Below are 56540 nucleotides of genomic sequence, written 5' to 3' on the forward strand. Positions count from 1 at the left end.
GACCAGCAACGGAGCTCCGGTAGACATGAGTTGGTGTGAGAACCCTCGTCCTACCGGAGCTCTGTCCTGCTCAGCGCGCCGACACGCCGCGCGTCACCCACCCACCGTCGATCTTGAAACGGCCGTGCCCCTCGACTTGACAAAGTAAGCCGTCGAATTCGACACCCGCACACCCCACGACTTCGCCAACGCCGGAGACGGGCCGCTCCGCCAGTCAAACAAAATTGATGAATCTTTAACCAAAGATTACCTTTGCGTGAGCAGGCCATCGGTAGTGTCCCGTCGGGCCTGATGATCGTTCGGCCCCGTCGCGCCCGGATGATCGGGACGCGGCGCACTGTGCAACTTTTCAAAGGATCCGGATGCGTCCCCTGCCGCTCGCTGTCAAGGTGCTCGCCACCGCCGCAGCCCTCCCGCTGGCCCTGACGGCCTGTTCTTCCGGAACCTCCGGGTCACCTTCCGGATCCACCGCTCCCGCGCCCGCCACCACGGCCCCCCAGGACCCCAACGCCGGTCTGCGGACAGGGACGCAGCTGACGAAGGCACTGGCGCCGAAGTCGTTCTTCACCGCCGGATTCGCCGTCGATCCCAGTGGTGTCCGGGATTCCGGGGGCACCTACATCGCACCCGCTACCGCCGGCGCTGCGAAGCCGGACTGTTCCAAGCTCGGCGGCACCAGCTGGATCGCGGTCACCGGTGTCACCGGGGTGTCGTTCAGTCAGAACGACTACATGAGTAAGAACACCTCCGAGGACATCGCCCAGGAGATCGACGTCTACCAGGGGACGACAGCAGCTGACGTGGTCAAGAGCCTCAAGGCCATTGCCGCCGCGTGCCACACCTACACGGACTCGCAGACCCACAGCAAGGTGAAGGTCACGGGGAAGTCCACGACCGGGCTGGGCGACACCTCTTACACGATCACGTTGACCGACAGCGCCTGGCAGAACGGCAGCACGCTGGTCGCGGCACAGACCGGGACATCCGTCGTGAGCGTCCTGTCCACCGACGGCCACGACAACGGCGCCGCCACCGCCAAGAAGCTGCTCCGGCGCATCGTCGCGTCCCTCAAGAGCACAGCCTGACCTGACCATCCGTACGGGGCCCCCGGGCGAGATCCGGTGGCCCCGTATCGCTCTCCCCCGGTGGGGCGGGTTCCGGTCCCAGCGCCCCGCACTGCGGAGTCCCCGCAGGAACGGCCCGGACGAGCCGCACGGATCCGTGTCCATCACAGGAACCTCGGCCGGTGCCCCGGCCGGGGCGGCGCTCAGTGGGTGATCCGGCCGCCCGCGACGTCGATGGTGAGTCCGGTCAGCCAGGAGGCGGCGTTTCCCGTGCACGGCAGCTACCCGGACCTTGCCGGCAAGGTCGTGGTCGTCACCGGTGGCTCGCGCGGTATCGGCGCCCGGACCGCGCAGGCCTTCGCCGGCCAGGGCGCCGCCGTCTGTGTGGTCGGGCGCGACGAGGACGCCTTGGCCGGGGTCGTCGCCGGCATCACCGCCACGGGCGGCACCGCGATCGGAGCGGTCGCGGACGTCACGGACTCCGCCGCGCTGGACCCGGCGGCGGCGCCAAGCGAGAACACGGGCGCTCGGAACAGCGCACTCACGTCGTCGCGACAAGGACAGCCGCGCGCGGCGCGGCGACCGGTGGAACCCGCCCTGCGCCCTGGCGCCCGGCCTCCGCGTGCCGTGCCGTGCCGTGCCAGATGTGTACCGGGCGCCGTGACACGGGTGTCCTCGACGGGTTGGTCGGCGCGGCCCGTGTAGCGTCGGGGACAGCTGTCATGGTTCCGAAGCACCGGTCGCTCGCGAACGCGGGTTCACGGGCGTTTTTGCTGTTCGGAGTCTCTGAGAACCAGGGCGATCACCTCCGGTCCCGCATGGTGCGGGAACCGATTTCGAGTCCCCTTGGAGGACACATGACGCTGGGAACCGTGAAGTGGTTCAATGCCGAAAAGGGCTTCGGCTTCATCGAGCAGGACGGCGGTGGACCCGATGTCTTCGCCCACTACTCCAACATCGCCAGCGAGGGCTTCCGTGAGCTCCAGGAGGGCCAGCGGGTGAGCTTCGACGTCACCCAGGGGCAGAAGGGCCCCCAGGCGGAGAACATCATCCCCGCCTGAGCCGCCCGCGTGGATGTCCGCTCCCAGCCGGCTGGGAGCGGACATCCACGCACCCTGGCCGTGCGCCTGCCGCCACTGGGCACAGCTCAACGCCGAGCCGGAGCGTACACATCACAGCGTCCAGCCTCGTCACAACGCGCCCGGACCCCTCAGCGATCCCCGCCCGCCGGCGGTGGCAGCGCGCCGAGCCCGCCGGCTCGGGACGATGGCCCGCAAACGCGACCGCAGCCGGGGGCGTTGAGCACCTGAATCGCCGCTTCCGCCCCCTACCTACCCATAATTGAGCGCCGTTGTCAGTGCCTCCTGGCAGAATCAGTGTGCTCGGACCACGGGCGCTACGGGGGATGGGGAAGCATGACGGATTTTCTATGGCCACGGTTGGCGGAGGCGGACGACACGACCGCGCTCGAGGCATGGCTGGATGCACGGGGCTGGGAGATCGACCCGACCATATTCATGGCCGGCACGGCAGGACCGGCCGTCCAGGTACGGCGCATCGGTACGAACTGGCAGGACGGGGAGGACGGGTTGCTGATTCTGCCGGGTGAGTCCGTCACCTTCGACGCCTGGCGGATGTGCGTCGTGCCCAAGCCGGGCGCGGGGATCCTCTGCCGCAGTTTCTAGCCCGGACCAGCGCGTCCGGCTCATGGTCGTCGCACGGTCATCAGGAGGTCACACACTCCTTGATGATCGTGCGACGGCCGTTTCCGGCCCTTCCCCACCGCGAGGAAGCGGCCGCCCGGTCGTCGCACGCGGGAGATGGATACACTGGCCACGTATCCGGAGAGCGAGGGCAGAACGCGAGGTCGATACCTCAACCCGCCCTCTGCGCACGGTTGATGGCCCTGTGGTGGCACAGCCTTCGCGCACCTCTTGATCCCGACGGGAGACGATGTGCCGCCCCTTTCACCGAAGCAGTCCTCCGAGCGTCCCGACGCCTCGCAGGCCCGCTTCTCGGAGACCTTCGCGCGCCGCGCCACCGTGCCCCGGCGCGGGCTGCTGCCCGGGCCACGTGTCTGGGCCACGACCGGCGCCCTGGTGGCGCTGGCCGGAGTCGGCGCCCTGGTGATGCCGTTGCTCGGGCGGATCGACCTCAGCATGGAGACGGCGGCGTCCGACCGGCCGGTGGCCGCCGCAACGCCGACCGGAAGGGCGTCCACCCCCGCTCCCTCCCCCACGGGTGTGACACAGCCCCGGCCGCAGACGTCGGCCCCATCGGCCCGGCCGCCCGCCGGTTCCCTCCCCGGGCCGGACTACGGACCTGGCTCGCCCGCGGCCGCGCCCCCGGTGGGGCGGCCGCAGCAGGGCAGGCCGGCCGCGCCGCCGGCGCCCGCGCACACCACCAAGGCCCCCGCCGCTCCCGGCCCCACCGTGGTGGGGACGTCATCGGGTCGCTGTATCGACGTGACCGGCGGCAAGGGAGCGGACGGCGCCCCGCTGCAGATCCGGGACTGCTCCGGGGTCGACACCCAGCACTGGGATTTCAGGACCGACGGCTCCGTACGATCCATGGGTCTGTGCATGGACGTGGCCTGGGGCTCCCGCACGGACGGCGCCGTCATTCAGCTCGCCGTGTGCAGCGGCAACCCGGCCCAGCGGTTCTATCTGAGCAGCGCCGGCGACCTGGTCAACCCGCAGGCCGACAAGTGCGTGGACGTCGTGAACAACGGCACCGCGAGCGGCACCAAACTCCAGTTGTGGACCTGCGCGGGCACCGCGAACCAGAAGTGGCGGTTGCGCTGACCGCAGCGGCCCGGAGCAGTTCAGTGCGCTCCGGTCCCAACGGGTGCTACGGAACGTCGAGTTCGGGCAGGTCCAGTTCGGACAACGTCACCAGGTCGTCCTCTGTCGGATCGTCGATCTCCGCGACCCGGTAGGCCTGCCGTTCCGTCATGGCCTGGAACGCCTGGCGTGCGGAGCGGCCGTTGCCGAACCGGCCGTCCCTGGGCACGTGGTCGAAGTAGGTGTCGAGCATCGTCCGCGCGGCGTCGGTGAGGTCGTACTGGTGGGAGGCGGCGTGCTGTTCGACGATGCGCACCAGTTCGGCGGTGTCGTAGTCCTCGAACATCAGCGTCCGGTTGAACCGTGACGCCAGCCCGGGGTTGGAGTCGATGAAGTGCTCCATCTCCGCCGGGTAGCCCGCCACGATCACCACGACGGAGTCGCGGTGGTCCTCCATCAGCTTGACCAGGGTGGCGATGGCCTCCTGGGCGAAGTCGCTGCCCGCGCCGCCTCCGACGGGAGCCAGCGAGTATGCCTCGTCGATGAACAGCACACCGCCCATGGCCTCCTGGAAGACCCGCTGGGTCTTCGGCCCGGTGTGGCCGACGTACTCGCCGACCAGCGCCGAGCGGTCGGCCTCGACGAGGTGGCCGCGCTCCAGCAGCCCGACCGCGGCCAGAATCCGGCCGTACAGACGGGCCACCGTCGTCTTGCCGGTCCCCGGGTTCCCCGCGAAGACGAGGTGCCGGCTCAGCGGGGGTGCGGCCAGTCCGGCCGCGCCCCTGCGCTGGACCATCCGCATCAGCTTGACCAGCGAGGCCACGTCCTGTTTGACGCGTGCCAGGCCGATCAGCTCGTCGAGTTCGGCGAGCAGGCTGTCCAGACTCTCCTCAGCGGCCGGCTCGTCCGCGCCTTCCCCTGAGGGTTTCGCCTCAACTGCTCCCGCCGGGCCCGACGCCACCGTGACCGGGAGGGAACCGGCAGGCCAGATGGGGGATTTCACCCGGACCGAGACACACTCCTCCGCCACAGGAGCCGCGCCAGGGTCGGCGCTCACGTCTTCGGTGGCGTCGTGGACCCGGATCCGCCGCAGCACCGGCGTCGCCGCGGCGCCGAGGTGCACGGCGGGAAATCCGGGCCCGATGATGTCGCAGTCCTCGAACAGGCCCGCTCCCCCGGCGTCCACGATGAGGCCGTTCTTTCCGGGGCGGACGATCCGCACCCCGCGGAGCTGCGGCTCAGCGCCCCGGGCCACCACCACGCCGGAGCCGACAGCCTCCCGGATCTCCAGATCGGTCACGCGCGGCCGGGCTCCCTCCTCCACGACCAGCCCGGCGGTACCCGGCCGCAGCAGCCGGCCGCCGGTCACTTCCGTCTCCCCCGGCCCCAGGACGACAGCGGCCCGCTCGCTGTCGGCCACCTCGCAGTCCAGCAGCCGCACTTCGGCGCGCGAACCGGAAGTGATGCCATTGAGGCAGCGCAGAACGCTCAGTCCCCGTACCACCGCGCGCGCCGGGCCGGCGACGTCGAGTCCGGACATCCCGCAGTCGGCGATCCGCCCGTCGGTCATCTCGACCGTCGCGTCGGCGACCGCGTGCACCCCGTGCTCGGGCGATCCGGACGCCCGCACTCTGGTCAGTACCACCGTGGCCCGACCCCCGACATGTACGGGACTGAACAGGCAGTCCCCCACCTCGCAGTCCTCCAGCCGTACGGTCGCGCTGTCCGCGGCCAGCAGGCCGTTGGCCGCGGAGCCCCGTACGGTGGTCTGCTCGGCGGTCAGCAGGGCGGCGCCGTACACCCGCAGCGCGGCGGCCGTCGTCCGGACGATCCGCGATCCGGCGAGCCGGACGCGGGAGTCGTCCCCCGCGCTCACGCCCGAGCCGCCACTGTCGCGCAGCACGCATGCCGTGAGCAGCAACTGCCCCTGGCCGGTGGCGCTCACCGCGTCGGAGCCCGCACCCGACAGCTCGCAGCCGTCCAGGCGCACGCCACCGTCCGCGCGGGCTGACGGGCCGGTGTCCGCCTCCGCAGGAGACACGAGGGACGTGGGGGACGCGGGCGAGCTGCCCAGGACCCGGACCGCCTCCCCGCCGCAGTCCCGGATCCGGCAGTCCACCAGGAGCGCGGCGGCCTGGTCCTCGACGAGCAGGCCACTGCGCCCGGCGCGGTCGATCAGACTGTCGCGCACGGTGGCCCGGGCGCTCTCGCGGATCCGCAGAGCGGAGCCGGACGCCCCGCGCACGGTGGTCCGTTCCAGTTCCAGGTGGGTGGAGCCGCCGGCCACGAGTCCGGTGCCGTCGGCTTCCATGAGCAGGCAGTCGGCCAGCCGCACCGTACCGGTGGTGCGCAGCAGGGCGCCGGTGAGGGCCGCTCCGGCGAGTACCGCGTCGCGCAGGCTCAACGCAGCGTCACTCAGCACCTCCAGCCGGCCGCGGGTGATACCGCCGCCGGACCACTCGGTGCTGCCGCCGCTGAGCAGTACGGCGGGCCGGTTCGCCGCGCCGCCGCGTACCGTCAGGCCGCGCAGCACCAGCCGTGCTCCGGAGGCCACTTCGAGGGCGGGCCGGTCCGCGTCGGGGGCGGCGAGGGTCACCGTGCCGTAGTGGACGGAAGCGTCCTGCCCGTCGGACGTCTCGGCCAGCAGCGAGACGTTCCGTTCGATCCGCAACGCCTCGGTGTACACCCCGGGCGCGATCCGGATCTCGTCGCCGTCCACGGCTGTCTCAAGGGCGGAGGCGATCGTCGCGTGCGCACGCGCGTACCGGTCCCGGCCGGCGACGTGGTGGACTGCGGGCTCGGCGGGCGGCGGTGTCACGGGGTGTCTCCGGAGGGCGGGTGCGAGTGGTGGCGGCCGGGGTCGAGGGTGAGGCCCTCCATGGCGTTGCGCAGGTCGATACCGAGTCGCTCCAGTGCGAATTCCGCGCGGTTCAGGGCCGCGGCGGCCCGGCGCATACGGTCCTGCGCCTGACCATAGGCGTGTGCGGAGGCGGTCGACACACTGGAGCTGCCCGCTCCGCCGTACGCGGCCGGCCGCTGCACTCCGGTCAGAGCCCTTTGTGCCGCGCCGAGTTCGCCGGTGGCCTCGGCGTAGGCGTCCCAAGCGGCTTCCACGGCCGCGCGGGGCGGGGCCGGGGGCGCAGCGGGAACGGGCGCCGGCGCGGAGGAGGCCGTCGCCTTGTCCTTGCCCTTCCCACCGGTGACGGGGTCGACGGTACGGCGGCGCTTGGGGGGACCCGAACCGGGGCCGTCCGGTCCCCGGCCGGACGGGGGGCCGTCGCCGTGTGCGGGTGACGGACTGCCCGAGCGGTCCGACAGATGCACGGTCCATCCGCCGCCGCCGTCGGGTTCGCCGCGCCAGGTGATCTCCAGGGATCCACGCGCCCGCTTGCCGCCGGTCGGTCCGGCGATGAAGTGGGTGACGCCGTCACCGCCCGTCACCCGGATGTCCCGTCCCAGTGCCGTCGCGTAGTGCCCGAGTACATGCAGACTGCCGGCGTCCATGGCGAAGTGCGCCTCGTCGCCGGCCGCCCGCAGACCCTGCAGAGTGTCGGTCGGCGGGTGGATCCGTCCCGTGACGAGGCGCACGAAGAAGTCCTCGACGCCGAGCCCGGACGTGTTCAGGTTGTCGGTGAACGCCTTCAGTCGCTTCATCGCGGTCGCCGCCGAAACGCCGGCCCCGCTGTCGATGGTGTCGAAGGCGCGCTGCAGCATGGCGGCCGGGTCGAGACCACTGGTCGTGCCGGCTGCGTGGTCGAGCGCCGCGAAGAGGGAGCCGGGCGACAGGTCGATGGCCCGGGTGGGCAGATGTTCGTGGGCGAAGTACCGCAGGTGGCGCAGGAAGTGCGTGATGTCCGTGCTGAGCGCGAGGCTGTGCGACACCAGACGCAGCTCGTCGGGGTTGATCCCGGCCCACACCGCCGGGCCTGAGCCCTGCACCGGAGTGGAGACGGCCGTCCCTACCGGGTGCTCTCCCGGGGTGCCCAGCCGCGAGTCGAGATCGCGGGCCAGGTCTGCGGACGTGGTGGTGCGCGGCAGCTCACCGGGGTTGTGGCGGACCGGCCAGAGCGGGTCGAAGGGGCGGCCGTTGTTGGGGTTCGGGGGAAGCTTGGAGTAGTTCTTGGTGATCCAGTCGTCGCGGTGGGAGGACAGCTCGAGACCGCTGCGGCCGGCCTGGGCGTTGCCGCCGGACGCGTCGCTGTTGAACAGCCGGTCCAGCGGCTTCTTCATGTGTGCGTGGTCCTGCGGGAGGGTGCCGTCCTTCCACAGGTCCTTCAGCAGACGGGACACGTCCGTGGGGATCGCGCCGCCCTGGAAGTCGGTGAGGAACGCGGTGCCGCGCTCCGGCAGGACGTGGTTGGCCGCGTTGATCCCGCGCAGGGTCAGCCGCGTGTCGAGGGCCTCCCCGGTGCGCCACAGGATCTGCCGCGCCTCACGGCTCAGGGTCAGGGGCGCGGTGTGCAGCTCGAAACCGTTCCGCAGCGCCTCGCCGATCCGGTTCAGGACCAGCGGTACCCGGTTCACATCGAACATCCGCACCAGCGGATCCCCGTTCCGCACGGCGTTGGCGAGGTCGTGGAGCACCAGTTGGGCCTCAGCGGACTCGGGCCCGCTCAGCGGCGGGCGGTCCGCGTGGAAGGCGTCGTCGATCCTGCCCAGGATCTCCGGCAGCCGGGTGGGCCCGGCGCCTCCGAAGGCCGGCAGCGGAAGGTTCCGGTCCAGTTCCCAGGCGTTGAGCTGGTTGAGCCGTTCGCTGAGTGCCTGGAACTCGGCGCCCGCGTTGCCGAACCGGACCGGCGGCAGCCCCGGTTCGTGCAGCATGACCGCCGCGGCGTCGACGAAGAGGTTGGGCTCCGGCGAGTAGGGCAGCTGCGGATGCGTGCCGCCCAGCCGGTCGCGGACCCGCATGTCGAGCCTGATACGGGCGTCGAGCGTGGGCAGGAAGTCGGCGGTGACGTCGCCCTTGTCCTTGACCACCCTGGGCTTCCTCACCGCGCCGCCCGCGGCCGGCTTCGGCGGTTTCGGTGGCTTCTTCACCGCTCCCGCGAGCCGGTCGTTGGTGGCCTTCAGCAGGTCCTCGGTGGCGCCGGCCGCCGACAGGTCGGGCATCCGGTAGCCGCCCGACATCATCAGCGGGCGCAGCGGGGGGAATCCGGGTGATCCGTGGGCGCCGAGTGCCTCGTCGAAGTGACGGAAGACGTGCTCGCCGCCGGGGACCGTGTGGGGGTGGGCGTCGAAGTCCATGATCGAGAAGTAGGGGTGGGTGCCCCGGTCGATCATCGTCTGTGCCAGATGCGTACTGGCGGCGCTGGTCATGGTGGCGTTACGGGCCGTCCCGTAGGCGAATTTGGGGCCGCCCGGGACCGGGGTGGCGACCATGGCCAGGGGGTGGGGAAACGAGGCACCGCCGAGCGCGTTGTCGATGGCGGCACGGATCGCGGGGAGCTCACTGCGCGGGCCGTTGACGCCGATGACGACGGCTATCCGGCCGTCGAAGCCGGTCAGGTTGTGGGTGACGGAGTTCAGGAACGCCCCGAGGCCGCCGAGTTCCCGGTGGTTGACGATCGCGTTGACCACGTAGGCGATCGGGCGGGAGTCCTCGACGCTCGCGTGCACCAGGGCCGCGTAGCGGTCGGCGTTCATCGGCTGGGCACCGTGGCCGCCCAGGTGCAGGAAGGCGTCGTTGACCGCGGTGTGCGGATCGGCCGCGGCTCCCGCCTGCGGGGTCCAGGTGTGGGCGCCACCGGTGGGAGCGGGCGCCGGGTCGATCTGCATCGCGTCGTCGCCGCGGTGCGGCGGCGGGGACATGGTGACGTCCTGGCCGGCCGGGTGCGGTGCGGTGTGCGGTGCGGTGTGCGGTGCGGGAGCTCCGGCGGCATGGCCGGTGGCGGGCGGGTCGATCTGCATCGCGTCGTCGACGGTGGTGTGCGGGACGTGCGGCGCCGGTGCGGCGGCGTGACCGGCACCGGCCGGCGGGCGCGGCGGGCGGGGACGGGTCGCGGGAGCGCCGCCGAGCAGCCCGCCGCGGTCGGTGAAGATCCGGCCGGTGACGGAACGGATCTCCTGGCGGGTCGCGCGGGGGTCGATACCGAGCCCGTGCAGGGTGTCCTCCGCACGGTCGACGACCGCTCCGGCGCGGCTGACCCCGTCCAGCGCGGCCAGATGGGCGGCGGTGGGCCCGGTGGAGGCGCCCGTGCCGGGCGGCGGGGTGACGCGGTCGAGCTGCTGCTCCGCCTTGGCCAGCTTGGTCATCGATCGCTCGTACCTGGCCCAGGCGTTGAGCTTGCCGACGGCCTCGGAACCGGAGGACCCGCCGATGACGATCTGCCGGGCGGCGTGGATCCGCTGGTTCATCACGGCGGCCGCGGCATGGCCGCCGAACCGTCCGCCGGGCGCCACGGTGACGAGCGGTGGCAGCGCCGCCGGTGCCTTGCCCTTGCCCTTGCCCTTGGATACCGGCAGATGCGGGACCGGTGTTCCGGCCGCCGACGGCTGCGGCGTTCCGGCCGCCGGCACGTCGTCGGCCCGTGCGGGCCCGCCGGGGCGGGCGACCAGATCCAGCGCCCCGTTCGCGGATCCGGTGTGGCCCGCGCCGGCGGCGTCCAGCGCCGGGCGGGCGGAGACGCCGGCCGGTGCCCCGGCGTGGGCGCTCAGCCCGGCGGGTACGGGCAGGGCCGCATCGTCGCCGCGCAGCAGGTTCATCGCCAGATCGTGCGTGGACAGTACGGGTTCCGGGACCCGTACCGGCGCACTGAGCGGGCGGGGCACCGGCGTGGAGCCCGGCGCGGCCGCGGTCGAGCGGGGCGGGGTGACCGGGCGCTCCACCGCGCCGGCGGACACCGGATGCGCGCCGCCCTGCGGGGCGTTCACGGTGAGCGCATGCTCGCTCCCGCCGGTGCCGCCCAGATGCGGTATCGGCGTCGCGGCACCTGCTACGGCCGGCGCGTGCACGGGCTGCGGCGTGGCGGAGGGCACACCGGTCAGGTGGCCGACGGGAGCGGGGCCGATCGGCGCGGTGGCGGCCACCGCGTGCGCGTCCACCGTCCGCGGCGCCGCGTCCCCGAGCCGCAGGGTGATGCCGTCGGCCCGGATGCCGGTGACGGCGACGTCACCGGCGGCCATGGCCCGCAGTTCGGGGAAGATCAGATCGTTCAGCGCCTCGGCGTGGCCGACGGCGCCGCGGGCCAGGGTGACACCCTCCCCCATGCCGACGGTGTGCGGCACGTTGGTCGTCGTTCCCGCGTGCAGACCGGCGATCGGCTGGCCGGTATGCAGCACGGGGGACGAACCGTGCGCGTCGCGGAGCAGATCGATGGCGGTGTGGCCGGGCAGCAGCAGGTTGCTGTCCATCCGTACCTGGCCCGCCGCGTGGTCAGCCTGGTGGACGAGCTGCGCCCCGGCCGAGATACCGGAGCCGTGGGTGAGCGGCACGCTCAGACCGCCGGGCAGGGTCGTCATGCCGTGCGGCACCGCCGGGGTGAGCAGCGAGGGCGCACCGACGCTCAGGCCTCTTGGAAGCGCCGTCCCGGTGCCCGTCACGTGCAGACCGGGAGCCCCGCCCGCGTGGCCCACGACCGAGGGCGTACCGAAGCCGTGCAGAGCGCCGAGGCCGAGCGCGCCCGATCCGGGCGACACCGATACCGACGCGGGCACGCTGAGCCCGCCCCCAGTGGCGTGGATGCCGTCGGGCAGAGCACCGCGGGCGATGCCGAGCGACCCGGGTCCCAGGCTGCCGAGGTTGATGGTGGGCAGCGATCCCAGCGAGAGATGGACGAGGTTGGCCGTGCCCGCCGAGCCGAAGCCCCCGCCCGGCCGGAAGACGGCGCCAAGCGAGGACCCGGGGCTGAACGTCCCCGCGGAGAAGTGCACCCCGCCCGGCGTCACGAGCGAGGAGGGCACCAGGGCGCCGTGGCCGCCGTTGGCCAGAGGCGAGCCGAAATGCAGCGCGGCGTCGGTGCGGCCCGCGTTGACCAGCAGTTCGTGCAGCTCGGGATGGGGAATGCCGAGGACGCGTTCGCCGAACGCGAGCCGGGCCGCGCCGCCGAAGCCGAGGACGCCCAACTCGGTAGCGTTCAGCGGCAGGAAGGCGGCCACGCCCAGCCGGCCGAGCCGTTGGATGTTGACGGCCGCGTATGTACCGGCCTTGGCCCATTCCCCGGTGACGTTGCCGGTGAACCGGACCCAGTCGTGCCCGATCGCGGTGACGGCCTGATTCCAGCCGCCCCGCGCCCCGTTGCCGATGCCGCGCAGCAGGCCGGCCACATCGATCGTGAGGGCCGGGCCGAGGTGGGAGACGATCACCATGGGCGCGACGACGAACTTCGGCAGGCCGGTCATCGACGAGAAGTGGCCGATCTGCGACCAGATGTTGCGGCCCGCGCCCACGAGTCCGCTGACGCCGCCCTTGAGGCTGTTGCCCAGGCCCTTGATGAGGGCGCCGACATTGATGCCCTTGGTCGTCGGGAAGAGCACGCCCAGGAAGGCGAGGCCCAGTTCCAGGCCGCTGGCCTTGCCCTGGCTGAAGGCGACGATGGTCTTGATCAGCAGTACGGCGTTCATACCCCAGGCGAGAACGGCGAGGATGCCACCGGTGAAGACCGCGATCACCGAGAGGATGATCGTCAGCCACTGGAACACTTCCCAGAACAGGTCGCAGTCGCTGACCGGCTGGACCATCAGCTCACCGGCCGTGTGCAGTTGCCTGCGCAGTTCCGTCGCGGCGCCCGTGACCTCGGACTTGGCGTCGTTGGCGCGCCGGGTGAGGCTCGGGAGCTGCGAATCGCCCTGTGGCAGGCCCTGCGCGGCGGACAGCGCCTGGTCCGCCTCGGCCTGGGCGTTGGTGACGACGGTGCTGTACGTGCGGATGGCGTTCTCCGCGGTGTGGAAGGACTCCTCCACCCGGCCCACGAACCGCTGGAGGTGCTCGTCCACCATGCCGCGCAGCGCGTCGGCGGTCTTGCCGATGAACCGCCGGCCGTCGCCCGCGGTGTTCTGCAGCTCGTGCAGGCCGGTGTTGATCGTCCCTGCCGAGGTGGCCAGTTCGCGCATCGCGTCGGCGATGACGGACAGGGTGGCGGGATCGCCGGGGGTGGGATCACCGTGCAGACCGAGCGCACTCCAGTCCCCTGGACGCGTTGCCACCCTCATGCACCCCCTGCCCGCGGCTCGCCGCCCGTACGGTCCGCGCTCCTCACGGTCCGGACACCATGTCTACGCAGCGGGAGGGCCATTGGTTCACTCTGTGAACGACGTCACAGGCCGCCCCGGGTGTAACGCGCATCACTGAACCGTTCGCGCCCCCGGTGCGTTTGATCTGCGTACGCATCCCGCCCCGTCCCCGTCCCCCGGGAGTGACTGTGCCCGACATCGCGGTCGACTACGAACTGCTCAACCAGGTGGCCCAGAAGGCCCGCAACCTCAAGGAACAGGTCCAGCACGCCCGCGAGGGCAAGCAGGACTACACCACCAACGAGGTCGGCGCGGCCACTGTCTCCACGGCGATCCGCGCCTACTACTCCGTCTGGAAGAGCTCCTTCAAGCGCTCCGAGGAGAAGCTGGAGAAGCTCGGCAACCTGTACGAGGGGGTCGCGCGCGGCTGGGCGGACTGGGACTTCCGGCTGGCCGGGGAGGCGAGCAAGCAGGAAGCCTCGCTCGCCGCGGACCTGTACTCGACCCAGAAGAAGATCTGGGACGACTGGCAGCAGCAGGTCCACGACGGCAACGCCGACCCGAACGACCCGCACGCCCCCAAGCCTCCGCAGGACGCCGACCGGCCGGGCACCTGGACCACCGACGACGGGCACGGCAACACCACGACGACCACGTACGAGTACGGCGCGGACGGCAAGCCGACGAAGATCACCACCACGCTGCACACCAACACCGGCCTGACCAGCACCGACACCACGAATTACCACGCCGACGGCACATACGACTCGAAGGCCACCGATGTCTACGGCAATGTCACCTCCACGACGGGGAACAGCCAGACCACCGAGTCGGGGAATCACAAGAACACCAACGACACCTTCAACACCACCACCAAGGGGACCGACGGGAAGGTGAGCACCACCACCGGCACCACCACCTCGGTCTACGACAAGACCACCGGTCACCGTGACTCGGACACCACCTACACCACCGTCGGCCCCGACAAGGACGGCAACGAGGAGACCGTGCACGGCACTTCGCACTCCTCGGTGGACATCAACGGCCACGAGGTCGTCACGACCGTCGAGGTCAAGCCGGACGGCAGCGGCACCAAAACCGTGGTGACCGACGGCCGTACCGAGGAGTGGAAGAGCGACCAGGCGAACCAGGACACCGGCTGGACCACGTCCAGCAAGTAACCACGATCACGATCACCCCACAACCCACGGAGCGCACCATGCCCGCAGGCAACATCAACCTCGACTACACCGAGATCTTGCGCGTGTCCGGCGTGATGAACCAGGCCGTCAACGACATCAACCCGCACCTGCTGTCGACGAAGACCTCCGTCGAAGGGCTGCTGGACAACGGCTTGTTCATGCAGCAGAGCAGCCCCGCCATGAAGGCCGCCTACGAGAAGCTGACCGCCTCGCTGCAGCAGGCCGTGGAGAGCATCAACAGCTTCGCCATGCAGTTCACCAAGATCAAGGAGTCCGTCGAGAAGATGGACGCCGACATCGCGGCCAGCACCAACCAGGCCTGATCCCCGCCCGCGCGCCCGCGGCAACCTCTCCTGCTGTCCGCGGGCGCGCGCGTTTCCTGAGACGGGTCAGACGGGTCAGACGGAGTCGTCCGACCGCAGCACCGTCTCCGGGACCAGTACCGACACCAGCAGACCCGACACCGGGTCAACGGTCAGTCCGCGCCCGGGCGTCGGCCGGCCACGCAGCAGGTCGTACGGGACGCGGATACCGAGCAGATCGCCCTCGGCCGGTGACTGCGGGGACAGCAGCACGCCCTTGCGGACCCGCCGCACCTGTCCGAGCCAGCCGATGCCCGCCGAGGTGAGGGTCTCCGCGGTGGCGGCGACCGCCAGCCCGTAGCCGCGGTCGCGTCCGGTGGCCGCGATGTCGCGCAGCACCGAGTCGGCGGCCGGCATCTGGGCCAGCAGGTCCGCGTCGTCCACCAGCACGACGGCCGGCCCGCTCCCGGACTCCAGCGCCTCGCGGACCTCGTCCGCCATCGGGTCCGGCGACTCCAGGACCACGGCCTGCGGGTGCCTGCGCAGCCCGCGCAGCGGCGACTCGCGCGGAGTGATCACCACCACCCGGGTACCGCCGGCCAGCAGCGAGACCGCGAGGCTGGCCAGCGCGGTGGAACGGCCGGCTCCGGGAGGACCGCTGATGAGGAAGGACGGCGCGTCCGCCGCGAAGTCCACTCCCACCGGCTCCAGATCGTCGCCGCCGATCCCGAGCAGCCCCCACAACGGCCGCCGCAACGAGGTCGGTACCTTCGCGTAGGCCTCGGTGAACGACACCTGCCGCGGCAGGGTCATCACCCGCGCCGGGCGGCGATGGGCCGGGACGCCCTGGTCGCGGCGGGCCGCATCGGCGCCGATGCGCTGCAACGCCTCGGCCTGGTCACGTCCGGTGGGCAGTCCGCCCGACGGCTCGCCGAGCAACGCCACCTGCACTTCGGTGGCACTGCCGCCGCGCCAACCGCGGCCCTGCGGGACCACGGCAGGGATCAACTTGGCCGGGATGCCCGCCAGCATGTACTCGCTGCGGTCGGTGAGCCGCAGCAGCAGCCGCTCGTCGTTGAGCGAGGCGACCTTGCCGGACAGCAGGGCCCGCTCCGAGGTGGCGATCACATGCACTCCCATCGGCGCGCCCTCCCGGATCAGCGCGGTGAGCTCCTGGACGGGCCGGCCGCCGTCGTGGTCGCCGAGCAGCGCGGTCAGCGAGTCCCAGCCGTCGATCAGGACCACCACATGGGCCGGCCGTTCGGCCGCTGGCAGCAGGGTGCGCAGTTCGGCGAGGTTGGCCACACCGTGGGCGGTCAGCAGCTCCTGACGGCGGCCCATCTCCCCGATGAGCCGGGCCAGCAGCCGGTTGAGGCGCTCGAGGTCGGTGCGCGGGACCACGGCGCCGCAGTGCGGCAGCGCGCTGAGGGCGGCGAGCGCTCCGCCGGCCGCGTCGATCCCGTACAGGTGCACATCGGCCGAGGAGTGCCGGCGGGCCAGCGCGCCGCCGATGGTCCGCAGCGCCTGCGAGCGGCCCGAGCGTGGGGTGCCGAGGATGTAGAGATGGCCGAAATGGGAGAAGTCCAGCTCCAGGGGTTCCTGGCGCTGGGAGCCCGGCAGGTCGGCGAGCGCCCACGGGACGGGAGCCAGCCGGCCGCCCGGGAGATCCGGCCGCTCGGGCAGGTCGTGCAGGCTGACGGCCTGCGGCAGCGCGGGCAGCCACGGGCTGGGCTGCTGGGGGATGGACAGTTCGGCCGCCGCCTCGCGCACCGCCTCGACCAGAGCGGTCAGGTCGGTCTCATCCGTCGGCGCTTCGGAACCGCTGCCGAAGTTCACCGCCTCCTCGCCCTCGGAGGCGTGCTCGGGACCGGGCTCCGCGGCCATGCGGCCCAGCAGCGCCCAGTTGACCTCGCTGGTCCAGACCGGGGGCTCGGCCGCCGGCCGCCCTTCCATCTCCACGCCCGGCGCGGCTGCTCCGGCCGGTCGCGGCTGCCCGGCGTCGTCCTTGCCCGTGCGGGCCGCTCCGACGAACGCCGTCTGGAACGGAAGTACGGAACGGTGTCCGATACGGGCCAGCGCGCGGCCCGGGGTGCCGGCGGAAATGGTCACCGCGTCGTTCACCTCCAGGACGTCCTGGCTGTCCATGCCGTCGGTGACGCGCAGCGCGATCCGCAGGTTGGTGTTGGCGCGGATGTCGGCGGTGACGACACCGGCGGGCCGCTGCGTGGCGAGGATCAGGTGCAGACCCAGGGAGCGGCCGCGCTGGGCGATGGAGACGAGCCCGGGAACGAATTCCTGGACGTCGCGCGCAAGCGTGGCGAATTCGTCGATGATCAGCAGCAGCCGGGGCAGGGTCGCCAGCGACGGGTCGCGCCGCCGCATGGCACGGTACTCGATGTGGTCCTTGGCGCCCGCCTGGGCGAGGATGCGCTCGCGCCGGGTCAGTTCCGCGCCGAGCGAGGCCAGCGCGCGCTCCACGAGATGACTGTCGAGGTCGGTGACCATGCCCAGTACATGCGGCAGCCGCACACAGTCCTGGAACGCGCTGCCGCCCTTGTAGTCGACGAGCACGAACGTCATCTCGTCGGGCCGGTTCACCGCGGCGAGCGAGGCCACCAGGGTCTGCAGCAGTTCCGACTTGCCGGCGCCGGTGGTACCCGCGACCAGCCCGTGCGGACCGTCCTTGATCAGGTCGAAGGCGACCGGGCCGGTGTAACCGACGCCCAGCAGCGCTGTGGTGGAGGCGGGGCGCTTGGTCCAGCGGCGGGCGATCTCCTCACCCCGCGGCGGTTCCAGTTCCAGCAGACCGAGCAGGTCGACCCGGTCCGGCAGACCGTCGGAGCCGTCGGGAGTGACGTCGCGGACCGGCGCCAGCGCCCGGGCGGTCCGCTCGCACCAGTCAGTGTCCACCAGGTCCGGACGGATCCCCGTGAGATCGGCGCTGCCGGTTCGGCGCAGCGTCAGATCGCGGGCTCCGACCACACAGACCGAGACACACTCCTCGGGGAGCATGCGCTCCTCCTGGTCGAGGCAGATCAGGAACACCCGGACGGCCGGGCCCTCCTTCAACACCTGCACCACACCGGGCACATCGCGCAGCTGCCGGGCGCCGTCCAGCACCACCACGAGATCGGGCTCACTGAGCAGGGCCCCGCTCATCGCGGAATCGCGGGCGCGCATCCGGGAGCGGACGGCCGCGACCAGTTCGGAGACCCGGTTGGCGACGGTCTCCGGGTCGTTGCCGACGGTGACGGACGGGCCGCCGGAGTTCTGCGCGGAGATGCCGCCCTGGCCGGGTCGAGCATGTGGCAGCCAGCGCACCCACTCCCAGGCGGCGGCTCCCGCCGCGTCGGTCAGCACGGTGATCCGCACATCGCGCGGGCTGTGCAGGATCGCCGCCTGGGCCACGGTCCAGCGGGCGAGCGCGCGTGCCGCGTCGCGCTCCCCCGCGATGCCGACCACGCCGTCACCGGCGAGGTCCACGCCGACCGGCATGTCGGGGATCCGCCAGTTGACCGAGCGGTGGTTGTCCTCGCGGGAGGTGTCCTCGATGGTCAGCAGCGAGGACTGACCGACCGTTCCGACCCGGAGCACGAGGTGGTCGGGGTGGCCGCGGCGGCGTTCCCACAGCCTGGCCCCGGGGCCGACCGCCCACAACCCCGCGGTGGCCGGGTCGGGTCCGCCCGCCACCCGCAGCCGGCGCTCACGGCCGACCTTCTGCTGGACGTCCTGCTCCAGGGAGCCGCGCCGGGCCCGGTAGCTGGCCACACCGTCCAGGTATTCGCGGCGCCCGCTGCGCCGGCCGCTCAGCCAGTTGCCGATGGCGAGGACCGGGCTGAAGAACGCGAACATCAAGTAGAAGTACGAGTGGAGGATGGTGACCATGCCGACGCCGAAGAACAGCGGCGCGACCACCACCAGCAGCGGAATCGGCCGCCGAGTGGGCGGGCCCGGCGGTGACGGCAGCACGAACCGTTCCGGCACCAGCGGCGGAATGATGCGGGGCGGCCGGTTGAAGTCCAGGAACGCACCGTCCACGGAGTCGGTGACGGCCGCGTCCGCCTCGGTCGGCTCCGCTACCCGCAACAGGAACTCCCCCATCACCAGCTCGTCGCCGATGGGCCACTCCTGCCACCCCCGTGGCAGCGGCTCGTGGGCGTCGGCGTCCGGATCGGGCAGTTCCGGCGGCGGGGCGGGCGGCAGCGGGGTCGCGTCGGCGCGCGGCCGGGCCGGCGGGGGCTCCGGCGCGGACAGCGCGACGCCCTCTGCCTGACCGGTGTTCAGCAGTACGGTCCCGTCGGGACGGACGGTGATCCGTACACCCTTCGACGGTACGTCGCGGCCTTCCAGGAAGACCGCGCTCCCCGGCTGCGGACCGGCGGCGTGAGTACCGGGCTCCAGCAGCCACACGCGTCCCGCGTCGCGGCCGCCGACCAGTTGGAGTTCCACCCGGGGGCCGCGCGGCAGCCGTTCGCCGTCCGCGGACCTGGAGGGCGGCGGCAGTTGGGCCCGCAGCGGCCCGTAGTCACCCGGCTCGGGCGCGGTGGGTCCACCGAGTCCCAGCCTGGCGCCGTCCCGTACTCCGGCGGCGGACAGCGGCAGACCGGCCGGCAGCTCCCGGTCGCCCAGATACAGCGCGGGCGGCTCGGCTCCGCCGGGCCGCCCCGGGTCCTGGCCGCCCGCGGCCAGCCGGGACGCGAGCGCGCCCACGGTGGTGGCGCCGGTGGCGTCGAGCACGAAATCGCGGCCCTGGACCGGGTCGTCGGCCGAAGTGATGCTGAGGAAGAGTCTCACGGAGTGGGGGAAGTCCGTTCCGGGTTTTCGCCGGGGGCGGCCGGCAGAGGATGTGCGACGGCGGAGACACCGGCGGCGCGGGAGGGCGCCGTGGCGGGCTCGGGCTCGGGCTCGGGCTCGGGTTCGGGCTCGGGTTCGGGTTCTGCGAGGTCGAGGTACGGGTCGACGTCAGGTGTTGAGCCCCGCGCGGATCCGGCGGCGGGGGCCGGGGTTGGGGTTGGGGCGGGCGCGCCATGGGGAACCGGGGAGACATCCGGACCGGCGACGGCCGGAGGTGTGTTCCCCTCGCTCGGACCGCGCGTCGCCGGGACGGTGACGACGGCGGGCGACGCGGCGGGCTCGGTGAAGTCCGGATCGCCGACGTCCGGTTCGCCAGGCTCCGTCGGCGGTGTCGCGGCCACGGGCACAACCGGGGTCTCGACCGCCGCGGGGGACGCGACTCCGGGACGAGCCGGTACCGGTACCGGTACCGGTACCGGCAGTTCGGCGCGGCTGCGCTGCCGCAGCCGCCGGATCGCCCGGCCCGCGGCCCGGCCGAGCGAGGCGGCCTCCACGTCGATCTGCATGCCAGGGCCCAGCAGCCGCCCGTCGGGTTCCGCGTGCAGGGTCCAGCAGGAGCCCGGCAGGAGCCCGCCGGCCAGGACGCGGGCCTTGCCCTCGGCGCTGAGAACGGCCAGCCGTGCCGCCTGCTCCGGCGTCGGCTTCCAGCACACGAGCACCGGATGCAACCCGCTCTCCGGTTCGGAGTCCGGTTCAGCGTCCGGATCACTCTCCGATTCGCTGCCCGGATCGTAGTCCGCGCCGGACTCAGGCCCGGCCGTCGCGCTCTCCACCGAATCCAACTGCTCGATGAGGTCGTTGAGTTCCGTACCGGGAAAGCGATGATGCACGCCGCGGGCCACGTGTACCCGCGGGCCGTTCGGCATGCTGTCGAGTTGCGCGGCGAGCGCGTGCAGGATGCTGCGGGCCACTCGCGTATCGCCTTCGACCGCCAGCGCGGCAGGGCCGCGCAGCCAGTCGACGAGTACGACCCCGGGCAGTTGACGGTCCACACCGATGGCGAGCAGGAGCCGCTCCCGCCGGTCCTCCCCGGCGCCCTCCAGTACCTCGGCCTCCAGTACCTCGGTCCCCACCGGCTCGGTCCGCACGGGCGCGGTCTCCAGCGGCGCGGACCAGGTCCACTCCCCCGGCCCGGCGGTGGCATCCGTCCACGAGCCGGAAGGGCTGAGGGGGTCCCGGCCGGCGATCACGACCCGGTGCTGGTCGCGCGACGGTCCGCTCCACACGGTGGGCGCATAACACCCGTCACCCTGCGCCGCGTCCGCATCGTCGAGGGCCGCTCCGGCGAGCGCCGGCGCCGCCGGGTCGGCGAGGAAGGACGTCAGCATCCGCGCGCGTCGGCGGTGGAGCCGGTAGGAGCGGAACGGCTGGGCGAACGCGCGGCCGGTCATCCTGGTCTCCCACACGACGCGCCGGCAGGTCCGCCGGAAGCCGCCCTGGGCCTTGATGACCCGCCCGGCCAGCCACATCAGCAGCACCAGAACGACCAGCAGACCGAGGAGGATCAGCCAGGAGTTCCGGTCCGGCATGGCGAGAGCGAGCGTCCGCGGACCGGCGCCGGTGCGGGTGCCGGTGCGGGTGCGGGGCAGGGCGATCACGCGCACTCCCGAGAGAAGGCGGCGGAGCGTCGCAGGTCGCGTATCGCGTGGTGCAGGCGGGACTTGACGGTTCCGGTCGGGATCCCCAGGGCGAGCGCCGTGTCGGGGCCGGAACATCCGAGCAGGTACGTGTACACCAAAACCTCACGGTGGGGACGGGAGAGCGGGGCAAGCAGCTCGACGAGGTGTGTGCGGTCCACGACGCGGGCCTGCTCGTCCGCGGAGGACTCGGTCTCGGGCAGGTACGCGGAGGGCAGGGCGGGCCGGACGCCGTCCCTCCGGCTCCAGTCGATCACCACGTTGCGTGCCACGGTGCACAGCCAGGGCAGGCCGAGTTCGAAGCCGTCCGCGCGACGCGGCTGGGCCTCGGTGGGGATCGCCAGCCAGGCCCGAAGCAGGGTTTCCTGTACGGCGTCCTCGGCCCGCTGCGGGTCGCCGGGCAGCAGCGAGCGGGTGTAGCGCAGGAGCGGCTGGCGGTGGGACCTGATCAAAGCGGTGAACCGCTCGTCCGTCCTGCGTGTCGCGCTACGCGGTGCGGAGAGTGCCGCTGAGCTCATCGTGTCTGTTGCCTCGGGGTGTTCGGGGCGCCGGTCGCGCGAAATGCACAGGCAAGGGAGGGGAATGGGAGGGAGGGGAATGGAAGGGGATCTTCCGATAGTTGGATCCACCACAGAACGCACACCCTAGCCAGGAGGTGCGGACCTGGGCAAAGGCGCCTCTCGGCCAAATCACCTGTGACGGAAGCGGTTTACGCCATATTCGCGGAGGCGGTCGTCGGACTCACAAGGCCGCTCGGCGGTGGCCCGACCGCGATCCGCACTGGCCGGAGCATCGGTCGCAGGGCGTCGGATTGCGTCGCCGGTCCATCTCGCAAGCCGCCGGGTACGTAACAATGGTCACAATCCGTAGCCGCCCGTATGTCGTCGAACGACCCGAAGGGAGGGGCCGGCCCAAGGTCCGTCCTCGCCGGGAATAGATGCCCGGGGCAGCCCGTTGATGGAGATAGTTGAACTGTCAACGAAATGAATGTGGTGAGCACAGTGCAGTTCGGGATCTTCAGCGTCGGCGATGTCACCGCCGATCCCACCACCGCGACGACGCCGTCTGAGCACGAGCGGATCAAGGCCATGGTCACGATCGCGCTCAAGGCCGAGGAGGTCGGTCTCGACGTCTTCGCGACCGGGGAGCACCACAACCCGCCCTTCGTACCGTCGTCCCCGACGACCATGCTCGGCTACATCGCGGCGCGGACCGAGCGGATCATCCTGTCCACCTCGACGACGCTGATCACCACCAACGATCCTGTGAAGATCGCCGAAGATTTCGCCATGCTCCAGCACCTGGCCGACGGTCGCGTCGACCTGATGCTCGGCCGCGGCAACACCGGGCCCGTCTACCCCTGGTTCGGCAAGGACATCCGGCAGGGAATTCCGCTCGCGGTGGAGAACTACGCGCTGCTCCATGAGCTGTGGCGCAATGACGTAGTGGACTGGAAGGGCACATTCCGCACGCCCTTGCAGTCGTTCACCTCCACCCCCCGGCCGCTCGACGGGGTCCCGCCGTTCGTCTGGCACGGCTCGATCCGCAGCCCGGAGATCGCCGAACAGGCCGCCTACTACGGCGACGGATTCTTCGCGAACAACATCTTCTGGCCCAAGGAGCACTTCGTCCGCCTCATCGAGTTGTACCGGGAGCGCTTCGCCCACTACGGCCACAGCACCCCCGAAAAGGCCGTCGTCGGCCTCGGCGGTCAGGTGTTCATGCGCAAGAACTCGCAGGACGCGGTACGGGAGTTCCGCCCCTACTTCGACAACGCCCCCGTCTACGGTCACGGGCCCTCTCTGGAGGAGTTCACCGACCGGACGCCGCTGACCGTGGGCAGCCCGCAGGAGGTCATCGACAAGACCCTGACCTTCCGTGACACCTTCGGCGACTACCAGCGCCAGCTGTTCCTCATGGACCACGCGGGCCTGCCGCTGAAGACCGTGCTGGAGCAGCTCGACCTCCTCGGCGAGGAAGTCGTGCCCGTACTGCGCAAGGAGTTCGCCGCGTCGCGGCCGGCCCGGGTGCCCAGCGGCCCCACCCACGCCGCCCTGGTCGCCCGCGCCGAGGCCGCCCGCACGGCCGACGCCGTCTGACTCGTCGAAGCGCCCCTCCTGACCCACCGCGGAGAAAGTGACCCATGAACACCCTGAACCTCGTCATCGTCTCGGCCGGCCTGAGCCAGCCGTCCTCGACGCGTCTGCTGGCCGACCGGCTGGGTGAGGCGACCCGGCGCGGCCTGCGGGACCAGGACCCGGACCGCGCCGTCGAGGTCCGTATCGTCGAGCTGCGCGACCTCGCCACCGATATCGCCCATCACCTGGTGACCGGATTCCCCAGTGCCGCGCTGCGGGACGCCATCGAGGCGACGGAACGGGCGGACGGTCTGATCGCCGTGACCCCGATCTTCAGCGCCTCCTACAGCGGACTGTTCAAGTCGTTCTTCGACGTGATCGACGACGGAGCACTCGCGGGAAAACCCGTCCTCATCGCGGCCACCGGCGGCACCGCGCGGCACTCGCTCGCACTGGAGCACGCGCTGCGACCGCTCTTCGCCTACCTGCACTCTCTCGTCATGCCGACCGCCGTGTACGCCGCCTCCGAGGACTGGGGCTCCGGAGGAGACGCGAGCACCGACGGCCTCGCCGCCCGGATCGCCCGCGCGGCGGGGGAACTGGCCGGCCACATGTCCGACCGGTCCACCACATCCCCACCGGCCGCCGACCAGGTGATCCCCTTCGCCCAGCAACTGGCGGCGCTCCGGCCCGCTTAGTCACGGCGACCGAGAATTGAGGACCACCTCGGTACCGCTTCTGCAATTCACCCCGACGGCCTCGGCCAGGTCCCGCCGGGACCAGCCACGCTCCGCGCGCAGGGCGGAGCCTGGCGCGGCCGTCCGGGCCACGGTCACCCTCGGTAGCGCGTGCCAGTGCGCGCGTCCCGGGGCGGACAGTGGCACAGTGATCAGCATCCCCACCACATAGTGAGGCGTGCTGGTATGTCTTCTCTTGAACGCGCCGTCCAGGGAGCACCGTGCTGGGTGAGCCTGACCACCGCGGACCTGCCGGCCCTCAAGGCCTTCTACGGCGAGGTGCTCGGCTGGAAGTACCGGCCCGGCTTCGGGCATGAGGAGTACGCCGTGGCGCTCAGCGACGGGGTGCCCATCGCCGGCCTCGGGGAGCGAGGGCACGTCCTGGGCGTGCCGGCGTGCTGGTCGGTGCACTTCGCCGAGGACAGCGCGGACCTGGCCGCGGAGCGGATCCGCGAGCGCGGCGGTACCGTCGCCGTCGGCCCGCTGGCCTTCGGTCCGGGGCGTGTGGCCTGGGCCATCGATCCGGCCGGCGCGCCCTTCGCCCTGTGGGAGGGCCCGCTGGATATGCAATGGGCCGTCGGCGGCGCGCGCCCCAGCGTCCGGCTCGACCTCCATACCCGGGATGTCTTCGCGGCGGCGATCTTCTACAGCGGGGCGCTGGGCTGGGACACCGAACCACCCGAACGCTGCACCGTGCGCTACGAAGACGACCAGGTGTTCCTCGACATCAACGGGCGCACCGTCGCCGCCCTCCACGGTGGCGCGCTGGAGCAGGCGCCGGATCCGAAGATCCGCCCGCGCTGGCAGGTCGCCTTTCGCACCCCCGACCCGGCCGCCGCTGCCGAACGCGCGGTGGCCGCCGGGGGCATGGTCGTCACACCGCCCGAGAACGAGCCTCCCGGGAGCGGCTCGACCGGACCGGGGATTCGGCTGCGGGATCCCTGGGACACCCTGTTCTGCGTGACCGCCTAGGGCCTGTCCGTGACCGGCCGGGCAGGCCCCGGACCTCAGCCCTGGACTCCGCTCCCACTCACGATCCCGCTCCGCCCTCGTCCCGGATGGCCCGGATCGCCCGGCCGAGCAGGGAGCGCAGCATCTGCCGTTCCTCCGCGGTGAATTCACCGGCGATACGGCGTTCGATCACGACGGCTCGCTCGTCGGCGACGGCGAGCACCGCCCGGCCGCCGCCGGTGAGCCGGGTCTCCAGCACGTTGTGGTGCCACGGGTGCTGTGTGCGCTCGATCAGCGCGCGTTCCTCGAGGTTCTTCAGTACGACGCTCATCGCCTGCGGCGTCACCAGGCAGGCCCGCGCGAGTGCGGCCGCCGAGATGCCGGGTGAACCGGAGAGCGCGAAGAGCGCCGCGTACTGCGGCACGGTCACGCCGGCCGCCTTCACCGCCACGCTCTTCGCGGCGATGAGCTCCTGCTCGGCGCGCTTGATGTCGAGGCCGAGGCGTTCCTCTGCGGGCATGGTCACGGGATCGATCATACGGCTCTTGCGCATCATCAAAATATTGATAACGTTCAATCTTATGACAACTAAGCATGCAGTGATTCCCGACAGCCACGCCGATCTGCTGACCCGCCCCCTCTTCGTGCATCTGGCCACTAGGGGCCCGAACGGCATCCCGCACGTCAACCCGGTCTGGCAGATCTGGGACGGCGAGTTCCTCCGCTTCACCACGACCCACGACCGCCGTAAATGCAAGAACGTGACGGCCGACCCAAAGGTGTCGGTCTCGGTGAACGACCCGGAGCAGCCCTACCGGTATCTGGAAGTACGCGGCACGGTCGAACGCGTCGAGCCCGACCCCTCGGGCGACTTCTTCGACGTCCTCGCGAAGCGGTACGGCCTGTCGTACGAGGCGCCGGTGGGCGACGCCGAGCGCCGGGTGATCCTGGTCGTACGCCCGGAACACACCACCCATCAGTGATCTCTGCCCCGCGCCCGGGCGGGGAGTGAGTCAGACGGTCGGCGGCTCTTCGGCCGGGAGGTCCGGGAGGTCCGGGAGACTCAGCTGCAGCCGCTCGAAGGCGGTGGGGTCGGCCGCTGCGGCAGGAAGTCCTTGATCTGCCGGGCACAGTCGAGCGCGCTGGCGTTGCCGGTGTCGCACTCGATGTCGTAGACGCCGTGCGCGTGGACCTGGGCGATCTGACGGGCGGCCAGTCCTGAGGGCCGGTTGCCGCGCGCCTGCTCGCGCCGTTCGAGTTCCGGCAAGGGACAGTGCACACCGACCAGGACGACGTCCTTGGGTGCGAACAGGGCCAGGCAGTCGAGCAGGCGCCACCGCGCACTCAGGACGTGGTCCACCACGATGTTGTTGCCGCCGGCGGCCATGCCGGCAACCGCGCGATGGAAGCCCATCCAGGTGTGTTTGAGCACGGTCTACAGGTGGTCCGGAGTGAGGTCATGTCGTGCTCGCATGGCGTGAAACGCGTCCACCGGCATAAGGAAATACGTTTCGTCCAGGATCGGGAGGAGCTCCTCGGCGATGCTCGACTTCCCGGAACTCGACGTGCCGTTCAGGAAGATGTTCAGTCCGCCGGGCGGCTGTGAAGTCTCCGCCGGTCCGGCGGCAGAGCCGGGCCGGGCCTCCGCTGGAGCTGCCATCCTGTCGTCCCCCCGATCGCACGCCGGTGTCCGATCATGCCGCACCTCCCGGACGTGGACCGCCTTGGGGTCACCGCCCGGATGCGGGACCCCGCGGCACGATCGTGATGATCTCCGGGCTCGCGTCGGCCGGCGCGGCCGGGGCTACTGCGGGGCGCCCTCGCGGTCCGCGTCGAACTCGTCGTCCGTCTCCGCCGCGGCGAACGGGAGAAGAGCCGGAGAGAGGAACGGGTCGGTCGACGGCCGCCCCGGAGCCGGGATCAGGGAGGATTCCGGGAGGACTGTTTCGGAGAACAAAGAGGGCATGGGTACCTTCTGACAATCGGTCCCATCCACTGAGGCGGACAGGCAGCACTACCGGAAAGGTACATGCGTACGAATCAGCCTAGCTGGCGCCACGCCGCCGCGCTTCGCCGCTGGTCACTACGGCCGCGACCGCGCCATGAGTTGGCAGCCGAGGGGGCACCAAAGGGAGTGCCAGGACCGGGGCGGGGTGGGCCGCGACCCGGCCGCGACCGCCCGCGAACGCCCGTAGATCATCACGACCAGCGCATTGACGTCTCTCTGAAGCGCAGTTAACTTCTGTGAGCGCTCTCCGACTTCGTGCCCCGCCCCCCCCGCCGGCCGTCGAGTCTCCGGAGGTCCCCATGAAGACAGTCCGGTTAGCTGCCGCCGTGCTTGCCTGTGCAGTGTGGACAACGTTGTCAGTCCATGACGCGAAAGCGGCCCTTCAAGCGCCGGTGATAACGCCCGTGAAAGCGCCCGCCTCAAGGGCGCGGAGCGACCGGACGGGGCGGGAGGAGGCGTCCGGGACCGATCGCGAGTGTCCTCGCGCTCATCGGGGCCGTCGGACTGGCGCTGCTCCCATCCGGTGCGCCCGCCGCGCAGCCGGCCCCGCCCGTTCTGCGGGTGATGCCGCTGGGCGACTCCATCACCTGGGGCGTCGGCAGCGCCAGGACCTCGTCGTACCGCCGGCCCCTCTGGGATCTGCTGGCCGGCCGGTCCCGCTACTCCGTGCGGTTCGTCGGCTCACAGTCATCCGGGAGTCTGCCCGACCTCTCCAACGAGGGACACAGCGGCTACACGATCGATCAGATCCGCGGCGGCATCGACGGATGGCTCAGGCCTTCTACGGACCGCTGGACCGGGCGTTCAGCGATGGATGGGCGGCAGGCGGAGCGCCGTTGGGCGCCGGCACCGAAGCGGGCGGAACGGGCAAGGTGCGCTGGGCCGACTTCGACGGTGACCGCGCGATGGACTACCTCGCGGTCGCCGGAAGCGGCGCGGTGTCCGTCTACCTCAACCGTGGAGGGGACGGACACGGCGGCTGGCTGTTGCTCGGCGGCATCGCCTCGGGCCTGACCACCAACGCCGACCAGGTCTCCTTCGCCGACTTCACGGGCGACGGGAACGCCGACTACCTCCTCACCGAGCCGGGCACCAACGCCGCCACCGTCTACAGCTGGAGAGGCGGCGACGGCCACGGCGGCTGGAACAACCTCGGGCGCGTCGCCTCCGGCGTCCCCATCGGCTGAGAGGTCCATCCGCAGCACCCGGCTTGGCGGCATGGCACCATGCTGAGCGTGGACACCTCTGACGACACGACTCCTGCCGCTCAAGCGGTGCGTGACCGCTGGCGCGCCCGGGAGGCGCCCGAGGGAGACGTCATCATGTTCGCCGACGGCTCGCTCGCGGTGATGCGCCTCATGCGGTTCTCCCCGGCCGATCGGCTCCACGACCGGCGGGCCGAGCAGTGGAGTTGGTGGGAGCTGCTACGAGCCACCGAGTGGAACGCCGGTGGCTGGGTGGACATCGACACGGTGTTCGCCTCGTGCGCCTTCGCCGGAAGCCGGGTCCTGGCGGGTGAGTCGTCGGACCACGGCAGCATCGGCTGGGTCGCCGTGACCGAGGACGGCGACGAGGGCGCACTGCGATGGCTGGCGGTCTCCCAATCGTCGAACCCCTTCTGCGAGGTCACCCTGGACGAGCACACGGTGACCGCCACCAGTACCGCGGGCCGCATCTGGACCTTCCCCCGGGACGCCCCGCAACAGGTCAGGATCACCGAGGATCCGGACTACCCCTGGCTCCGCTGACGACCCGACGCGACGACGCGACAGGATGACCCGACGAGTGGCCCGGCCGCGTCCTGGGTGGTCGCTTCCAGAACGTGGCCGGGCGGTTCTCCGGGACCTGACTGACGCGGGTGACGCTCTAACTGAACGGGTCCAGGGTGATGTACGCCTGCTGCGGGTTGGGGTCGTTCACCAGCGACTCGTAGGTGTCGACATCGTCGAAGGCGAAGGCGTAGGCCTTGCCGTCGGCCATCTGCGCGTGAATCTTGCGGGCGTAGTGGTTGGTCACCGCGTCCAGGTAGAAGTTCGCGGAACTCGTGTCGGGCTGGTTCGCGTTGACGAGCAGGGTCGAGCGGTTGTACCCCGCGCACAGCGTGCGGGAGATCGGGCCGCGTACCAGGTCGTTCGGCGCGTCCAGCAGCTTGTGGCAGCCGAAGACGCTGTCGGTGTCGGGTTTCTGGAAGGAGGTGACGACCCCTCCGGAGCTGTTGGTGAAGTTCATGACGTTGTCGGAGATCCTGCCGAAGTACTTGGTGTTCGGCTGGTCGGCGAACGGCGTCACCGTCAGGGTGGAGGTCGTGTACTTGCTCCACACCCGGTTGATGTAGTCGTTCATGACGGTGGCCGGCAGCGCACCCGACTCGATGCCGTGGCCGGGCGCGAGGGCGCGCAGGACAGTGCCGTCCGAGCGGGTCTGGATCAGATTGGCCCAGCCGCCCGGCTGACCCCGCAGGGCAGTGAAGAAACCGTTGTAGCCAACGGGCTTGAGGTGACCGGTGCTCTTGGTGGAACCGTTGGGGATCTTGACGCCGACGGCGTAGGGGGCCGAGAACATGTCGACCTGGGTGCTGTTGATCCACAGCCCCGAGTCATTGAGCGTGTGTTCGGACCAGTTGAAGAGAATATTCCGGTTCGGGTCGCTCGGGTTCTGCACCGCGGCTGCACCAGTCCGCCCGTGGTCAGCTTGAAGGCGAGCTTCTGGCCGTAGGAGAAATAGACCCTCCCGGAGAACTTCGGCATCTGGATCGTCATGGACTGGCCGTTGGCCGGTCCGGCGATCGACGCGTCCGGCGCCGGAGTCGGCGGATTTCCGCCGGCGGGCCAGGCGTGGAACGTACCGCTCGCGTCGGCCCACCTCTGCCGGCCGGTCGAGAGCCGGGTCCCGATGTCGTAGACGTAGATCTGGTCGCCGCGCCCGGAGTTGTTCGTCAAGGTGAGTGGGATGGTCGCGGGTACCACGGCCCCGGCGGGGGCGATGGGGCCGAGTGCGGCGAATCCTGCGGCCAGGAGCGCAGCCACGATCAACGAGATTCTTGCCTCTCCTGATGCGGGACGCCAAGGCGGCGGCCAACCACGATGCGTTCCTGGCCGCCGCCTGCCTCGGCTTCGTCGCCCTGCTCGTCGTGCTGCTCCTGATGCCGCGCCCGAAGCATCGAAGTAGCAGTGGTGCGGTGGTGACCCGACGCGATGTCAGGTGCAGATGCACTTCACCCTGTGGCAGCGTGGACAAACAACGCGCCTGCTGACGTCAACGGGCGAATGCGGATCCATGGCGCGCTCCTGACTCCTCGTACGGCCACCGCTGTGCTAGACCGGCAGCTCTGTGCTCTCTTACTAGGACGCTCCGAGCCAGGGCATGGGTTCGCCTCTGACGAGAATTCATAGCGAGAACTGAGAAGCCATGTACGCCTGCGCTGCACTCATCAGCCGAATTGGGTAGGTTCCTCCCAGTGATGTACCGCGCGTCGGGGGACGGCAGTTCACCCGGTTTCGGGCGGCACCTGCGGCACGTGCTCGTGCGGGCATCCTGACCCAAGTGGAGCGGAGCGAAGCTCCCAGGAGCGTGAGTTGGAGGGGAGATCAGGCGCGTGGTGTGGGGGCCACCCGGACGGGCGACCCCCACATCCGCGCGCGGCCGAGTGTCAGCCGCGGACGATGTTCTCTGCCTGCGGGCCCTTTTGACCCTGCCCGATGTCGAAGGTCACGTGCTCGCCCTCAGTGAGCTCGCGATAGCCGTCGCCCGAGATGTTGGAGTAGTGGGCAAAGACGTCGGCGCCGCCGCCGTCCTGGGCGATGAACCCGAAGCCCTTTTCCGCGTTGAACCACTTCACCGTGCCGCTGGCCATCGTTTCTGCGTCCTTCGTCCGTAAAAGAGCCGCCCGGAGCGGGCGTTGCAGACATCCCCTGTCAGGTTGTCCGCCCCCGTTCTACCCCACTCGTGAGCTGTTTATCCGAACGCGCATGCTGCGACATCAAGTTCCGCGCCCGGCGCGCGCTGGTCAGCGGCTGGGGGACGAGGCGTCGGCGATGAGCTTGCGGGGCTGCCCGGTCCCGTCGGACGGGACGGCCCAGACGTCGGAGCCGCCCTTGCCCCGGGCTCTGGCGTACATGACGGTGTTCGCGTCGAACCATACGGCCTGGTCGTCGATGCTCTCCGGCTCGGCCAGCGGGGTCTCGCGCATCGTCGCCAGGTCGAGCACGTACAGCCGCCAGGGTTTCGCCGCGTCGGAGGAGACCCGCTTCTTGAACACCACGCGTGTGCCGTCCGGCGACAGGGAGGGGCATTCGGCGTTCTCGCGCAGGGTGTGCGCTTCCCACTTCCCGTAGTCGCCCTGGACGAGGTAGGTCTTCCCCTTCGTCGTCACGGTCGCGTAGAAGCGGTTGTCGTCCGCGGCGAAGGTCACTCCCCAGAAGTTGACGTCGGACGCCCGGTAGCGGTGGCCGTCGATGAACAGCGGGATGTCCTCGATGTTCAGTACCGCGTAGCCGGTACGGGTGTCGAGGATGCCGGTCCAGGTGGAGAAGCCGCCCTTGTTGTAGGAGTCGCCCTGCAGGAAAACGGTCCAGGACACCATGCGCCCGCTGGGTGAGACACGGGCGCGGTTGGGGATGCCCGAGAGTCTCACCCGGCGGATCTCACGCAGCTGACGGTCGACGATCAGGGCGTAGGTCCTGGGCACTGCGCCGGTGCGGGTGATGAGGCAGACGCCGGTGCCGGACGCACTGTAGAAGCGCTCACAGCCCAGACCGCTGATCGTGCGGACGGCGCCGGCAGCGGTGGTCCCGGCCGCGGTGACGGGTGTCGCGGTGGCCGGGGTCGCGTCGGCCGCGGTCGCCGCGATGTTGCCGTAGCCCCCTCCGGGGGCGGTGGAGCGGAAGAGCAGTTGGCCGGGGCGGGCGGTGTCGAGCGGAGCGCCGTGGAAGGCCGGAGTCGCCTCGCGCTTCGCCGCGTGGACGCTGTAACCGACCCCGAGGCCGGCGAGCGCCAGCAGGACGCCGGTCAGCGCGAACAGCCGGAGCCGGGTGGGCCGCTGGAACACGGTCATACGGTCTTCTCCTCGTCGTGGACCCGGACATCGCCCGCCGGAACATCGGCCGCCGGCGTGTCGCCCATCGGAAAGCCGAAGCGCGCCACCAAGAGGCACCCCGACAGCCCGGCCGCCATCACGGCGAGCCCGGCATGGGGACCCCAGGCCGGCCAGGCCGCGCCGAGGACGATCGAGGACACCAGCCGGGCGCCTGCCTGCCCGGTCTGCAGCAGGGCCAGCCCGCTGGTCCGCAGTCCCGCGGGCAGCAGGGGGCCGGCCGCCGCCATCAGCACCCCGTCGGTCGCGGCGTAGAACCCTCCGTGCAGGATCAGCGCCGGGATGAGTACGAGCAGTCCCCCGGCGGGTCCGAGCAGTACCGCGTACGCGCCGAGCAGCGCCAGGTGTCCCCCGAGAAACATCCGGAACCGGCCCGAGCGGTCGGCGATCCGGCCCAGCGGCACGGCGAGCAGGAGGTAGGAGCCGGTGGTGCCGAGCGGCAGCAGCGGGAAGTACTCCGGGGCGATCCCCAGCCTCCGTTGCAGCAGGAGGTAGAGGAAGGAATCGCTGACGGTGACCAGGCCCAGCGCGGCGGTCAGGACGCAGGTGCGGCGGAACGCGGCCGCCCGCAGCAGCCCGAACGCGGCGGGCAGTGCGGCCTGGCTCCGGCCCGGAGGCGGCGGGTCCTGCCGGTCCTGCACCAGGGAGACCAGCAGCACGACGCCCAGCACGGCGACGCAGAAGCTGACGACGAACACGGCGTCGTAGGCGGTGCCGGTCGCGGCGAGCACTCCGAAGGCCGCGAGCGGGCCGAGGAAGGCGCCGACGGTGTCCATCGCCCGGTGCACGCCGAAGGCCAGGCCGAGGGTCTCGGCCGGTGTGCTGAGGGATATGAGCGCGTCACGCGGGGCGGTGCGCAGGCCCTTTCCGGCTCGGTCGGCGGCCACCACGGCGCCGAGGGCGCCCACGGAACCGCCTGCGGCGAGCAGGCCGAGTTTGCACACCGCCGACAGGGCGTAGCCGATCCCGGCGACCAATTTGCGCCGTTGGCGGCGGTCGGCGAGGTGGCCGCCGACGAGCCGCACGAGAACGGTGGCACCGGAGTACAGACTGTCGAATATGCCGAACGCGAGGGGACTGAGGCCGAGTTGGAGGACGAGGTACAGCGGCAGCACCGCACTGACCATCTCCGAGGAGACGTCGGTGACCATGCTGACGGCGCCGAGCGCGACGACATTGGCGGGGACCGTGCGCAGCAGCCCGGCCCGGCGCCCCGGACGTACACCCGGGGCGCCGTCGGCGGCGCTGGGACCGCTGCTCGCCGAGATGTACACCGGCTAGTTCCACCCGCTGATGTCGAGCAGCACGCCGTAACCGGAGACGTTGTACTGGACGATCAAGGCCTGGCCGGTCGCGGCGCCGGGGAACACCGCGCCCGCGCCGGCCGCCAGGGTCGCGATGGCGGCGAGTGCCGTCATGCGTCGTCTCACGTCTTCTCCTTTTTTCTCTGCGTTCCGCGACGTTCCGCAGCGTTCCGCGACGTTCCGCAGCGTTCCGGCATTGCGCGGCGTTCCGGGGCGTTGCAGGGCGTTCCGCGACGTTCCGCAGCGTTCCGGCATTGCGCGGCGTTCCGGGGCGTTGCGGGGCGTCCTGCGCTCTCTTGCGCTGTCCCGCAGCGAGTTGAGGTCGCGGGTCAGTGGCAGGTGACCGGCCCGAAGGTGTCGAGCACCGAGCCGTTGTCGCGGATCAGCTGCCCGGAGTACGTGTTCGGGGTGAGGGTCAGCTTCAGGACGCCGTGGATGTCGGTGATCCGCTGCTGGCTGTTCGGCTGCGTGCTCGTGAAGCCGTAGTTGTCGGCGCCGCCGGTACCCACGATCAGTTCACGCACCCCCGCGGGATCGGCGCCCGCCGTCGCGTTCTGCGGCGCGAAGCGCTCGTACAGGTGGTCGTGGCCGTTCAGGACCAGGTCGGCGCCGTGCGCGCGCAGGATCTGCCAGACGGGCTTGCTGACCATGTCGGCCTGCGGCCCCGAGCTGTACAGCGGCTTGTGCCAGTACGCGGCGACGCAGGCGCTGGTGTTCCGCGTGAGGTCGGCCTCCAGCCACTTGCCCTGCGCGGAGGTCGCGGACATGGACGTCTCGGAGTCGAGGGCGACGAAGTGCCAGCCGCCCCGGTCCCAGCTGTAGTAGGTCTTGCCGGCGGGGGTGGCACGGCTGCCGAAGTACGCCTTGTATCCGGCCGCGGGAGTGCTGTCGTCGTACTCGTGGTTGCCCGTGGAGGGGTGGGTCTTCGCCAGGAAGCGGCCCCAGGTCGTGCCGTAGTACTTCGTGAAGTCGCTGAGGCTGCCGGTGTCGTACTGGTTGTCGCCCAGCGTGAGGACCTCGTCAGGGTTGATGGCCTCCACGCGCTTGGCGGTGTTCTCCGCACCGCAGTTGTCACCGGCCTTGCATCCCGGATCGGAGATGTCACCGGCCGCCACGACCGTGAAGGACGGGGAACCCGGGCCGGGTGTGCCGGTCACCGGCGCACTCGCGGCGGAGAGGTTTCCGGCGGCGTCCATGGCCTTGACGGTGTAGGTGTAGGACGTTCCCTGGGTGCGGTCCGGATCGGTGTACCCGGTCCCGGCGACGGTCGCGACGACCGCGCCGTCGCGCGACACCTGGTAGCCGGTCACGCCGACGTCGTCGGTGGACGCGTCCCAGGCCAGCGAGACGGAGGTGGCGGTCGTGCCGGTCACCCGCGGGTTCCCGGGCGCGGTCGGCGCGGTGGTGTCCGGGCCGCCGGCCGGGCCGTACACCTCGAACTCCTTCAAGGAGTAGCCGTAGGAGGTACCGCGCGCCGTGCCGTACACGCGCACATAGCGGCCGGATGTCGCGGCCGGGAGGGTCACCTCGTCGATCCCGCCGTCACCGGTGGTCGTCCCGTACGCCTTGGTCCAGGCGGAGCCGTCGGGTGACACCTCGATCCGGTACGCCTTCCCGTAGGCGGCCTCCCAGTCGAGGTGCACCCGGGTGATGGTGTGGCCGGCGCCGAGGTCGACGCGGATCCACTGCGGGTCGAGGCCCTCCTCACTGGCCCAGCGGGTGGCGGTGTCGCCGTCCACCGCCTTGGCGGCGGTGAGGGACGAACTCTCGTCCGACGAGGAGAGGGCCGGCCTGCCGCGGGACAACAGCACGTCGCCCGCGGCGTATCCGGACGACGAGGCCGACAGGGCGATGAGCAGGGTGAGGGCCGCCACCAGGCCGTACAGACGGCGATGGTGGACGGGCAGGAGCTTGGACACGACTGCCTCCGGGCGTGGGAGATCCAACCGCGGCGCCCGCCGAAACGGGATGCCGCGAGGCCCACGGCCGGGGCAGATCTCTCACTGAGCGCGTCACATCCTGAGATGCCGCGCCAAGCCGCGTGGAGTGAGCGTGGCAAAGGGTCCGGTGGCCGTCAAGAGAAGTTAGTAAAGTTTCCTAACTTGTAATCGAGGCGGGTCGGCTCGTTCCGGAACGACGGTGCTCGTCCCGGAACGACGGTGCTCGTCCCGGAACGACGGTGAAGGGCCCGCGAACTCAACCGAGTTCGCGGGCCCCCTCACCGTGTCAGTTGTCGGTTGTGCCTCAGGCGGCGGAGCCGGCCTTGCGGCGGCGCACGACGAAAATCGCTCCGGCGCCGACGGCCACGGCCGCGCCACCCGCGAGGGCGAGCTGCGGCACGACGGAGGAGGAACCGGTCTTGGCGAGGGCGCCGTCCGGGGTGGTCACCGGCAGCTCGGACTTGCCGCCCTGCGGCTTCGGGGCCGGGACGACCGGCTTGACCTTGCTCGGCTTGGCGTCATCGACCTTGCCGGGGTTGGACCCCGCGGCCGTGATCTCGAACGCGTACTCGTTGGCCTCCGGGCTGCCACCGCAGGAGCCGTCCTTGTTGACGTACATGCCGGCGACGAAGGCCATGCCGCTACCGGCCTTGACCTTGGCGTCGACCTGGACGCGCAGGCTGACGTCGACGTGGGCGCCCGCCTTCAGCGCCGTGGTGACACCAACGACATGGTCGTTGCCGACGGCCTTCCAGGACTTCGACGCCGCGTCGAACCACTGCAGTCGCACGAGCTTGTCGTAGTCGACGGTGCCGGTCTTGTCCATCGCGTGGAACATGGCAACCGGGACGATTCCGTCCACGGCCTTGGCCGTACCGTTGGTCACCCGGATCGAAAAGCTCACCCAGGTGCCGGCGACGATCTTGGACGGAAGGCCCTTGGCGACGGCGGTGAACTTCTGCTCCGGGACGCAGCCCTCCTCGGCCCTGGCGTCGGCGAGCGCCTTGTCGGCGGCGTTCTTGGCGTCGAGCGCCTTCTTCGTGGCCCTCTGTGCCACGCTGTACTTCTGAACAGCGGCGACCCGCACATCGTCCACTGCCGTCCCGGCCGCCTTGGCCTGGGCGTCGGCGGCGGTCTTCGCGGCGGCAGCAGTCTTCGCCGCCGCCTCGGCGTCGGTGACGGCCTGCTCGGCGGCCGTCTTCTCCGCCTCGGTGGCGGTACCGGGGAGCGCGGCGAGCGCGGCCTTGGCATCGACGAGGGCCTGGTCCGCGGTGGCCTTGGCGGTCGCGGCGGCGACTGCTGCCTTCCGGGCCTCCTCGTACTTCACGAGGGTGGGGCCGGGGTTGTCGAGAATCTCTTCCATGTGCTTGTAGGCGGCCTTCTCGGCTATGACGGCGTCGTCGTACGCCTTCTTCGCCTCGGCAGCGGCCTTTTCGAGCTGCTCGATGGTGGGCTTCTCCTGCGACTGCGCCTGCGTCTTTGCCGCCGACGTGGAGTCGGCGAACGCGGGAGTGACCGAAAGCAGCGCGGCAGGCGTGATCACGGCAGCCACGACGGCCGTCGCGAGAATACGGCGGATCTTCAAAAGAGACCCTTTCTGGGTCCGGAAGAATAGAGGCAGCCACTGCGGAAATTCCTCACGCAGCGTGACTGAGCAGATCTTACGGCCCAGGTAAAAGAGGAGTAAATGGGATTCCGATCCGTCGCCGGCCGCGGCTCCCGTCCGCACGACGGACATAATTGATCAATCCGAGGCAGTTGCCCCCGATTCCTGTGTTTTCCTGTGACTCATGTCATGGGGTGTTGCGTGCGATGTGAGCGCGCCGCGCGCCCCGTTCACCGCGCGCGGCAGCGCTTTCGGTGGCTAGTCCGAGATGGCGTACGGGCGGTCACGGCGGGCGTCGTGGAGGACCGAGCCCCACCACAGGAGCTGGTCGAGCAGTACCTTCGCGGCGCCGTTGGGGCCATCGGGGGCCATGAGGGTCCCGTCGGGGCCGAAGAGCTCGTAGTACCGCGGGAAGGAGACGTAGTCGCGCACCGTATGGGCGCCCAACTCGCAGAACACCTGCCGCAGTTGCTCGATGGCCAGGAGGCCGCCGCTCGCGCCGCTGTAGCCGACGAAACCGATCGGCTTGGCCGCCCACTCGCTGTAGTGCCAGTCGATGGCGGCCTTCAGCGAGGCCGGGAAGCTGCGGTTGTAGTCCGGCGTCAGCACGACGATCGCGTCCGCCGCCCCGATCCGCCGGGTGAGGTCGGCCATCTCGGCGGGACGGTCCATGTCGGGCTTGAGCGCCGGCGACACCGGCGGCAGCTCGAGCGGCAGCGGCGTATCCGCCAGATCGATCAGATCCACCTTGAACCGGCCGTGGTGCGCGGCCTGTTCGACGAACCAATTCGCGACCACCGGGCCGAACCGGCCCTCCCTGCCGCTACCGATGATCACTGCGAGGTTGAGAGTCTCTGCGGGCATGACGTGCTCCTTGTCCCAAGTCACTAGTCGGCGACCGTGCCGGCCGCTGCTCTCAACCTGACGGGTCGGACGAAGTGCAGGAAGGCCGGGCGGAGACTGGTAGCGACAGGGCCACGATCCCGCCGGCCGGGGCTGCTACGTTCGCAACGTGAGCGACAACGAGCTCGGCCTGTTCCTGCGTATCCGCCGTGAAGCCGTCACGCCTGCCGAGGTGGGGCTGCCCACCGGACCCCGCCGCCGTACACCCGGTCTGCGCCGGTCCGAACTGGCCACGCTCGCCGAAGTCAGCGTCGAGTACGTGAAGCGGCTCGAGCAGGGGCGCGACCGGCGGCCGTCCGGTCCCCAGGCCCTTCCCGTAGTGCGACGCCCGCAACGCACGGCAGTCCGCCAGGATCTCGGGACCGCCCTTGCGATGGATCGCCCCGTCGACTCCCCCACCGCCCAGCAGTGAGGAGTTGGCGGCATTGACGATCGCATCGACGCGCTGCTCGGTGATGTCGCCCCGGACGAAGGTGATGGTGACCATGCGCCATCCTCCCAGCGGCGACCCAGCTCGCGCCATCGGAGACCTTCACCATGAGCAGTGGCAAGGGCGTGGCTCCGTCTCATTTCCGTGAGCGGAGACTGACGTCAGCGGCACAGAAGGCCCACTCCCCGGCGGACGACCGATCGTCGACAGACTTCCCGTCTGCACTCTGACCGGCACTCTGACCGGCACTCTGACCGGCACTCATCGAATCGGGGAGGGTTCACGGCCGGGGATCGTGACGGCGTGGTCGTCTATTGGCGGCCCGGCTGCGCGTTCTGCATGAAGCTGCGTCTGCGGCTGCGCTTCACGCGCCTGCGATACACCAAGGTGAACATCTGTCGGGACCGTGGGGCGGCGGCGTTCGTCCGCTCGGTCGCGGACGGGAACGAGACCGCTCGACATACCCAAGAGATATCGGGCATACATTCGAGCGTTGGGCCGGCGCTCCCCACCCTGCCGAATTTCCGGTAATTCGCCAGGGTGAGCCAGGGCCGCGTCTCTTGTGGTGCATGTGCTTTGGCATGATCCTGTCTGGTGACAACGCGGGGTTCGCGGACGGTATCCCATGGCGATCACGCGAGTCGCAGACCGCCGGGGCCCAAGTCTCCTGGCCCCGGCCCGGACTGTGAGCGGCCTACAGGTCCGCATGCCCCGGTGACGAGCCGCTCAGGCGGTCTCATGCGTTGTGAGTACCGCACCGCTGTGGTTCCAAGGGCCCCACCGGTGCCCGCTACTACGGGGCGGACGAGGGGGGAGATCTTCATGTCTTCGTTCATGCAAGCCCGTGGTTCGCGTCTCAGACGGCGTCAGCGATTCACGGCACTGGCCGCCGCCGCCACGTTATGCCTTACGGGGCTGATATCCGTGGCCGGCCCGGCAGCCCAGGCGACATCGGGCGCCACGACCGCCTACGTCGCGAACGCCAGTGACAACACGGTGTCGGTAGTCGATACCGTCACTAATAACGTCACGGCCACCATCCCCGTCGGCTTCGGCCCACAGGGGGCGGCGGCCACCTCGGACGGCACCCGCGTCTACGTTCCCAACATCAGCTCCAATACCGTGTCGGTGATCAACACCGGCACCAACACCGTCACCGCCACCACCACCGTCGGCGCCAGCCCGACCGCCGTGGCGGTCGCTCCGAACGGCGCCCGCGTCTACGTCGCCAATCTGAGCTCCAACACCGTCTCCGTGATCGACACGGCCACCAACACCGTCACCGCCGCGGTCGCCGTCGGCACCGGCCCTGACGCGGTGGCGGTCACTCCGGACGGCACCCGCGCCTATGTCACCAACAGCGGGGCCGGCGGCAGCGTGTCGGTCATCGACACCGCGACGAGCACCGTCACCGCCACCATCAGCGCCGGCGCCTTCCCGATCGCGGTCGCGGTCACCCCGGACGGCACTCGCGCCTACGTCGCCAGTCTCGGCGACAGCAGCCTGTCGGTGATCGACACTGCGACCAACACCGTTGTCACCACCGTCGCGACCGCCGCCTCCCCGTACGCGCTGGCGATCGCTCCGAACGGCGCCCGCGCCTATGTCGCCAACGCCAACGCGAACACCGTGTCGGTGCTCGACACCGCCACCAACACCGTCACTGCCGACATCCCCGTCGGCTCCGGCCCGCAGGGCGTCGCGGTCACCCCTGACGGTGCCCACGTCTACATCTCCAACCTCGGCTCCAACACCGTGTCGGTGATCGATACCGCCACCGCGACCGTCTCCGCCACCACCGCCGTCGGGCACAACCCGGCCGGGGTGGCGATCGGCACGACCGCCGCACCCGCACCGACGGTGACCTCAGTCAGCCCCAACACGGGCCCGCCCGCGGGCGGCACGGCGGTCACCATCACCGGCACCAACCTCTCCGGCGCCACCGCCATCACCTTCGGGGCCGGACACAGCGCCACCGCGGTCAGTTGCACGGACACCTCGTGCAGCGCCGTCGCCCCGGCCGGCGCGGTCGGCACCGTGGACGTACGGGTCACCACCGCGGCCGGCACCAGCGCCGTCAGCGCCGCCGATCACTACACGTACGCCGCCGCCGATGTGGGCGTGGCCCTGGCCGCCAGCGCCGTGCCGGGACTGCTCGGCGGACACATCAACTACACGCTGACCATCACCAACCACGGACCCTCCGCGCTGGCCTCCGCCACCGTGACCGTCCCCCTGACCGCTCCGATGACCGCAACCTCCAGTGACTGCACCGTCAGCGCGGGTCATCTCACCTGCACCGCGGGAGTCCTGGCCAGCGGTGCAAGCACCACCCGCCACTTCACCGTCCCGGTCGGCCTGCTCACCCTCAACCTGCCCTACACCGTCACCGCGACCCGTACGGCCAGCGCGCCCGTCGACCTCAACCCCGCCAACAACAGCGCCAGCCGCACCTGCACCGTGGTCACCTCACTGATCATCCTCTGCTCCTGACACCTGGCACCTGGCACCTGGCACCTGGCACCGAAGGGTGCCGAAGGGTGCCTCTGGCCGGCCGGCTGATCGTTCAGCCGGCCGGCCGTTCCGTTGGCCTAGCGCGCTCCGTTGGGCGCCGAGGGATCGGCGTGGTGCCGCTGGTAGTGGCGTGCCACTCGGGCCCGGTTGCCGCAGGTGGCCGAGCACCATTCCCGGCGTGGGTGGGCGCGGAGGAAGTACAGCACGCAGCCAGGGGCATGACAGGCGCGCAGTTCGACGCGATCCGGCCCGGTGAACAGGTGGACCGCCTGTTCCGCGATCCGCGACAGCGCCGTCGCCGCCGCGTGGGCGTCCGAGGGCCCGGCGGCGAGGGAGGGCGCTCCTCCTTCGGGCCACACCATCTGTGACCACTCGGGCGCATAGGCGCAGGCCCGGTTGACGGTGCCCACCGCTGTCCCGAGATCGGGTGCCGCGGAGGCGGCCGCGGGGCGGGGGTCCTCGGTCGTGACGGCCGCCAGCCGGCGCAGTGCATCACGCAGCTGCCGGTACTGGTCCACGAGAGGCAGCAGCGCCGACGAGCCGGAAACGTCGATCACCGCGTCCAGGGCCAGGGCCGGGGTGAAGCGCGGACCCACGGCTCGGAGCCATCGTGCGAGGTCATCGGCATTGTTCAGTCCGTCGTGTACGCCGTCACGGTCGGCCCAGATCGTGTTCATCAGCTCCACAGGCAGCGGTTCGCCGAGCAGTGGCGCGCCGGGCTGCCGGTCCATGGTGTCCATTGTGCCGACTTTAATCCCCTTCCTAATGGATGTCCATGCCATCAACCATTTGACACGTCGTACCGCCCGTGCCAATATTACTAATGGAACGAGAACTTAACTGCCATTAGTTCAGGAGACTGCCATGACCGCCTCGGCCGGTTTCCACGAAGGCGAGCTCTCGGTGCAGCAACGCGCCGGAGTGCGGAACCTGGCCGGCCGGCTGTCCGGCATGCTCGAACCGCCCGATCTCACCGGCGGCGCGAGGTGGTTCCTCGGGGACCGCGACCTGGCCGTCCTGACCGCCCGCGACCGGGACGGCAGGCTCTGGACGTCACCACTGCCCGGAACCCCCGGCTTTCTCGACGCCCACGACGTCGATGACGCGACGCTTCATGTCCACGCGATGCCCGCCCCCGGCGATCCTCTGGCCCTCTTGCCCCCGGGGCAGCCGGTGGGCATGCTGGCGATCGATTTCGCGACCCGTCGCCGCATGCGCGTCAACGGCACTCTCGCCACCGTCGACGACAGCGGATTCCAGGTGGCGGTCGACCAGGCCTACGGCAACTGTCCGCAGTACATCCATCGCCGCCGTCTCCGCCACTCCGCGGCGCCTGTGAGCACTGACGCCCCCGCGACCCGGTGGCACGACTCCCTCGATGCGGATCTCATCCGGCTGATCGAAGGAACCGACACGTTCTTCCTCGGCACGGTCCATCCGACGCGCGGCGCGGACGCATCCCACCGCGGCGGCCCGCCCGGGTTCGTCCGCGTCCAGGGAACGGACCTGTGGTGGCCGGACTACCCCGGCAACAACATGTTCAACAGCCTGGGCAACCTCGCCGTCGACGACACCGCCGCCTTGCTGTTCCTGGACTTCGCCACCGGCGCCACGCTTCAGCTGTCCGGCACCGCCGCCCTCGAGTGGACCGCACCCGGAGCCCCCGGCGACGACGACGGCACCGGACGGCGGGTCCGCTTCACGCCACGCCACATCCTTACCGGAACGGCCCCCCTGCGGGCCAACTGACCATGTATGGAGACCCCATGACCGCGCCCCGCCCCCCGCTGCCGCCCTTCACCCTGGAGACAGCTGTCGCCAAGGTCCAGGCCGCCGAGGATGCCTGGAACACCCGCGACCCCGAAGTCGTCAGCTTGGCCTACACCGAGGACTCGGCCTGGCGGAACCGCGACACTTTCGTCACCGGACGTTCCGAGATCGTCGCCTTCCTCACCGCCAAATGGGCACGCGAGTCGGACTACGTACTGCGCAAGAGCCTGTGGGGATTCCGCGGGAACCGGATGGCCGTCCGATTCCACTACGAGTGGCGTGACGCGGCCGGGCAGTGGTTCCGCAGCTATGGCAACGAACTGTGGGAGTTCGACGAGAACGGGCTCATGAGCCGACGCGAGGCCAGCATCAACGACCTGCCCATCGCCGAGTCCGAGCGGCGCTATTTCGGTCCGCGCTCCGAGGCCGAACGCGGTCCGGGCCACGACATCGACCTCCAGTAGACGGCGCACAGATCACCGGTGCGCGCCACGCTGCACCTCGACGGCTGGTGTCCCCTCCCGCGAGGAGGGGACACCAGCCGTCCGGTCCGTCAGTCCGGTCGGATCGGCGGCGGATCGGGGTCGGATCGGGGTCGGATCGGGTCGGGTCGGGTCGGGTCGGGTCGGGTCGGGATCAGACAGTGGCCAAGTCCTTGATCTCCTCGATCAGATCGGGTTCGGGCAGCGGGATCTCACCGAGGTCGTCATCGGCGTTGTCGTCGATGTGCAGCGGCGCGCGGATGGCGGCGAGAAACTGCTCGCACATCACCTCCCAGAGCGCGACGCTCTCATAGCCGCCGGGTCCGGCCTCGGGATCCTGTGCGGCCAGCAACTGGGCGAGGATCCGCACGGTCGCGCCCGGACGTTCGGCGCGGAACGCGACGACCTGCCGGTACCAGTGGTGGGCGTCGTTGAGTTCACCCTGCTGGGCGTGGTGCAGGACCAGATAGTAGGCCGAGTGGGGGTCCCCGGCCCCGGCGGCGAACTGCCACCAGAAGCGGGCGCCTTCGTCGCGGCCGGTGAGTTTGAGCAGGCAGGCGAACAGCCTGGCCCCGTCGGGCTCGGTGTAGGAGGAGGAGATGAACTGCGCCATCGCGGCCGACGCGCTGGGGGTACGGACCGCTTGGGCGCACAGCTGAGGCATGTTCCGGGCCCGCCGCCGCATCGCGGCCTCCAGCCGGGCCGGAGCCGAAGGCGGCTCGGGCGCCGCGGCCGGCGCGGAGCAGGCGCTGTTGACGGCCCCTGCGGCGGCGTCCATCTGCGCGGCGCGCGCGAGCAGATGGTTGCGCACCAGGCCGGCGACGCGGCGTTCCGCGGCGCGGATGTCGCGGGCATATCCGTGGGTGAGGACCTCCGCGCGATGCAGGACATCCTCGATGCTGTCCATCCGTTAGTCCCCCTTCAAGTCGGTTGTGGGCGAGGCGGGCCCCAGGATGGCCGCCAGCCGGCGGGCGGCCTGGCGGCGGTGGGAGCGCACGGTGGCCGGGCTCACCCCCATCAACTCGGCCGCTTCCTTGGTGGTGAAACCGGCGAAGAACCGCAGGAGGATGACGTCCTGCTGCTTGTCCGGCAGCAGCGTCAGCGCCTGACGGACCGCCAACTGGTCCTCCAGGGCCCCGATCGGGTCCTCGGTCAGCCGGAAGGCCATGGCCTCAAAGACGGTGGTGTCGACCACGAGCGGACGGCGCGCCCGAGCGCGCAGCTCATCGAAGACCCGGTTGCGGACCACCGCCCAGGCGTAGGCCTCGGCATTGGGCTGGCTCAGGACCCCGTGCCAGTCCAGCGCCAGTTGCGCGAAGGCCTCGTCGACGACTTCCGCCGCGTCGGCGTGCGAGCCCAGCCGGGTGTAGGAGTAGCGCTCGTAGGCGTCGCCGTACATCTCGTGGAACGCGGTGAAGTCCAGCGGAAGGACGACGCGAAAGTCCTCGCCGGTGTCGGGGACCGGCTGTGGCACGGTCACCGGACCTCCTGCTGGTACTCGCCCGTCACCGGGTTCTGAGGGTTCGGGGGCAGGGAGCGGGACTGTTCGCGGAGCTCGGCCGCGCCGATGCGCACTCCGGCCCCTGCCAGTCGGCGCAGACATATTCGCACGTCCGGCACGAACACCCGCAGCAGTGCCGCGGCCGTGACCGCGTGCCAGGCCACATCGTGGTTCACGATGATCTCTTCTCCTCAACGTAAGCACCGTTGTCCCGGGTCCGGTGCTCAAGAGCGCGTCGCTCTCTTGCCTCTATAGCGTCCGCCGGGGCGAAAACGCGCAGTCGTCCCACCGGAAACTTCCGGAACTCGACCTGCCACTTTCAACGGCGCGGGCGGCTTCCGCCGACGCGCCAGGTCGGGAACCCCTGAGTAGCCGTACTCAGGCGCGGCCGCCGCGCAGGCTCCACCATGGAGGAATCGCCACTCGACCCGACGAGGAGACCACCATGGACACGGCCCGGCTGCGCAGCCTCGTGCCGTCTTCGCCGTCTTCGCCGTGGAGGACGCGATCTGGGGAACGCAAGCCGCGCCGCACGGGTTCGTCTACGCCGGAATCACTCTGTGCGTACTCGTCCAGGCGCATGCTCTCGGGTTGCTGATGCGCGCTCTGCGCGGCAGGCCGCACTCGGCGCACCCGCACCCTGTTTGACCCGGCCCGCGCGGACGGCCGCCTGTCGTCCGCGCTCTGAGCGCCCCCCGTCCACCCCGCGCCGGCGCCGGACACCTGCTATCGGCGCATGCCTTCGGGGTAGCTCTTGGGTATGGCATCAGACGAGCCTGAACCGTTTCCGGACATCTGCGACTTCTGCGGCCGGCGCATCGGCGCGCGGGGTCGGCTCGCCCTGGTGCCGGACTCCTCGGCGATTCACGCGCGGGATCCGGGCAAGGACGGACAGCGGCTGATCATCGTCTGCTCGCCCGAGCACCTGGCCTCGCTGGAGGAGGAGTACCGGCGGCGCCCGTTCGTGGCCGAGGAACTGTGGGCGGGAAAGATCAGTCGTGCGCTGCAGGGACACCCCGAGGACCTCCTCACCCCGGAGACCCTGTCGGCGGCCACGGGACTGAGCCAGGAGGAGATCGACCGCGCGGTGATCTGGAAAATGGAGCGGATCCGGCGCTGGTACGAGCAGCACGGGGACGACTCCGCGGGGGATGCGGATCCCGGACCCGGATTCTGACCCGGGTGAACGGCGATACGGCGGTGCGGGAGGTGGCTTTGATGCATGTGGCCACCGCCGGATCCGCCGTCACCTGGTCCGCCAACTCGGGCGATCTCAGCGGGGCGGGTGCTCGTCGGCGCGCTCGTCCAGGTCTTCGTCCGGCAGCGAGCCCTCGCCCAGCGTACGACGCGACGCCACCGGTTCGGTGGAGACGTGCTCGCCAGCCGGTCCGCGGGCCGCTTCCGCGGCCGCGCGTTCGGCGGGCGTCATCGCCCGTTGCGCACGGCCCTCGTCCGGATCAGTGTCGGGGTGCGGTCCGATGCCCAGCGGGCGGCGATGAACAGTCATCTGCGCAGTCTCCTCCCCCGCCCCGCGTCGCGCGAACACCGGTATCACCGGGGTCGGCTGGCTGGGGTGATCAGCGGGGGCGCGGGATCAGCGCTGCAAGCGAAGTCCAGGACCCAGGAGCTGGCCCTGTCCGTCGACGGCGCGCGGCGTCGAGCCAACTGCCCACGGCGAGCGCGGCCGTCGGGTCGATCCGGGAGTTCCGGTCCGACACTGCCGTGGGCGATGGCCGCGTGCGGCCGGGAGGCGACTAGGATCTGGTGCCCGGCCGCCCGAAGCCGACCCATAGGAGTGCGCGCGTGACCGGTACAGCCGTCCGACAGGCCGTCATCGCCGAGGAGGAGACGGTCGCCCGGCTCCTCGCCACCGTCTTCGACGAACTGCCGCTGCACCGCTGGCTGGTCCCCACACCCGAACGGCACCCGGAGATCTTCCCGCACTTCTTCCAGATCCTCGTCGGACACGCGCTGCGCCACGGAACGGTCTACGTCACCGAGGACCTGCGGGCCGCCGCGGTGTGGCTGCCGATGCCGTCCCCGGACATCGAGGACTACGACGACCGGCTGTCTGCCGCCTGCCAGGACCACGTGGAGCGGTTCCACCAGCTCGACGAAGCCATGGGCCAGGCATACCCCGCCGACCGCGGCGACCACGACCACCTGGCGTTCCTGGTCGTCCATCCCGACCTGCAGGGCGACGGCATCGGCTCCCACCTGCTGCGCCTGCACCACGACATCCTCGACCGGGCCTGCCGCCCCGCGTACCTGGAGGCGACCAGCCCCGCCAGCCGCAAGCTCTACCTGCGGCACGGCTACGCAGACCTCGGCCGGCCGCTGGCCCTGCCCTTCGACCCCGAGGCGATGTACCCGATGTGGCGGCCCGCCCAGAGCGAGGCCGCGCAGCGCGGAGCGACACACGGCGAAGCGTCCTCCTAAGAACCGGGCCGGGGGCGGGGACGGTGGGCGGGTGCCGCCGTCACGCGGTCCAAGGCCGGGTGGAATGTGCGTGACCGGACATCACGGCGGCGGTTCCCGCCAGGGTGAGACCGGCGATGAGGAGCGGCAACGACACTGCCGTGTGCCGGATGAGGATCGCGCCGGCGAGGGCTCCCAGGAACATCGCGGCGACCGAGAGGCCACGTGTGCCGATCTTGCTGGCGGTTCCTCCCGCGAGTCGCCCATCGGCCGCGATACCGGTGACGGTCATCGTCAGGACGGTGGTGTTGAGATCCGGGACGGCCAGACGGCGGACAGCGGCATTCTGTCCGCCCATGGCCCAGCCGAGCAGGACGATGAGGAGGTAGCGGGTGGGCGAGGTGGACGGATCGGCGCTCAGTTCGCAGGTCAGACAAGCCGCCAGGACGAGCACGGCTTCGAGGACGGTGGCCGCGAGCAGCAACCGTCCGCGGTGGTCGGGGAACCGATTGGCGACGCGTCCGCCGATCAGTGCCCCTGCGGCGAAGGACAGCAGGAACACCAGGGAAGCGGTCAGGGAGAAGCCGGCGGCACCGGCCAGGGAAAAGGCTATGAAGACGACATTGCCCGTCATGTTGGCCACGAAGACATGGCCCAGCACCAGATAGCTGAAGGCGTCGACGAAGCCGGTGACCACAGTCAGCGCGAGGAGCAGCCGCGGCAGCGGCCCATGGCGGCCGTCGAGGTCGGGGACCAGGGTGTTCCAGGCATCGCGCAGGGCGGTGATCAAGGAGACGCTCCCTTGGGCGACGACGACATCGACGTAGTCACCATCGAGAAGCCCGGCCCGATGGACCGATGGTGACGACTACCAGCCCGCTCCCACTCGACTCTGTTTCAACTCGACTATGCGTCGTCACCATGTGGTTCGGACCGTACAACGCAGTCGGGGCCCGGGGACATCAATGCCTCGTGCCCGTCCGGGAAGCGGACCCGGTACGGCGGGGTTCCGTTGTCCCCCAGCACCTGCACGATCTCCCCGACCTTGTCGTGCTGCCCCACGGTCCTGCCGTGCTGCACCAGTTGGTCACCCTCGGTCGCTCGCATGTGTGACCTCCTTCGGAGGCGGGCTCGTCGATGGGACCAGTCTATGGCGACCTGCCCCGATCGGCCTGTCAGCCGATGTCAGTGCCGCCCGGGATCGCCACCACCCCGAGGGGCCTCGGTGGTGGCACCACTGAGGGCGGTCCTGCTCGACACCCGCGAACGCGTCCAGGAGATCGGCATCCACAAGGCCCTGGGCATGACGCCACGGCAGACCATCGCCATGGTCATGGCCTCGGTCCTGGTCGTCGGCCTGATCGGCGGCGCCCTCGACGTGCCGGCCGGGGTGGCCCTGCAGTCGGTGACGGTGACGGCCATGGATCACAGCGCCGGCATCACCATGCCGGCCTCCGTCGTTGACGTCTACCACACCGCCGAACTGCTCCTGCTCGGACTCGGCGGCCTGCTCATCGCCGTCCTGGGCGCGCTCCTCCCCGCCGGCTGGGCCGCCCGAACCACCACGGCCACCGCCCTGCGCACCGAATGACAACCAGCCCCGGCCGCTCCCCTGAGCGATCGGCCGGGGCACCGAGCTGCGAACTCGCGCCTCAGGACGGCGCAACGCCGACCGCCGAAGGGCCGGGTGCAGATAGGTCATCGCGGGATCTTCACGAGGGTGCGGGATCGATAGACAATCGCATCCATGAGTGAAGAGTCACCACGAAACTATCTGGCCGCGGTAGAGAGCCGGCTGACGGCCGATGGTTGCGCCCCGCAATGGCAGGACTGGTCAGGTACGCGCGTCCTCACGGGTCGTCGGGCCGACTTCCGATTCCGCTGGATGGCCACCAACCTGCATCTCTTCACCATCGCCGCGGCCGTTCCCGAGATCACCACTCCGGTCATCGACGCGTTCACCACGCAGGCGTTGAAGTACGCCAAGAAGAACAAGGGCGGCCTGCCCGTCGGGATGCAGACCGGGGTCGCGGTCTTTCCCGTCCTGGTGAGTGAGCGCGTCGATCCGGCCGCGGTGGCGTGGGCGGAGGACAAGCAGCGCAATCAGTTCGCCTGTTTTGCCCGCCCCGTCGTCGTCGACACCGCGCGGCACTACGTAGGACTCTTCCGTGGGAAGCCGGCCCTGGGGTGGATCTACTCCTCCCACCTCATCGAGAAGAGCGCCCGCTACTTCAACCACCCGGCCTGAGCGTCTGCCCTCGTCAACCGGTGGTGTGTGACGAGGTGGACGGAGGTCGCACCACCGTGGCCGTATGGATCCAGCGCTGGATCCGGTACGGCAGCCATCAGGCCGGCTCGCCGACCGCTCCGATCAGCTGCTCGGAGCGGAAGTCGGCCAGTACGTCCGCGGGCAGCTCCGCGACGGGCGCGCCGTGACGCGGCCCGATCCGTCTCCGTGACCTCGGCCTTCGGCCGGCCCGGGCCCGCGCGGCCGTCACCCGTTTGCCACACCTGCCGCCCCTCGCAGTGCCGCCCGGCCCCGGTGGCTGTCGAATGGGAAGACGTCATGTCGTCGTGTCGTCGCGCCATCACCATGGTGAGGAGCCGGTCCGTGAAACCAGTCGCCCTGTCGTCGCAAGCCCGTGAGGATGCCCTGCACGCCATGGGAAGCGGGCAAGAACTCGATGTCCTGGTGGTGGGCGGGGGCGTGGTCGGCGCGGGATGCGCGCTGGACGCCGTGACCAGGGGGCTGAGGGTGGGTCTGGTCGAGGCCCGCGACTGGGCCAGCGGCACCTCGAGCCGGTCCAGCAAGCTGATCCACGGCGGACTGCGCTACCTGGAGATGCTCGACTTCCGGCTCGTCCAGGAGGCGCTGAAGGAACGCGGCCTGCTGCTCCAGCGGCTCGCGCCGCACCTGGTGCGGCCGGTGAAGTTCCTCTACCCGCTCACCCACCGGGTCTGGGAGCGTCCCTATGTCGGGGCCGGGATCCTGCTGTACGACACGATGGGCATCACCTCGGGCAACTCCCGCGGCCTGCCGCACCACCGGCACCTGGGCAAGCGCCGGGCGCTGCGCGAGGCGCCGGCCCTGAAGGCGGACGCCCTCACCGGCGCGGTCGAGTACTGGGACGCCCAGGTCGATGACGCACGGCACACCATGATGATCACCCGGACCGCGGCGGCCTACGGTGCCCACGTCGCCAACCGGGTCAAGGTCGACGGCTTCCTGCGCCAGGGCGAACGGGTCACCGGCGCGAACGTGACGGACCTGGAGACGGGCCGCCGGTTCGAGGTCCGGGCCAAGCAGATCATCAACGCGACCGGCGTGTGGACGGACGACACCCAGGCCCTCGCCGACACCCGCGGCCAATTCCACGTCCGCGCCTCCAAGGGCGTGCACGTCCTGGTGCCCCGGGACCGGATCAACTCCCAGACCGGGCTGATCCTGCGCACCGAGACCAGCGTCCTGTTCGTCATCCCCTGGGGCCGGCACTGGCTCATCGGCACCACCGACACGGACTGGGACCTGGACAAGCAGCACCCGGCCGTCAGCTCGCGCGACATCGACTACCTGCTCGGCCATGTCAACCGGGTGCTGGCCACTCCGCTGTCGAAGGACGACGTGGAGGGGGTGTACGCGGGGCTGCGGCCGCTGCTGTCCGGGGACGCCGCCGAGACCAGCAAGCTCTCGCGTGAGCATCTGGTCGGCCACCCGGTCCCCGGTCTTGTGGTCGTCGCGGGCGGGAAGTACACCACCTACCGGGTGATGGCCAAGGACGCGGTGGACGAGGCGGTGCGGACCCTGGACGGCGGTATCGCCGCGCCGTCGGTGACCCAGGACGTGCCGCTGGTCGGCGCCGACGGATACCGGGGGCTGTGGAACCGCCGCCAGAGCCTGGCCGATTCCTGCGGGCTGCACGTCGTGCGCATCGAGCATCTGCTGAACCGGTACGGATCGCTGATCGACGAGGTGCTGGAGCTCCTCGCCGCAGATCCGTCGCTGGCCGAGCCGCTGCCGGGCGCCGACGACTATCTGGAGGTGGAGGTCGTCTACGCCGCCACCCACGAGGGCGCCCGGCATCTGGACGATGTGCTCACCCGCCGCACCCGGGCCTCCATCGAGTCCTGGGACCGCGGCCTGGCGGCGGCCGAGAAGGCGGCCCGGCTGATGGCCGGCCCGCTCGGCTGGGACGACCAGCAGACCCGGGACGAGGTCGAGCACTACCGCAAACGGGTGGAGGCCGAACGCGACGCGCAACAGCAGGCCGACGACCGGACCGCGGACGCGGCCCGGCTCGGCGCCCCCGACATCGTGCCCCTGCGTTGAGAAGGGCTGGACCAATGACTGATACGACAGCTGCTCCGAGGATCAGGAACCCGCTGGCCTCACACCGGCTCCTGGGCGAAATGCTCGCGGAGTTCACCGGCACCATGATGCTCATCCTGCTCGGCGTGGGGGTGGTCGCCCAGGTGGTCGCCGCCGGCGTGGGAGGCCACGACAGCATCGCGTGGGCGTGGGGCCTGGGTGTCACCTTCGGTGTGTACATCGCCGCGCGCACGTCGGGCGCTCATCTGAACCCGGCCGTGACCGTCGCGCTGGCCACGTACCGCGGCTTCCCCTGGCGCAAGGTGGCGCCCTACGCGGTGGCGCAGACGGCGGGCGCGTTCACCGCCGCCCTGCTGGTGCGCTGGAACTACACCGAAGTACTCGCCGCGAAGGACCCGGGACACACCATCAAGACGCAGGGAGTGTTCTCCACGCTGCCGGGAAACGGCACGTTTCCGGTCAGCGAGTGGGGCGCGCTCCGCGACCAGGTCATCGGCACGGCCATCCTGCTGCTCATCATCATGGCGTTGACCGACATCCTCAACACCGCGCCCAAGGCGAACCTGGGCGCTCTGCTGGTGGGTCTCAGCGTGGTGGGCATCGGCATGGCCTTCGGCACCGACGCGGGGTACGCGATCAATCCCGCCCGTGACTTCGGTCCGCGGCTGGCGAGCTTCATCACCGGCTACGGGGGCGCGTGGCGCGACCAGTACGGGGAGCTGTACTTCTGGGTGCCCATCGTCGGCCCGCTCGTCGGCGGTCTGATCGGCGCCACCCTCTACCGCTTCCTCATCAGCCCCTTCCTCCTGCCGGAGGAGCCGCCGCTGCCGGGCCGCGTCCTGGAGGACGACTAGCGGCGCGGGCTCACCGGCCGTCCGGCCCACCAGCCGACCATCAGCAGCGAACTCGAGTGGAGGAACCGACATGGCGGACTACGTCGCCGCGATCGACCAGGGCACGACGAGCACCCGCTTCATGATCTTCGATCATGGCGGCAACGAGGTCGGCCGCCATCAGCTGGAACACGCGCAGATCCTGCCGAAGGCAGGCTGGGTGGAGCACAGCCCGGTGGAGATCTGGGAGCGCACCCGGTCGGTCGTCGCCACCGCGATGAACCAGCACCACCTGAAGGCCTCCGACCTGGCCGCGCTGGGCATCACCAATCAGCGCGAGACCACACTGGTGTGGAACCGCCGTACCGGGCGCCCTTACTACAACGCCATCGTCTGGCAGGACACCCGCACCGACAAGATCGCCAGCGCCCTGGAACGGGAGGGCAAGGGTGACGTGATCCGTGCCAAGGCCGGGCTCCCGCCGGCCACGTACTTCTCCGCGGGCAAGGTCCAGTGGATTCTGGAGAACGTGGAGGGCGTACGCGCGGACGCGGAGCGCGGCGACGCCCTCTTCGGCACCATGGACACCTGGGTGCTGTGGAACCTCACCGGCGGTACCCGGGGCGGGGTGCACATCACCGACGTCACCAACGCCTCGCGCACCATGCTGATGGACCTGCGGACACTGGACTGGGACGACGAACTGCTGTCGTTCTTCAGCATTCCGCGGGCCATGCTCCCGGCGATCAAACCGTCCGGCCTACCGGGCGGCTACGGCGAATCGCCCGACGTCAGCCCGCTGGCCGGAGTGCCGCTGGCCGGAATCCTCGGCGACCAGCAGGCGGCCACCGTGGGCCAGGTCTGCTTCGCGGAGGGAGAGGCCAAGAACACCTACGGCACCGGCAACTTCATGCTTCTCAACACCGGCCACCGGCCCGTCGCCTCACAGCACGGACTGCTGACCACGGTCGCGTACCAGTTCGCCGGCGAGGAACCGGTCTACGCGCTGGAGGGGTCGATCGCGGTGACCGGCTCCGCGGTGCAGTGGCTCCGGGACCAGTTGCACATCATCGGGAACGCGGCGGAGAGCGAGACCCTGGCCCGCCGCGTCGAGGACTCGGCGGGCGTCTACTTCGTTCCCGCGTTCTCCGGCCTGTTCGCGCCGTACTGGCGCTCCGACGCGCGCGGCGCCATCGTGGGCCTGGCCCGTTTCCACACCGACGCGCACATCGCGCGCGCCGCGCTGGAGGCGATCTGCTATCAGAGCCGCGACGTGGTCGAGGCGATGGCCAAGGACTCGGGTGTCGACCTGGCCGTGCTGAAGGTGGACGGCGGCGTCACCGCCAACAGTCTGTGCATGCAGACCCAGGCGGACGTGCTGGGCGTGTCGGTGATCCGTCCGAAGGTTGCCGAGACCACCGCGCTGGGCGCGGCCTACGCGGCAGGTCTGGCCGTGGGATTCTGGCGCGACACCGACGAACTCCGGGAAAACTGGAACCAGGACGAACGCTGGGACCCCGAGTGGGACGAGGAGCGCCGCGAGGCGGGCTACGCGGACTGGAAGCGTGCGGTGGAACGCACCCTGGACTGGGTGAAGGTGGACTGACCACCGCGGTCACCCGGTCCGTCCATGACGGTCCGGCGGTCATGTCACGTGGCGCTCAGCGGAGTTCGGCGCGCGATGACCTTGCGATGGCTGATGCGCCAGCCCTGGTCGCCGCGCGAGATCGTGTCCTCGTAGGTCACGCTTCCGCTCGTGCCATCGGCCATGATGCCGATTCCCTTGGACCGCGCGCGTACGTGGCGGTCCGCGAGCTCGGAGAGAATGACGTTCGTGACGTGATGCCCGACAGGATTCAGCTCCCCCATCGCGAGCGCCGCGTCCCGGACCGCCGCCAGTCCCTCCAGCGACCCGTGCCCGAAGTCGCTCAGGTCATAGGTGATGTCGGCGGTGAACACCTCATGCATCCGGTCGAGCTCGCCGTCGTCGGTCAGGTGACCGTGGAGGGAGATCAGCTCGGTGATCGCCGCACGGTCCTCGCTGGTGAGTGTCATCCGCTCATGCTGACATATCGGCCCGCCGGGACCACTCAGGCGTCCAGTACGGCGCCGGTGACCTGACCGTCGAGGCGGTCGACGGCGGCGTGTTCACAGACAGCCGGGGTCAGGGTCCGGTTCAGGGATCCAGGAAGTCGCCGGCGCCGCGCGGACTCGTGCCCCGCAGGCGTCGCTTGAACGCGTCGAGCCGCGGGAAGCGCTCGCGTTGTTCACGGGAGTGGCGGTCGAGTTCCTCCACCAGGCGGACCGACCGCTTCTCCACGTCGAGTTCGTCCAGGATCCGGTCGATCTCCGCCAGCACCGCCCCGTGCAACTGCCATTGACGGGGGTGCTCCCGCACCTTGTCCAGCAGCAGATGCGCCACCGTTTCGCGATGGAGGCCGCTCTGTTCCAGCGCCCGGGTCAGCGCGTCCTCCGCCTCCTGCGCGTTCGCACTGACCTGAGTGGTGATCAGGACGGCGAAACTCTCGATGGCGAGCGCCACATCGCGCAGCAGTGCGTCGAGGGGCGCCGCCACATCGGCGGGGAACAGGGGCTCATCGGTCCGGTGCTTCGCCAGATCCGTCAGCGTCCGCGACAGCACCCGCAGGACCACGGCGCAGATCTCCAGCGTGTCCAGACCCGTCCGCAGCACGACCCGGGAAAGCAGACCTTCCTGGACCCGGGGGTTCCACCGCAGGCTGTCCTCCGCCTGCCGGAGCGAGGCATCGACCTCCACGATGTCGTGGTCGAGACGGCGGGCCTCATGGAGCCGGGCGGCGGCGCGTTCGACCGGGATGTGCCCGGCCAGTTCGTCGCCGATGTCGCGGAACAGCCGGCCCATCCGGCCGGCCAGTCCCTCGATGGACTCCCCGGCCGACTGCACCCAGACCGGTGGGGCGAACAGAAGGTTGAACAGGAGGCCCACCACGGCGCCGATCAAGGTCTCCAGAACCCGGTCCCAGGCGGTGTCCGCCACCCGGCTGACCCCCAGGACGAGCATGGCGCTGATCGCGACCTCGGGCACGAATTCGTTCACGCGCACGAAGCGCCCGATGACCAGCGAGGTGAGGATGGTCAGGCCCAGGCTCCACCAGGTCAGTCCCACCAGCGAGCTGAACGCGCTGGCGATGAGGACGCCTGCCACCACCGCGTTGACCCGGCGGATTCCCGTCGTGAGCGTGGCGTACAAGGTGACCTGGACGACGAGGAGCGCGGTCAGCGGTGCGGTCAGGGGGGCCGGCTCGGGACTCAGCCACAGCGCGACCACAAAGGCGATGACCGCCGCGGCGGTGGAACGCAGGGTCTGGGCCGCGACAGGTTCGGAGGACCTTCGGACGAGTTTGACGACGGGGTCAGGTACGACGGGCATCTCCCACGCCTTCCCGATCATGGAGCACTCAGGCATCGTGCCCGGAGCGGGAGGCCGACAGCAAGCTCCGGGGCGGACCGGCGGCGCCGCGTTCGCGCCGGTGCCGGTCCGCCCCGCGAGGGTTCGTTCAGCTGACCAGGTTGTTGCCGGCCCTCATCGCGTCCTGACCCGCCTTCACCGTGTCTTTGACGGATCCCACCTTCTTGTCCAGCTTGTCTCCGATGACGCCCTGCGCTGTCGACTTGGCCTGCTCACTGGCGCTCTGCGCGGTCACTGCCGTGCTGCTCAAGGTGCCTCCGAAGTCCAGCGCCCGGGCACCGGGAGCGGCGGCGGCAAGGAGCGCGGAGCTTGCCGCGGCGACGGTGAGGATTCGACGTACATTCATGATCGATGTAACGCGCGGGAAGGCCAGAGGGCACGCAACGAAAACCACGCGTCAGCCGCTGATCACGTGTCAGCCGCTCGCGCGGCCGGCGGGCCTGGTTCCGATGACGACGGTGGCGTGCAGCTCATCGGAACCGGCCACCCGCGGGATCAGCCCGTCGCGGGTGACGATGTCCACGGCCCGTGACACCTGGCGCTCGCTCGTCTCGAACAGCAGGTGACCGCCCGGTGCCAGCCACGCCGGCGCTTCGGCGGTCACCCGCCGCAGGACGTCGAGCCCGTCCACGCCGCCGTCGAGCGCCACCCGCGCTTCATGGATCCGGGCCTCCGGAGGCAGCAGTCCGATCTCTTCGGTGGGTACGTAGGGCACATTGGCCAGCAGGATGTCGACGCGGCCCCGCAGCGCGGCGGGCAGCGGTTCGTAGAGGTCACCTTCGTACACCTGGCCTCCGGCGGCGGCGACGTTGTGCCGGGCACAGTGCACGGCGGCGGGGTCGATGTCGGCGGCGTACAGCTCGGCCTGTTCCTGGGCCGCGACCAGCGCGGCGCCCAGCGCGCCCGAGCCGCAGCACAGGTCGACGACGACAGACCGTGGCCGGATGAGGGCGGCGGCCTGGTGGATGAGGAACTCGGTACGGCGGCGGGGTACGAAGACCGCGGGGTCGACGACGTAGCGCCGGCCGCAGAACTCCGCCCAGCCGAGGACGTGTTCGAGGGGCAGGCCGACGATGCGCCGTTCCACCATGGCGGCGAGGTCGGCGGGCGATTGTGCCGTGGAGATGAGCAACTCAGCCTCGTCCTCGGCGAATACACAGCCGGCGGCACGAAGCCTGGTGATGATGA

General features: G+C 70.6%; 51 protein-coding genes and 5 pseudogenes (1 of these 56 running past the window's edge). 28 read left to right on the forward strand and 28 right to left on the reverse strand.

The genetic code is table 11. From position 1 onward, the window contains the following. The first annotated feature begins 362 nt into the window (after nucleotides 1-362). From QMK24_RS17880 to QMK24_RS17900, 5 genes are all read left to right on the forward strand, one after another. Complete coding sequence (locus QMK24_RS17880) at nucleotides 363-1085, forward strand: hypothetical protein (RefSeq protein WP_283467142.1); 723 nt, start codon at nucleotides 363-365, stop codon at nucleotides 1083-1085. A gap of 189 nt (nucleotides 1086-1274) precedes the next feature. Continuing rightward, nucleotides 1275-1769, forward strand: coding sequence for an SDR family NAD(P)-dependent oxidoreductase (locus QMK24_RS17885; protein WP_283467143.1), 495 nt, complete (start codon nucleotides 1275-1277; stop codon nucleotides 1767-1769). 152 nt (nucleotides 1770-1921) lie between these two features. Then, the gene (locus tag QMK24_RS17890; protein WP_283467144.1) at nucleotides 1922-2125 is read left to right on the forward strand and encodes a cold-shock protein; all 204 of its coding nucleotides are present in this window, start codon (nucleotides 1922-1924) and stop codon (nucleotides 2123-2125) included. Between the two features lie 354 nt (nucleotides 2126-2479). Further along, nucleotides 2480-2749, forward strand: a complete 270-nt coding sequence (locus QMK24_RS17895) for a hypothetical protein (RefSeq protein ID WP_283467145.1) — start codon at nucleotides 2480-2482, stop codon at nucleotides 2747-2749. 270 nt (nucleotides 2750-3019) lie between these two features. Then, a complete protein-coding gene (locus QMK24_RS17900; protein WP_283467146.1) occupies nucleotides 3020-3868 on the forward strand; it encodes a ricin-type beta-trefoil lectin domain protein in 849 nt (282 codons plus the stop codon). A 46-nt stretch (nucleotides 3869-3914) separates the two neighbouring features. Here QMK24_RS17900 and QMK24_RS17905 read toward each other — a convergent pair whose 3' ends face one another. Together QMK24_RS17905 and QMK24_RS17910 are read right to left on the reverse strand one after the other, a co-directional pair. After that, nucleotides 3915-6665 carry a right-handed parallel beta-helix repeat-containing protein gene (locus QMK24_RS17905; RefSeq protein WP_283467147.1) on the reverse strand — a complete coding sequence of 917 codons (2751 nt, stop codon included), beginning with the start codon at nucleotides 6663-6665 and terminating at the stop codon, nucleotides 3915-3917. Next, the gene (locus QMK24_RS17910) at nucleotides 6662-12988 is read right to left on the reverse strand and encodes a putative T7SS-secreted protein (protein ID WP_283467148.1); all 6327 of its coding nucleotides are present in this window, start codon (nucleotides 12986-12988) and stop codon (nucleotides 6662-6664) included. The genes QMK24_RS17905 and QMK24_RS17910 overlap by 4 nt, the downstream gene beginning before the upstream one ends. Nucleotides 12989-13203: 215 nt before the next feature. Here QMK24_RS17910 and QMK24_RS17915 point away from each other — a divergent pair, with 215 nt between their 5' ends. Together QMK24_RS17915 and QMK24_RS17920 are read left to right on the forward strand one after the other, a co-directional pair. Beyond that, on the forward strand, nucleotides 13204-14196 hold the full coding sequence (locus QMK24_RS17915) for a hypothetical protein (protein ID WP_283467149.1): 993 nt from the start codon (nucleotides 13204-13206) through the stop codon (nucleotides 14194-14196). A gap of 38 nt (nucleotides 14197-14234) precedes the next feature. Further along, nucleotides 14235-14540, forward strand: coding sequence for a hypothetical protein (locus QMK24_RS17920; protein WP_138354356.1), 306 nt, complete (start codon nucleotides 14235-14237; stop codon nucleotides 14538-14540). A gap of 75 nt (nucleotides 14541-14615) precedes the next feature. On the opposite strand, the gene QMK24_RS17925 is transcribed toward QMK24_RS17920, so the two are convergent. The 3 genes from QMK24_RS17925 to QMK24_RS17935 are packed head-to-tail and all read right to left on the reverse strand — an operon-like array spanning nucleotide 14616 to nucleotide 21528. Further along, nucleotides 14616-19313, reverse strand: coding sequence for an FtsK/SpoIIIE domain-containing protein (locus QMK24_RS17925; RefSeq protein ID WP_283467151.1), 4698 nt, complete (start codon nucleotides 19311-19313; stop codon nucleotides 14616-14618). Continuing rightward, on the reverse strand, nucleotides 19310-20971 hold the full coding sequence (locus QMK24_RS17930) for a hypothetical protein (RefSeq protein WP_283467152.1): 1662 nt from the start codon (nucleotides 20969-20971) through the stop codon (nucleotides 19310-19312). Before QMK24_RS17930 ends, QMK24_RS17925 begins: the two co-directional genes overlap by 4 nt. Next, nucleotides 20968-21528: a sigma-70 family RNA polymerase sigma factor gene (locus tag QMK24_RS17935; protein WP_283467154.1), complete on the reverse strand. Its 561-nt coding sequence runs from the start codon at nucleotides 21526-21528 to the stop codon at nucleotides 20968-20970. Before QMK24_RS17935 ends, QMK24_RS17930 begins: the two co-directional genes overlap by 4 nt. A gap of 483 nt (nucleotides 21529-22011) precedes the next feature. Between QMK24_RS17935 and QMK24_RS17940 the strand changes: the two genes are divergently transcribed. The 3 genes from QMK24_RS17940 to QMK24_RS17950 all read left to right on the forward strand — a co-directional run bounded on the left by QMK24_RS17940 (nucleotide 22012) and on the right by QMK24_RS17950 (nucleotide 24797). Then, entirely contained in the window at nucleotides 22012-23109 is a 1098-nt protein-coding gene (locus tag QMK24_RS17940) for an LLM class flavin-dependent oxidoreductase (protein WP_283467239.1), read from the forward strand. Nucleotides 23110-23153: 44 nt separating this feature from the next. Continuing rightward, nucleotides 23154-23786: an FMN reductase gene (locus QMK24_RS17945; protein WP_283467155.1), complete on the forward strand. Its 633-nt coding sequence runs from the start codon at nucleotides 23154-23156 to the stop codon at nucleotides 23784-23786. Nucleotides 23787-24053: 267 nt separating this feature from the next. Next, entirely contained in the window at nucleotides 24054-24797 is a 744-nt protein-coding gene (locus tag QMK24_RS17950; protein WP_283467157.1) for a VOC family protein, read from the forward strand. A gap of 58 nt (nucleotides 24798-24855) precedes the next feature. Here the strand turns inward: QMK24_RS17950 and QMK24_RS17955 are convergent, their stop codons facing one another. Further along, nucleotides 24856-25296 (reverse strand): MarR family winged helix-turn-helix transcriptional regulator, encoded by a 441-nt coding sequence (locus QMK24_RS17955; RefSeq protein WP_283467240.1) that lies wholly within the window; start codon nucleotides 25294-25296, stop codon nucleotides 24856-24858. A 61-nt stretch (nucleotides 25297-25357) separates the two neighbouring features. Here QMK24_RS17955 and QMK24_RS17960 point away from each other — a divergent pair, with 61 nt between their 5' ends. After that, nucleotides 25358-25759, forward strand: a complete 402-nt coding sequence (locus tag QMK24_RS17960) for a PPOX class F420-dependent oxidoreductase (protein WP_283467158.1) — start codon at nucleotides 25358-25360, stop codon at nucleotides 25757-25759. An 80-nt stretch (nucleotides 25760-25839) separates the two neighbouring features. Here QMK24_RS17960 and QMK24_RS17965 read toward each other — a convergent pair. Together QMK24_RS17965 and QMK24_RS17970 are read right to left on the reverse strand one after the other, a co-directional pair. After that, nucleotides 25840-26436, reverse strand: a pseudogene (locus QMK24_RS17965) (chloramphenicol phosphotransferase CPT family protein). A gap of 144 nt (nucleotides 26437-26580) precedes the next feature. Then, nucleotides 26581-26742: a hypothetical protein gene (locus QMK24_RS17970; RefSeq protein ID WP_283467160.1), complete on the reverse strand. Its 162-nt coding sequence runs from the start codon at nucleotides 26740-26742 to the stop codon at nucleotides 26581-26583. A gap of 809 nt (nucleotides 26743-27551) precedes the next feature. Here QMK24_RS17970 and QMK24_RS17975 point away from each other — a divergent pair. Both QMK24_RS17975 and QMK24_RS17980 read left to right on the forward strand, forming a co-directional pair. Then, the gene (locus QMK24_RS17975; protein ID WP_283467162.1) at nucleotides 27552-27971 is read left to right on the forward strand and encodes an FG-GAP repeat domain-containing protein; all 420 of its coding nucleotides are present in this window, start codon (nucleotides 27552-27554) and stop codon (nucleotides 27969-27971) included. Nucleotides 27972-28019: 48 nt separating this feature from the next. After that, a complete protein-coding gene (locus tag QMK24_RS17980; protein ID WP_283467164.1) occupies nucleotides 28020-28532 on the forward strand; it encodes a hypothetical protein in 513 nt (170 codons plus the stop codon). A 118-nt stretch (nucleotides 28533-28650) separates the two neighbouring features. On the opposite strand, the pseudogene QMK24_RS17985 reads toward QMK24_RS17980, so the two are convergent. Further along, nucleotides 28651-29816, reverse strand: a pseudogene (locus tag QMK24_RS17985) (glycoside hydrolase family 64 protein). 20 nt (nucleotides 29817-29836) lie between these two features. Here QMK24_RS17985 and QMK24_RS17990 point away from each other — a divergent pair. Beyond that, nucleotides 29837-30037, forward strand: coding sequence for a hypothetical protein (locus tag QMK24_RS17990; protein ID WP_283467166.1), 201 nt, complete (start codon nucleotides 29837-29839; stop codon nucleotides 30035-30037). Between the two features lie 396 nt (nucleotides 30038-30433). Here the strand turns inward: QMK24_RS17990 and QMK24_RS17995 are convergent, their stop codons facing one another. The 7 genes from QMK24_RS17995 to QMK24_RS18025 all read right to left on the reverse strand — a co-directional run bounded on the left by QMK24_RS17995 (nucleotide 30434) and on the right by QMK24_RS18025 (nucleotide 37590). Further along, nucleotides 30434-30637 carry a cold-shock protein gene (locus tag QMK24_RS17995; protein ID WP_283467167.1) on the reverse strand — a complete coding sequence of 68 codons (204 nt, stop codon included), beginning with the start codon at nucleotides 30635-30637 and terminating at the stop codon, nucleotides 30434-30436. 153 nt (nucleotides 30638-30790) lie between these two features. Further along, nucleotides 30791-31837, reverse strand: a complete 1047-nt coding sequence (locus tag QMK24_RS18000; RefSeq protein ID WP_283467169.1) for a TolB family protein — start codon at nucleotides 31835-31837, stop codon at nucleotides 30791-30793. Next, nucleotides 31834-33150, reverse strand: coding sequence for an MFS transporter (locus QMK24_RS18005; protein ID WP_502962558.1), 1317 nt, complete (start codon nucleotides 33148-33150; stop codon nucleotides 31834-31836). Before QMK24_RS18005 ends, QMK24_RS18000 begins: the two co-directional genes overlap by 4 nt. A 3-nt stretch (nucleotides 33151-33153) precedes the next feature. Then, a complete protein-coding gene (locus QMK24_RS18010) occupies nucleotides 33154-33306 on the reverse strand; it encodes a hypothetical protein (RefSeq protein ID WP_283467171.1) in 153 nt (50 codons plus the stop codon). Between the two features lie 203 nt (nucleotides 33307-33509). Then, the gene (locus QMK24_RS18015) at nucleotides 33510-35099 is read right to left on the reverse strand and encodes a discoidin domain-containing protein (protein ID WP_283467172.1); all 1590 of its coding nucleotides are present in this window, start codon (nucleotides 35097-35099) and stop codon (nucleotides 33510-33512) included. A 325-nt stretch (nucleotides 35100-35424) separates the two neighbouring features. Then, the gene (locus QMK24_RS18020) at nucleotides 35425-36672 is read right to left on the reverse strand and encodes an LPXTG cell wall anchor domain-containing protein (protein ID WP_349307873.1); all 1248 of its coding nucleotides are present in this window, start codon (nucleotides 36670-36672) and stop codon (nucleotides 35425-35427) included. A 312-nt stretch (nucleotides 36673-36984) separates the two neighbouring features. Continuing rightward, on the reverse strand, nucleotides 36985-37590 hold the full coding sequence (locus QMK24_RS18025) for an NADPH-dependent FMN reductase (RefSeq protein WP_283467174.1): 606 nt from the start codon (nucleotides 37588-37590) through the stop codon (nucleotides 36985-36987). A 148-nt stretch (nucleotides 37591-37738) separates the two neighbouring features. Here QMK24_RS18025 and QMK24_RS18030 point away from each other — a divergent pair. Next, nucleotides 37739-37927: pseudogene (locus QMK24_RS18030) on the forward strand (helix-turn-helix domain-containing protein); the annotation flags it as partial. Here the strand turns inward: QMK24_RS18030 and QMK24_RS18035 are convergent. Next, nucleotides 37922-38116, reverse strand: a pseudogene (locus QMK24_RS18035) (macro domain-containing protein); the annotation flags it as partial. The pseudogenes QMK24_RS18030 and QMK24_RS18035 overlap by 6 nt on opposite strands. A 246-nt stretch (nucleotides 38117-38362) precedes the next feature. Here QMK24_RS18035 and QMK24_RS41840 point away from each other — a divergent pair. Both QMK24_RS41840 and QMK24_RS18040 read left to right on the forward strand, forming a co-directional pair. Continuing rightward, on the forward strand, nucleotides 38363-38590 hold the full coding sequence (locus QMK24_RS41840; protein WP_502962557.1) for a thioredoxin domain-containing protein: 228 nt from the start codon (nucleotides 38363-38365) through the stop codon (nucleotides 38588-38590). Nucleotides 38591-38983: 393 nt separating this feature from the next. After that, nucleotides 38984-40552, forward strand: coding sequence for a choice-of-anchor I domain-containing protein (locus tag QMK24_RS18040; RefSeq protein WP_283467176.1), 1569 nt, complete (start codon nucleotides 38984-38986; stop codon nucleotides 40550-40552). Nucleotides 40553-40650: 98 nt separating this feature from the next. Here QMK24_RS18040 and QMK24_RS18045 read toward each other — a convergent pair whose 3' ends face one another. Next, nucleotides 40651-41313 (reverse strand): CGNR zinc finger domain-containing protein, encoded by a 663-nt coding sequence (locus tag QMK24_RS18045; RefSeq protein WP_283467178.1) that lies wholly within the window; start codon nucleotides 41311-41313, stop codon nucleotides 40651-40653. 124 nt (nucleotides 41314-41437) lie between these two features. On the opposite strand from QMK24_RS18045, the gene QMK24_RS18050 reads away from it, so the two are divergent. Together QMK24_RS18050 and QMK24_RS18055 are read left to right on the forward strand one after the other, a co-directional pair. Then, nucleotides 41438-42322, forward strand: coding sequence for a pyridoxamine 5'-phosphate oxidase family protein (locus tag QMK24_RS18050; protein WP_283467179.1), 885 nt, complete (start codon nucleotides 41438-41440; stop codon nucleotides 42320-42322). A gap of 17 nt (nucleotides 42323-42339) precedes the next feature. Beyond that, nucleotides 42340-42807 (forward strand): nuclear transport factor 2 family protein, encoded by a 468-nt coding sequence (locus tag QMK24_RS18055; RefSeq protein ID WP_283467181.1) that lies wholly within the window; start codon nucleotides 42340-42342, stop codon nucleotides 42805-42807. 172 nt (nucleotides 42808-42979) lie between these two features. Here QMK24_RS18055 and QMK24_RS18060 read toward each other — a convergent pair whose 3' ends face one another. Genes QMK24_RS18060 through QMK24_RS18070 form a run of 3 tightly spaced genes read right to left on the reverse strand, consistent with a single transcriptional unit; the run spans nucleotide 42980 to nucleotide 44502 of the window. Then, complete coding sequence (locus QMK24_RS18060) at nucleotides 42980-43732, reverse strand: hypothetical protein (protein WP_283467183.1); 753 nt, start codon at nucleotides 43730-43732, stop codon at nucleotides 42980-42982. A 3-nt stretch (nucleotides 43733-43735) separates the two neighbouring features. Beyond that, complete coding sequence (locus tag QMK24_RS18065) at nucleotides 43736-44305, reverse strand: RNA polymerase sigma factor (RefSeq protein WP_283467184.1); 570 nt, start codon at nucleotides 44303-44305, stop codon at nucleotides 43736-43738. Further along, nucleotides 44302-44502, reverse strand: coding sequence for a hypothetical protein (locus QMK24_RS18070; RefSeq protein WP_283467185.1), 201 nt, complete (start codon nucleotides 44500-44502; stop codon nucleotides 44302-44304). The genes QMK24_RS18065 and QMK24_RS18070 overlap by 4 nt, the downstream gene beginning before the upstream one ends. Before the next feature lie 313 nt (nucleotides 44503-44815). On the opposite strand from QMK24_RS18070, the pseudogene QMK24_RS41845 reads away from it, so the two are divergent. Both QMK24_RS41845 and QMK24_RS18075 read left to right on the forward strand, forming a co-directional pair. Further along, nucleotides 44816-44974: pseudogene (locus QMK24_RS41845) on the forward strand (SCO4225 family membrane protein); the annotation flags it as partial. 112 nt (nucleotides 44975-45086) lie between these two features. Further along, a complete protein-coding gene (locus QMK24_RS18075) occupies nucleotides 45087-45503 on the forward strand; it encodes a hypothetical protein (protein WP_283467187.1) in 417 nt (138 codons plus the stop codon). Nucleotides 45504-45599: 96 nt separating this feature from the next. On the opposite strand, the gene QMK24_RS18080 is transcribed toward QMK24_RS18075, so the two are convergent. Continuing rightward, complete coding sequence (locus QMK24_RS18080; protein ID WP_283467188.1) at nucleotides 45600-45833, reverse strand: hypothetical protein; 234 nt, start codon at nucleotides 45831-45833, stop codon at nucleotides 45600-45602. A 296-nt stretch (nucleotides 45834-46129) separates the two neighbouring features. Here QMK24_RS18080 and QMK24_RS18085 point away from each other — a divergent pair, with 296 nt between their 5' ends. Continuing rightward, nucleotides 46130-46765, forward strand: a complete 636-nt coding sequence (locus tag QMK24_RS18085) for a GNAT family N-acetyltransferase (protein WP_283467190.1) — start codon at nucleotides 46130-46132, stop codon at nucleotides 46763-46765. Between the two features lie 40 nt (nucleotides 46766-46805). Here QMK24_RS18085 and QMK24_RS18090 read toward each other — a convergent pair whose 3' ends face one another. After that, nucleotides 46806-47534 carry a YoaK family protein gene (locus QMK24_RS18090; protein WP_283467191.1) on the reverse strand — a complete coding sequence of 243 codons (729 nt, stop codon included), beginning with the start codon at nucleotides 47532-47534 and terminating at the stop codon, nucleotides 46806-46808. Between the two features lie 116 nt (nucleotides 47535-47650). Then, on the reverse strand, nucleotides 47651-47851 hold the full coding sequence (locus tag QMK24_RS18095) for a DUF1918 domain-containing protein (RefSeq protein WP_283467193.1): 201 nt from the start codon (nucleotides 47849-47851) through the stop codon (nucleotides 47651-47653). A 121-nt stretch (nucleotides 47852-47972) separates the two neighbouring features. Here QMK24_RS18095 and QMK24_RS18100 point away from each other — a divergent pair, with 121 nt between their 5' ends. From QMK24_RS18100 to glpK, 6 genes are all read left to right on the forward strand, one after another. Next, nucleotides 47973-48335, forward strand: coding sequence for an FtsX-like permease family protein (locus QMK24_RS18100; protein WP_283467195.1), 363 nt, complete (start codon nucleotides 47973-47975; stop codon nucleotides 48333-48335). Nucleotides 48336-48491: 156 nt separating this feature from the next. After that, nucleotides 48492-48992, forward strand: coding sequence for a levansucrase (locus QMK24_RS18105; RefSeq protein WP_283467197.1), 501 nt, complete (start codon nucleotides 48492-48494; stop codon nucleotides 48990-48992). Between the two features lie 64 nt (nucleotides 48993-49056). Continuing rightward, nucleotides 49057-49203 carry a hypothetical protein gene (locus QMK24_RS18110; RefSeq protein WP_283467198.1) on the forward strand — a complete coding sequence of 49 codons (147 nt, stop codon included), beginning with the start codon at nucleotides 49057-49059 and terminating at the stop codon, nucleotides 49201-49203. Between the two features lie 203 nt (nucleotides 49204-49406). Further along, nucleotides 49407-51071, forward strand: a complete 1665-nt coding sequence (locus QMK24_RS18115) for a glycerol-3-phosphate dehydrogenase/oxidase (RefSeq protein ID WP_283467243.1) — start codon at nucleotides 49407-49409, stop codon at nucleotides 51069-51071. A gap of 14 nt (nucleotides 51072-51085) precedes the next feature. Beyond that, nucleotides 51086-51925, forward strand: coding sequence for an MIP/aquaporin family protein (locus QMK24_RS18120; protein ID WP_283467199.1), 840 nt, complete (start codon nucleotides 51086-51088; stop codon nucleotides 51923-51925). 70 nt (nucleotides 51926-51995) lie between these two features. After that, nucleotides 51996-53510 (forward strand): glycerol kinase GlpK, encoded by a 1515-nt coding sequence (glpK, locus tag QMK24_RS18125; protein WP_283467200.1) that lies wholly within the window; start codon nucleotides 51996-51998, stop codon nucleotides 53508-53510. 44 nt (nucleotides 53511-53554) lie between these two features. Here glpK and QMK24_RS18130 read toward each other — a convergent pair whose 3' ends face one another. The 4 genes from QMK24_RS18130 to QMK24_RS18145 all read right to left on the reverse strand — a co-directional run. Further along, entirely contained in the window at nucleotides 53555-53959 is a 405-nt protein-coding gene (locus tag QMK24_RS18130) for a nuclear transport factor 2 family protein (protein ID WP_283467201.1), read from the reverse strand. Between the two features lie 121 nt (nucleotides 53960-54080). Then, nucleotides 54081-55313 (reverse strand): FUSC family protein, encoded by a 1233-nt coding sequence (locus tag QMK24_RS18135; protein ID WP_283467202.1) that lies wholly within the window; start codon nucleotides 55311-55313, stop codon nucleotides 54081-54083. Between the two features lie 127 nt (nucleotides 55314-55440). Further along, entirely contained in the window at nucleotides 55441-55698 is a 258-nt protein-coding gene (locus QMK24_RS18140; RefSeq protein WP_283467203.1) for a hypothetical protein, read from the reverse strand. A 69-nt stretch (nucleotides 55699-55767) separates the two neighbouring features. Further along, on the reverse strand, nucleotides 55768-56540 hold the 3' portion of the coding sequence (locus tag QMK24_RS18145; protein WP_283467205.1) for a putative protein N(5)-glutamine methyltransferase. It continues 40 nt past the right edge of the window; 773 of the gene's 813 nt are visible here — the last part of the coding sequence; its start codon lies off the right edge, out of view; it ends in the stop codon at nucleotides 55768-55770.

This window comes from Streptomyces sp. PH10-H1 (genome assembly GCF_030063355.1).
GTDB lineage: Bacteria > Actinomycetota > Actinomycetes > Streptomycetales > Streptomycetaceae > Actinacidiphila.

Bases quoted from the DNA above. Each gene is read 5' to 3' on its own strand.
- QMK24_RS17880 (WP_283467142.1), top strand. From the start codon at position 363: ATGCGTCCCCTGCCGCTCGCTGTCAAGGTGCTCGCCACCGCCGCAGCC.
- QMK24_RS17890 (WP_283467144.1), top strand. From the start codon at position 1,922: ATGACGCTGGGAACCGTGAAGTGGTTCAATGCCGAAAAGGGCTTCGGC.
- QMK24_RS17895 (WP_283467145.1), top strand. From the start codon at position 2,480: ATGACGGATTTTCTATGGCCACGGTTGGCGGAGGCGGACGACACGACC.
- QMK24_RS17920 (WP_138354356.1), top strand. From the start codon at position 14,235: ATGCCCGCAGGCAACATCAACCTCGACTACACCGAGATCTTGCGCGTG.
- QMK24_RS17935 (WP_283467154.1), bottom strand. From the start codon at position 21,528: ATGAGCTCAGCGGCACTCTCCGCACCGCGTAGCGCGACACGCAGGACG.
- QMK24_RS17945 (WP_283467155.1), top strand. From the start codon at position 23,154: ATGAACACCCTGAACCTCGTCATCGTCTCGGCCGGCCTGAGCCAGCCG.
- QMK24_RS17955 (WP_283467240.1), bottom strand. From the start codon at position 25,296: ATGCCCGCAGAGGAACGCCTCGGCCTCGACATCAAGCGCGCCGAGCAG.
- QMK24_RS17960 (WP_283467158.1), top strand. From the start codon at position 25,358: ATGACAACTAAGCATGCAGTGATTCCCGACAGCCACGCCGATCTGCTG.
- QMK24_RS17970 (WP_283467160.1), bottom strand. From the start codon at position 26,742: ATGCCCTCTTTGTTCTCCGAAACAGTCCTCCCGGAATCCTCCCTGATC.
- QMK24_RS17975 (WP_283467162.1), top strand. From the start codon at position 27,552: ATGGCTCAGGCCTTCTACGGACCGCTGGACCGGGCGTTCAGCGATGGA.
- QMK24_RS17990 (WP_283467166.1), top strand. From the start codon at position 29,837: ATGCGGGACGCCAAGGCGGCGGCCAACCACGATGCGTTCCTGGCCGCC.
- QMK24_RS17995 (WP_283467167.1), bottom strand. From the start codon at position 30,637: ATGGCCAGCGGCACGGTGAAGTGGTTCAACGCGGAAAAGGGCTTCGGG.
- QMK24_RS18000 (WP_283467169.1), bottom strand. From the start codon at position 31,837: ATGACCGTGTTCCAGCGGCCCACCCGGCTCCGGCTGTTCGCGCTGACC.
- QMK24_RS18025 (WP_283467174.1), bottom strand. From the start codon at position 37,590: ATGCCCGCAGAGACTCTCAACCTCGCAGTGATCATCGGTAGCGGCAGG.
- QMK24_RS18045 (WP_283467178.1), bottom strand. From the start codon at position 41,313: ATGGACACCATGGACCGGCAGCCCGGCGCGCCACTGCTCGGCGAACCG.
- QMK24_RS18050 (WP_283467179.1), top strand. From the start codon at position 41,438: ATGACCGCCTCGGCCGGTTTCCACGAAGGCGAGCTCTCGGTGCAGCAA.
- QMK24_RS18055 (WP_283467181.1), top strand. From the start codon at position 42,340: ATGACCGCGCCCCGCCCCCCGCTGCCGCCCTTCACCCTGGAGACAGCT.
- QMK24_RS18060 (WP_283467183.1), bottom strand. From the start codon at position 43,732: ATGGACAGCATCGAGGATGTCCTGCATCGCGCGGAGGTCCTCACCCAC.
- QMK24_RS18075 (WP_283467187.1), top strand. From the start codon at position 45,087: ATGGCATCAGACGAGCCTGAACCGTTTCCGGACATCTGCGACTTCTGC.
- QMK24_RS18080 (WP_283467188.1), bottom strand. From the start codon at position 45,833: ATGACTGTTCATCGCCGCCCGCTGGGCATCGGACCGCACCCCGACACT.
- QMK24_RS18095 (WP_283467193.1), bottom strand. From the start codon at position 47,851: ATGCGAGCGACCGAGGGTGACCAACTGGTGCAGCACGGCAGGACCGTG.
- QMK24_RS18105 (WP_283467197.1), top strand. From the start codon at position 48,492: ATGAGTGAAGAGTCACCACGAAACTATCTGGCCGCGGTAGAGAGCCGG.
- QMK24_RS18110 (WP_283467198.1), top strand. From the start codon at position 49,057: ATGGATCCAGCGCTGGATCCGGTACGGCAGCCATCAGGCCGGCTCGCC.
- QMK24_RS18115 (WP_283467243.1), top strand. From the start codon at position 49,407: ATGGGAAGCGGGCAAGAACTCGATGTCCTGGTGGTGGGCGGGGGCGTG.
- QMK24_RS18120 (WP_283467199.1), top strand. From the start codon at position 51,086: ATGACTGATACGACAGCTGCTCCGAGGATCAGGAACCCGCTGGCCTCA.
- glpK (WP_283467200.1), top strand. From the start codon at position 51,996: ATGGCGGACTACGTCGCCGCGATCGACCAGGGCACGACGAGCACCCGC.
- QMK24_RS18130 (WP_283467201.1), bottom strand. From the start codon at position 53,959: ATGACACTCACCAGCGAGGACCGTGCGGCGATCACCGAGCTGATCTCC.
- QMK24_RS18135 (WP_283467202.1), bottom strand. From the start codon at position 55,313: ATGCCCGTCGTACCTGACCCCGTCGTCAAACTCGTCCGAAGGTCCTCC.
- QMK24_RS18140 (WP_283467203.1), bottom strand. From the start codon at position 55,698: ATGAATGTACGTCGAATCCTCACCGTCGCCGCGGCAAGCTCCGCGCTC.